The sequence below is a fragment of the Hydrogenophaga sp. OTU3427 genome, from assembly GCF_038440225.1.
Lineage (GTDB): Bacteria > Pseudomonadota > Gammaproteobacteria > Burkholderiales > Burkholderiaceae_C > Hydrogenophaga.
Map to the genome: position 1 here is coordinate 1 of NZ_JASATI010000015.1, position 57,671 is coordinate 57,671.

Here is a 57,671-nt window from a genome sequence, read left to right on the forward strand (position 1 = left end):
GGGCCCCCCCCCCCCCCCCCCCCCCCCTGGGGGGGGGCGGGCCCCCCCGCCCGTGGCCCGCAGGACCAGGTGCGGGCGATGATCGAGGCCGTGCCGCTGAAATGAGCTCCCCCCGCGCCGCTTCGCGTCACCCCCCGGGGGGCGACACCGGCCGTCCGGCGGAGCCGGCCCGGCGGTGTCCCCGGTTGGACCGTTTCGATCGCACTGGGTCGCACGCCGACCGCATTGAAACGACATGACCGCCGCTACCACCGCCATTGCCGCGACCCCTCAACCGCCCGGCCCGGTGCGCCGCTGGTTCCTGAGCCGCCTGCCGGTGTCGGACCAACTGCTTCTCACGCACCGCAACGTCTACATCCTGCCTTCGCGGGCCGGTTTGATGCTGGGCGTGACCCTGCTGCTGCTGCTGGTCGGCAGCATCAACTACCAGCTCAACCTGGGCTACCTGCTGACCTTCCTGCTGCTGGGCTGTGCGGTGGTGGGCATGCACGTGTGCCACGGCAACCTGCGCGGGCTGCGGCTGCAGCTGGAGCCGCCCGAACCCTGTTTTGCCCACCAGGCGGCGGTGCTCACCATCACGCTGTCCAACGACGCCCGCCGCGCGCGCCACGGCATCGCTGTCGGCGTCGCTGGCGGCGACCAGTGGAGCTGGACCGACGTGCCCGCCCAGGGCAGCGAGCGGGTGCAGGTCGGCTGGCACGCGCCAGGGCGCGGGCGGCACGCCCTGCCCCTGCTCAGCGCGCACACCCGTTTTCCGCTCGGCACCTTCCGCGTCTGGACCTACTGGCGCACCGCCGCGCCGCTGTTGGTGTACCCGGCGCCGGAGGCCCCCGCGCCCTCCCTGCCGCCCGGCGAGCCGCGCCCGGGGGGCGTCAACGCCCGCCATGCCAGCACCGGGGGTGAGTTTGACGGCGTGCGCGCCTACCGGCGTGGCGATCCCATGAAAACCGTGGCCTGGAAAAAGGCCGCCCAGCAGTGGGCCGCCGGGCGCGACGAGCTGGTGAGCCGCGACCAGGCCGCGCACCTGCAGACCAGCGAGTTGTGGCTGGACGTCGGCCAGGTCGGCGGCGACCTGGAAAAACGCCTGTCACGCGTGAGCGCCTGGGTGCTGGCGGCCGAACGCCTGGGGCTGGACTACGGCCTGCGCCTGCCGGGCCGCGAGATCGCGCCCGACCAGGGCCCCGCCCACCAGCGGCGCTGCCTGGAGGCCCTGGCGCTGTGCTGACACAGCTCCCCCCCCGCTGGACCGCCCTGCCACGCGAAGGGCGCGACACCCTGTTCCTGCTGGCCGTCATCGGCTGGGTGGTCGCCATGCAGGCCGCCCACATCCCCTTGTGGTGCCTGGGCCTGACCGCCGTGCTGCTGGCCTGGCGCGCCTGGCTCACGCTGCGGCTGCGGCCTTTGCCGGGCCTGTGGACGCGCGCCCTGCTGCTCACGCTGGCGGTCGGCGCCACCTACCTGACCCACCGCACCATTCTGGGGCGGGATGCCGGCGTGACGCTCATCGTGGTGCTGCTGGCCCTGAAAACGCTGGAGCTGCGCGCGCGGCGCGACGCCTTCGTGGTCTTCTTCCTGTCCTTCTTCACGCTGCTCACCCACTTTTTCTATTCGCAGTCGCTGCTCACGGCCCTGGGCATCCTGCTGGCGTTGTGGGGCCTGCTGACCGCGCTGGTCAATGCCCACATGCCAGTGGGCCGCCCGCCGCTGTGGCACGCCGCCCGGCTGGCCGGCGGCATGGCGCTGCTGGGCGCGCCCATCATGCTGGTGCTGTTCATGCTGTTCCCTCGCATGGCACCACTGTGGGGCATCCCCGGCGACGGCCTGACCGGACGCAGCGGCCTGTCGCCGTCCATGAGCGTGGGCACCCTGGCCTCGCTCGCGCTGGACGACAGCGTGGCGATGCGGGTGCGCTTCGAAGGCCCGCCGCCGCCCCGCCACACCCAGTATTTCCGTGGTCCGGTGCTGAGCCAGTTCGACGGCCGCGAATGGCTGCCGCAACAAGCCGGCCTGTCCAGCCGCGGCGACCTGATCGCGCCCGTGCGCACCCGCGGCGAGCCGCTGCGCTACGAAGTGACGCTGGAGCCCAACAACCGCCCCTGGCTGCTGGTGCTGGAGGCCACCACCACGCCGCCGCGCTGGCCGGGTTCAAGCCCGCGGGATGTGGTGCCCACGCCCGACCTGCAGTGGCTGCTGCGCCGCCCGGTGACCGACCTCATGCGTTACGAGGCGGTCAGCCACGTCGACTTCCAGCACGGCCCCGGGGAACCTGTGCTGGGCCTGCAAGACTTCGTGGCCCTGCCCCCGGGCTTCAACCCGCGCACGCTGGCCCTGGCGCAGGACATGCGCCGCCAGGCGGCGAAGGCATCGCCGCAAGCCCTGATCGACCAGGCGCTGGCGCGGCTACGCACCGGTGGCTACACCTACACCCTGTCGCCCGGTCTGTACGGCCAACACACGGCGGACGAATTCTGGTTCGACCGCAAGGCCGGCTTCTGCGAGCACATCGCGTCCAGCTTCGTGGTGCTGATGCGCGCGCTGGACATCCCGGCGCGTGTGGTCACCGGCTACCAGGGCGGCGAGCTCAACCCGGTGGACGGCTTCTTCACCGTGCGCCAGAGCGATGCCCACGCCTGGGCCGAGGTCTGGCTAGCCCAGCAAGGCTGGGTGCGCATCGACCCCACGGCGTCGGTGGCTCCCAGCCGCACCGACACCCTGCAGCGCCTGCGTCCGCCACCCGGCCTCTTCGGCGGCGCCATGCTGGCCATCAGCCCCACGCTCAGCCAGCAGCTGCGCGCCGTGTGGGAGGCCACCAACAACCGCTGGAACCAGTGGGTGCTCAACTACACCCAGAGCCGCCAGCTCGACCTGCTGCGCCAGCTTGGCCTGCGGGCCAGCGACTGGACCGACCTGGCCTACGCCCTCATGGTGCTGGTGATCGCCGCCAGCGGCCTGGGCGCCGTCTGGACACTGTGGGAACGTCGCCAGAGCGACCCCTGGCTGCGCCTGCTCGTGCGCGCCCGCCAGCGCCTCGCCCGGGCGGGTGTCGCCGTGCCACCCCAGGCCACGCCGCGACAGCTGGCCCAGCACCTGCCGGTGTCGCTGGCACCAATGGACAACCAGGCGCTGCGCGACTGGCTGCTGCGGCTGGAAGCGCAGCGCTACGCGGCGTCCAGCGCCGATCCGGCCCTGGCGCTCGCTACACTCGAACGAGACTTCGCGCGACTCCCATGGCCTTCCCCCTCCCCCGCTTCAGCTTCCCCCCCCGCGCCGCCGCGTGGCGCCTGACCTTCCTGGCCCCGGCGGCCTGCGCGTTGCTGGCCTGCGCCAGCCTGTGGCCCGCCCACGCGAACCCACCGGCACGGCCACACGCCCCGCGCAAGGCCACGCCGGCCAAGGCCCCAACGGCACCGAAAAACCTGCGCTACGCCCAGCACGCCGTGGCCATGGCGTTTGCCGAGCAGGTGGCGCAGCAACACGACCTGGACCTGGCCTGGGTGCGGCAGCAGATCGGCCAGGCCGAACGCCTGCCCAGCGTGATCCAGCTGATCGCACCACCGCCCAGCCCCGCGGCCAAGAACTGGGCCGCCTACCGCGCGCGCTTCATCGAACCCGTGCGCCTGCAGGCCGGCGTGCGATTCTGGCTCACCCACCGCGAAGCGCTGGAGCGCGCCCAGGCGCAATACGGCGTGCCGGCCGAACTGGTGGTCGGCATCATCGGCGTGGAAACGCTTTACGGCCGCCACACCGGCACCTTCCGTGTGCTCGACGCGCTGGCCACACTGGCCTTCGATTTCCCGGCCAGCCATCCTCGGGCCGCCGCGCGCACCGAGTACTTCCAGGGCGAACTGGCGCAACTGCTGGTGCTGTCCCAGCGCAGCGGCGTGCCGCCCTCACAGTGGCGCGGCAGCTACGCCGGTGCCATGGGCCTGCCGCAGTTCATGCCCACCAGCGTGGCGCGTTTTGGCGTGGATTTCGATGGCGACGGCCGGGTCGACCTGCAAGGCAGCCCGGTGGACGCCATCGGTTCGGTGGCCCACTACCTCAAGGCCTACGGCTGGCAGACCGGCATGCCCACGCACTATCCCGTGCGCTTCGACGAAGCCACCCTGGACCTGGACACCCTGCTGGCGCCCGACATCCTGCCCAGCTTCAGCGTCGGCGCCTTCGAAGCCAAGGGCGCGCGGCTCGACGAGGATGCCAGGCGCCATCCGGGGCTGCTGGCCCTGGTGCAGTTGCACAACGGCGACCCGGCCGCGGGCGGCGCTCCGCCGAGCTACGTGGCCGGCACCGAGAACTTCTACACCGTCACCCGCTACAACTGGAGCAGCTACTACGCGCTGGCCGTCATTGAACTGGGCCAGGCCGTGGCGCGCGAGATGACGCTGGTCCGCTGATCGTCAACTGCCTTTGTGCGCCCTTCACAATCGTTGCGGCACACAGGCGCTTGTTTCAAACTCGATGCTTTTCGCCAGTACAACAACGTCGAGGGAGAGACCATGGATTTTTTTGCCCAGGGACCGGGCGCGAGTGCCAGTGCTTCATCAACCGCCATGCCGTGGTGTGTGCTGCTGGTCGACGACGATCCCGAGGTCCATGACGTCACCCGGCTGGCGCTGCGCAAGTTTGAATTCCAGCAGCGTGGCCTGGAGCTGCTGTCGGCGTTCTCCGCGCGGCAAGCCCAGGACATGTTCCGCGCCCGCCAGGACATCGCGCTGGCGGTCATCGACGTGGTCATGGAAACCGAACACGCCGGCCTGGAACTGGTGCGCTGGCTGCGCGACACCGACCAATGCCCGCTCACCCGGCTGGTGCTGCGCACCGGGCAAGCAGGGCTCGCGCCCGAGGAACAGGTCATACGGCAGTTCGACATCGACGCCTACAAGGAGAAAACCGAACTGACCACGCTCAAGCTGCGCAGCCTGCTTTACACGTCCCTGCGCAGCTACCGCACGCTGTGCGACAAGCAGGCCGAACACGACGCCCTGCTCGCGCTGATGCAGGACTTGCCGGTGCTGCGCGCCGCGGCCACCCACAACGAGGCCGAGCAGCTGCTGCGCGAGCGCCTGCGCGCCCATTTCCAGATCGAACAGTGGCCCGCGCCCTGGACACCGCCGCCGGGGCTGCCAGACGGTGATTCGCCAGGCAACGCGCCATTCGGCAACGGCGGCGAACGGCCCGCCATGGGCGCCAGGCAGCGGGAACGCCTGCAGGCCTACCTGACGGCCGCCGCCGCGGCCTGGCCGGTGGCGACATCGCACCCAACCATGCCCACGCGTTAACAGACGATCGCATGGCCATGCGATCGCCCGGGCCAGAAGCGCCACGGCGCCCGCTGTCGCGCCTGCTGGTCAAAACCACGCTGACCGTGGCCTGGAGTGTTGGCCTGTTCATCAGCCTGCTGCAGATCATGTACGACCTGCAGCAGGTGCGGCGCCTGCCCGACACCCAGCTCGCGACCGTGCGCGGCATGACCAAGGAGCCGCTGGATGCCATCGTGTACGGCCTCGACCGGAACCGCGCCTCGGATCTGCTGTCGGGCCTGCTCACCCTGCCCTACATCCGCGCCGCCAAGGTCACCCTCGACGATGGCACGGTCCTGGCCGAGGCCAGCCGGCCGCCTCAGGACAGCACCCCCCCCTGGCTCAACGAGCTGCTGTTCGGGCCTTCACGCCAATTCAGCTGGTCCATCCACGCGCCACAAGGCCGCCCGCAGCAATGGCTGGGCGAAATGCAGCTGAGCCATGACACCCATGCGGAGGCAGCGGCCTTCCTCTCGCGCGCCAGCGCCATCCTGGCGGGCACCATGTTGTACGCCTTCGCGCTGGCCGCCCTGCTGCTGGTGGCCTATGACCAATTGCTGCGCCGCCCACTGACCAACATCATCCAGTCCATTTGGCAGGCCGACACCGAACGCCCCGAGTCCGCCCGCCTGGCGATTCCATCCGGCCACGAAGGCTCCGAAATCGGCCAACTGGCCACCATCACCAACCTGCACCTCGCATCGATCGAGCGCCTGCTGGCCCAGCTGCGCGAGGCCGAACAGCGGCTCAATCAGCACTCGGACCAGCTGGAGGTCACCGTGGCCGAACGCACCCGCGAGCTGACCCGCAGCCTGGCGCAACTGCAGACCGCCCGCGATCAGTTGATCAGCAGCGAAAAAATGGCCTCCCTGGGCGCCCTGGTGGCCGGCGTTGCGCACGAGGTCAACACCCCGTTGGGCATCGCGGTCACGGCGGCGTCGGTGGTCAGCGAGGCGCTCGACGCGATCGCGATCGAGTTCGCGCGCGGCGGCATGACACCCGAGCATTTCAACACCTGGATGCGCAACGCCCGCGATGGCCAGCACATCCTGGTGAGCAACCTGTCACGGGCCGCCCGGCTGGTGAAGGATTTCAAACAGACCGCGGCGAACCAAGTGGACGAAAGCCTTTGCAGCTACGACCTGGCGCAGACCATCGACACCCTGATCGCGAGTCTGCGTCCCGAAACCAAGAAAATACCGGTGGTGCCCCAGTACCTGGGCCCGAAGGCGCTGCCGGCCATGGGCTATCCTGGCGTGTTGATGCAGGTGCTGACCAACCTGATCATCAACAGCGTGCGCCACGCCTTTGAGGGTGTGGAACACCCCCGCATACAAATTCAAGTGAGCGAACGGGCAGGCCAGGTGGAGCTGGTGTACCGCGACAACGGCGTCGGCGTGCCGGCCGCGCTACACGCCCGCATCTTCGAGCCACTGTTCACCACCCGGCGCGGCCACGGTGGCACCGGCCTGGGACTCAACATCGTCTACAACCTGGTCACGCAGAAGCTGGGCGGATCGCTCCAGTTCCACTCGTCGCCCAGGGGCGGCGTGAGTTTTCAGATCCGCTTTGCGCTCAAGCAGCGCCTCGACATGGCGACCGGCCCAGCGACGCTGGCCTGAGACGCTGAGCGCCTGTCGCTCAGGGCACCACGCCCGGCAGGTGCTGGCGCTGCAGCTCGCGGTAGGCCGGGCTGGCCTGCAGTTCGCGCAACGCACGGTCAAAGACCTGGAGCAGGCGCGGCGATTCAGGGTGCTGCCGGGAAAAAGCCATCCAGAATCCGTCGCCACTGGGCTCCTCGCCCACCTTGCGGATGCGGGCGCCCCGCAGCGTCGCCTCGGTGCGCAGGCGCCAGGCCCCTGCCGATGCCCCGAACATCACATAGTCCACCCGGCCCCGCTGCAGCATCTGCAGCAAGGCCAGGTCGCTGCCCGCCGGGACGCGGCGGATCGCCTGGTCCTGCGTGAACCAGTCGGCGTAGTGGTAAGCCTGGTGGTACCCGACGGAGTGTCCCGCCAGGTCCCCGCGCCCGACCGGCCGCGCCGGCGCCCCGGTGTCGCGGGCAAAGATGGCCAGCGGCTCATAAAATATCGGCATGCCGTGCCACAGGTAGTCGCTTTTGTTTTCGGCGGTCTGCAGGGCGTTGAAACACGCCGCCACCGCGCCGGTGCGGGCCTCGTGCATGCAACGCCCGAAGGGCACGGCCCGCAGTTCGACGGCCACCCCGGCATCCTGGAAGACCCGGCGCACCACGGCCACCGCAAAACCCTGGACGGGTGCACCAGGCTGGGGCACCCATGCAAACGGCGGCCAGTCGTCTTCGACCGCGATCAATGGCACGTCCGCAGTCGAACGCGGGACCTGATCCGCCGAGCCCTGCCCCAACGCCGGCCCGGCCACCCCGACCCAGGCCATCAGGCCCACCCATGCCCATGCGCGCATCGCCACCCTCCCTGCCGCATCGACGCGTGCGGTCTGGGCCGGATTCTGCCCCAGGCCCCGGCCCGCAATGGGCCCCCACCCGACCACGGGCAGCAAACCGGCGGCCCGGTGGCGTCAATGCTGGCTGGGCACCAGGAAGTCCTGGCTGATGCGCCAGCCCAGCTCGTTCACGCGGTCGAGGAACTGCGTCAGGAAGGCGTGCAGCCCGGTGGCCAGGATCTCGTCGATGCGGCCGTACTGCAGGTCGGCCCGCAGCTTGCCGGCGCGGCGTTCGGTCTCGGCCGAGTGGTCGTTGGACACGACCTCCAGGTTGCTCACCAGCTCGTTCATGCTGGCGTGCAGGCTGCGCGGCATGTCCGGACGCAGGATCAGCAACTCGGCCACGCGCTCGGGCTTGATGACGTCGCGGTAGACCTTGCGGTAGACCTCGAAGCCGCTGACCGAGCGCAGGATGGCGCTCCAGTGGTAGAAGTCGTATTCCTGATCGAGTTCGCTGGCGGCGCCGAAGAAGTCGCTCTCGACAGCGTGGAACTTGACATCCAGCAGCCGCGCCGTGTTGTCGGCACGCTCCAGAAAGGTGCCCATGCGGTAGAAGTGGAAGGCCTCGTCCTGCAGCATGGTGCCGATGGCGACACCGCGCGAGAGGTGCGAACGGAACTTGACCCACTCGAAGAAGGCACCGGGATCGCGCTCGAAGTCCTTGCCCTTGAGCATGCGGGTCAGCTCCAGCCAGGTCTGGTTCTGGGTTTCCCACAGCTCGGTGGTCAGGGCGCCGCGCACGGCGCGGGCGTTTTCGCGCGCGGCCCGCAGGCAGGAGACGATGCTCGACGGGTTGTCCTCGTCGCGCACCATGAAGTCGAGCACGTCGCGTGGCTTGACCTCGCCCTCGCCGTAACGGCCGCGGTAGGTGGGCATCAGCTCGCTGATGGTCAGCAGGCCTTCCCAACCCACCTGCGCCACGGCGGCGGACTGGGGCAGCAGCGAGGTCTGGTAGTTGACGTCGAGCATGCGGGCGGTGTTCTCGGCGCGCTCGGTGTAGCGCGACATCCAGAACAGGTGGTCGGCGGTTCTTGACAGCATTCTTGCCTCCTCAATCTTCCAGAATCCAGGTGTCTTTTGTACCGCCACCCTGTGACGAATTCACGACCAGCGAGCCCTCCTTGAGGGCCACGCGGGTCAGGCCGCCGGGCACCATCTGCACCGTCTTGCCACTGAGCACAAAGGGCCGCAGGTCGATGTGGCGCGGCGCGATGCCGCTCTGCACGTAGGTGGGGCAGGTCGACAGGCTCAGCGTCGGCTGGGCGATGTAGCCGTCGGGCTTGGCCAGCACGGCCTGGCGGAATTCCTCGATCTCCGCCTGGGTGGAGGCGGGGCCGACCAGCATGCCGTAGCCGCCCGCGCCGTGCACCTCCTTGACCACCAGGTCCTTCATGTTGGCCAGCATGTACTTGAGGTCGTCCGGCTTGCGGCCCATGAAGGTGGGGACGTTGCTCAGGATGGGCTTCTCACCGAGGTAGAAATCGATCATCTGCGGCACGTAGGGGTAGATCGACTTGTCGTCGGCCACACCGGTGCCGACGGCGTTGCAGATGGCCACGTTGCCCTTGCGGTAGGCGTCCAGCAGGCCTGCACAGCCCAGCGTGCTGGTGGGGCGGAAGACCAGCGGATCGAGGAAGTCGTCGTCCACCCGGCGGTAGATCACGTCCACCCGCTTGGGGCCACGGGTGGTGCGCATGTAGACGAAGTTGTCCTTGACAAACAGGTCCTGTCCCTCGACCAGTTCCACGCCCATCTGCTGCGCCAGGAAGGCGTGCTCGAAATAGGCGCTGTTGTACATGCCGGGCGTGAGCACCACCACGGTCGGCTCGGCGGTGTGGCCCGGGCTGGAGGCGCGCAGGGTCTCCAGCAGCAGGTCGGGGTAATGGGCCACCGGGGCCACGCGGTTCTGGCTGAACAGCTCGGGAAACAGCCGCATCATCATCTTGCGGTCTTCGAGCATGTAGCTCACGCCGCTGGGCACACGCAGGTTGTCCTCCAGCACGTAGTACTCGCCCTCGCCGGCCGCGTTGGGCGCGCGCACGATGTCGATACCGGCGATGTGCGAGTAGATCTGGTTGGGCACGTCCACGCCCACCATCTCGGGGCGGAACTGGGCGTTGCGCGTGATCTGCTCGGCCGGGATGACCCCGGCCTTGATGATCTCCTGGCCGTGGTAGACGTCGTGGATGAAGCGGTTCAGGGCATCGACCCGCTGCACCAGGCCACGCTCCATCTGGGCCCACTCGTGGGCGGGAATGATGCGGGGAATGAGATCGAAGGGGATCAGGCGCTCTGTGCCGGCACCGTCCTCGTCCTTGGCACCGTAGACCGCGAACGTGATGCCCACCCGCCGAAATATCAGCTCGGCCTCCTCGCGCCGCGCCGCCATCACCTCGGCTGGCTGCTCCAGCAGCCAGCGTGCGTAGGCCTCGTAGTGCGCCCGCTCCTTGTCCTGGGCCGCGTACATCTCGTCGAATTGGGGTCTTGTCATGTCATCTCTCTCCTGTCAGAACTGAGGATAGCAAGTACCGCGCCAGCTTGGTGCACCGGTGGCGGGGGTGTCGTTGACCGGACTCATTCGCTGCTGTCCCGAACACCATCGTAAGCGCTGGGCGGGCCGGCCTGGCCCGGTGTGGCGTGCCAATAACGGCGGTGGGTCTCACGCCAGCATTCGACGGCGTCGGGTGCGCCGCTGCGCCACCACGCCAGGCCACAGTCGGGCGAGGCGACCCAGCGCGCGCCACGCGCCTCGTAGCGGGCCGTCACCTCGGGCGCGGGGTGGCCAAAACGGTTGTGGTGCCCAGCCTGCACGAGCACCCAGCGCGGCCGCAGCTGGTTGAGCCACACCGGGCTGGACGAGGAACGGCTGCCGTGGTGCGGCGCCACCAGCACGTCGACGCTGAGACCGGGGTGGCGCGCGGCCAGCGCCACCTCCTGGTCGATGCCGATGTCCCCGGTAAGCAGCACGCGCTGCGGGCCGTTGCCCACCAGCAGCACGCAGGACAAGGTGTTGGGGCTGGCACCGGGCCGGTGGTCGGCCGGCGCCGGGTGCAGGAATTCGAAGGCCACGCCGTCCCATGCCCAACGCTGGCCGGCGTCGCAGCCGGCCAGCCCGGCCACCAGTCCAGGGCGGCGGGCGGCCAGATCCTGGGGGCCGGGGGCGTACGACGACGCATAGCGCGCCAACGGAAAGGCCGCCAGCACCGATTCGGCGCCCCCCGCGTGGTCGCCGTCGCGGTGGCTCACCACCACCCCATCGGGCCGCTCGCCCAGCCGCCGCAGCCAGGGGACCAGCACCGACTCGCCCGCGTCGCCTCCACCGCGGTAGCGCGGGCCGGCATCGAACAGCAGGCTGTGGCGCGCGGTGCGCACCAGCAAGGCGCTGCCCTGCCCGACGTCGGGGGCCAGCAGTTCGAACTGGCCCTCGGCCGGGCGGGCAGGCACAAAAGCCAGGGCCGGCCAGGCCAGGGCCAGGCCCATCAACCGCCAGGCCCCTGGCAGCGGCAGCACCACCAGCCCCCCACCCAGCACGGCCGCCACGGCCAGCACCGGCGGCGCGGCGGCGCCGTGCCACACCGCCCAGGGCCAGGCCGCCAGCGGCAGTAGCCCGGCCACCAGTCCCTGCACGGCCAGCGCGGCCAATTCCCACAGCGGCCGGACCACCACGCCGATGAGCACCAGGGGCGTGACCACCAGGGTCACCCACGGGATGGCGAGCAGGTTCGCGGCCAACCCCACCAGCGACACTTGGCCGAACAGCAGCAGGGTGAGCGGCGCCAGGGCCAGCGTCATGACGCCCTGCTCGCGCAACAGGCCACGCAGCGCTCGCGCCGACCGTGCGGGCCAGGGCGCGCCTGCCGGCAACTCGGCCACCCGAGCGGGATCGGACGCGAACAGCAGCATCACGGCCACAAAACTGAGCCAGAACCCCGCCTGCAGCGCGGCCCAGGGGTCCATGGCAAGCACCAGCGCCAGCACCGACAGCCACACCACCGGCCAGGGCCAGTCCAAACCGCGCCAGCGCATCAGCACCACCCCCGCCAACATGAACACGGTGCGCTGGGCCGGCACGCCCCAGCCGGCCAGCAAGGCATAAGCCACCGCCAGCACCAGCCCGCCCCAGGCGGCCACATGTGGCGTGGGCCAGCGCAGCGGCAAGCCCGGCCAAGCAGGCGTGGCGGCCCGCCAGGCCAGGGCCACCAGGGCCTTGGCCAGCCAGGCGAACAAGGTGATGTGCAGACCGGAGATGCTCATCAGGTGGGCCACGCCGGTGTCGCGGAACACCTTCCAGTCGTCGCGCGCGATGGCCGCCTGGTCGCCCACCAGCAGCGCGGCCAGCACACCGGCGGCGCGGGTGTCCGCCACCCGCTCGCGCACGGCCTGGGTCAAGGCACCACGCCAGCGGTCCACGGGGTGGCGCCAGCCCTGGCCCAGCCGCTCGGGAGGGCGGTCGCGGCGGCCCACCCGCACCGTGCCGGTGGCGCCTATGCCTTGTTCCCACAGCCAGAGTTCGCGGTCGAAACCCTGGGGATTGGCCAGGCCGTGGGGCGCACGCAGGCGCACCTGCCACCGCCACTGCTGCCCGGCCGCCACGTCGGCCGGCGCCTGGGGCCAGAACAGGCGAACCCGCCGGGGCAGCGTCAGCCCGTCCGCCGTGGCCTCCGACGCCGTGGCGTCGAGCCGGCGACCCTGCTCGATGGCCACCACCACGATGGCCCCATCCACCGCGGGCTGGGGCAAGTCGGCCACCGTGCCCTCGATCAGCAGCGCCTGCTCTTCCAGCGCCGGCGCCAGCCGGTCGCCCTGCATCCAGACCGCCCGCAGGCCGGTGCTCGCGAAGCCCAGCACGGCGACGGACAGCAGGCCACACAGCCGCCAGCCCCGGTCCGGGTGCCGGCCGCCAAGCACCCAGGCCCCCACCAGCGCCAGGGCGGCCACGCACAGGCCCAGGTAGACCGCGCCCGGCCACAGCAAGGCCTGCTGGAGTTGGAGAAGGATTCCGGCCACCCAGGGGGCCAGCCAGCCCAGCACGCGGGCCGATCAGTGGGTGAAGCAGCGCGCCCTGGCCCGGGGCGATTTGCACCGAAGGCCGCGTTTGTCACACGGTGGTGGCGCGTTACTTGCTACGATGTTTTCGCGGCATTGTGTTTTTTGCATGCTGCTGATCTCCCTGACGAAAGCTTATCGCATGGCCATCCACGTTGCCCTGAACCACGTCACCCACTACACCTACGACCGCCCCATCAAGCTGGGCCCGCAGGTCGTGCGCCTGCGTCCGGCACCCCACAGCCGCACCAAGGTCCTGTCCTACTCGCAGCGGGTCGAGCCGGCGCAGCACTTCATCAACTGGCAGCAGGACCCGTTCGCCAACTACCAGGCGCGGCTGGTGTTTCCGGAGCCCATGCGCGAATTCAAGGTCACCATCGACCTCGTGGTCGAGATGGCGGTCTACAACCCCTTCGATTTTTTCCTCGAACCCCACGCCGAGACATTCCCCTTCGCCTACTCGGCCGACCAGCTCAAGGAGCTGCAGCCCTACCTGGCCAAGGGCGAGCTCACGCCGCGCTTCAAGGCCTACCTCGACCAGGTCGACCGCAAGCCGCAGCGCACCATCGACTTCCTGGTGGGCATCAACCAGAAGCTGCAAGGCGACATCGGCTACCTGATCCGCATGGAGCCCGGCGTGCAGACGCCTGAGGAGACCCTGACCAACGCCAGCGGCTCCTGCCGCGACTCGGGCTGGCTGCTGGTGCAGCTGCTGCGCCACATGGGGCTGGCCGCCCGCTTTGTGTCGGGCTACCTGATCCAGCTGACCTCGGACGTGAAGGCGGTCGACGGCCCCAGCGGCCCCGAGGCCGACTTCACCGACCTGCACGCCTGGTGCGAGGTCTTCCTGCCCGGCGCCGGCTGGATCGGCCTGGACCCGACCTCGGGCCTGCTGGCCGGCGAAGGCCACGTGCCACTGGCCTGCACGCCGCAGCCGTCCAGCGCCGCGCCCATCGAAGGCGCGCTCGACGAGTGCGAGGTCACGTTCAGCCACCACATGGGTGTGACGCGGGTCTACGAATCGCCCCGCGTGACCAAGCCCTACACCGAGGACCAGTGGGCCGCCATCGACGCCCTGGGCCACCAGGTGGACAAGGAACTGGTGGCCGGCGACGTGCGCCTGACCATGGGCGGCGAGCCCACCTTCGTGGCCACCCGGGACCGCGACGCCGCCGAATGGAACACCGACGCCCTGGGCCCGACCAAGCGCAACTACGCCACCGAGCTGCTGCACCGCCTGCGCCTGCAGTACGGCGACGGCGGCTTCCTGCACCTGGGCCAGGGCAAGTGGTACCCGGGCGAGCAGTTGCCGCGCTGGGCGCTCTCGCTGTTCTGGCGCGCCGACGGCGAACCCACCTGGCACAACCCGGCCCTGTTCGCCGACGAACGCGAGCCCGCCAGCTACAGCGCCGAGGACGCCCGCCGCTTCACGCAGGCGCTGGCGCGCAAGCTGGGCCTCTCCACCCAGCACATCACGCCCGGCTACGAGGACACCTTCTACTACCTCTGGCGCGAGCGCCGCCTGCCGGTCAACGTCGACCCCTTCGACGCCAAGCTCGACGACGAGATGGAACGCCAGCGCCTGCGCCGCGTCTTCGGCCAGGGCCTGGACACCGTGGTCGGCTACGTGCTGCCACTGCAGGCGCATTCGGTGCCGGGCCACGACGCCGCCAAGGGCGCGCGCACCCTGCCCCGCTTCTCCGGCACCCGCTGGACCACCGGCCCCTGGTTCTTCCGCGACGAACGCATGTACCTCATGCCCGGCGATTCGCCCATGGGCTACCGCCTGCCGCTCGATTCGCTGCCCTGGGTCAGCAAGGCCGACTACCCCTACCTGATCGAGCAGGACCCGCTGGGCCAGCGCGATGCCCTGCCCGAGGGCAGCGCTTTCAAGCGCCAGTACGCCCCCCACCAGATCGGCGGTGGCTTCGCCGAAGGCGGCGTGGTATCGCTGCAGAACGCGGCCTTTGGCCAGCCCGACGACGGCACCCCGGCCTGGCAGGGCGACCCCAGCGGCCAGGGCGTGCCCGGCGCCGCGCCGGCACAGCCCATGAGCGGGCGCTATCCCGCCCGTGGCGAGTCGGCCGCCTGGCTGACCCGCACCGCCCTGTGCGTGGAGGCCCGTGACCCGCAGCGCGCCAACGGCCCCAAGGCCGAGGCCGAAGCCGGTGGCAAAAGCTGCCACCTCTACATCTTCATGCCGCCGCTGGCGCGCCTGGAGGACTACCTGGACCTGCTGGCCGCCATCGAGGCCACGGCCGACAAGCTCGGCGTGCGGGTGGTGCTTGAAGGCTACCCGCCGCCGCGCGACCCGCGCCTGAAGATGCTGCAGGTCACGCCCGACCCCGGCGTGGTCGAGGTCAACATCCACCCGGCGCACAACTGGGGCGAACTGGTCGAACACACCGAGTTTCTGTACGACGCCGCGCACCAGACCCACATGTGCGCCGAGAAGTTCATGACCGACGGTCGCCACACCGGCACCGGCGGCGGCAACCACTTCGTGATGGGCGGCGCCACGCCAGCCGATTCGCCCTTCCTGCGCAAACCCGAACTGCTGGGCAGCCTGGTCGCCTACTGGCACAACCACCCCTCCCTGAGCTATCTGTTCAGCGGCCTGTTCATCGGCCCCACCAGCCAGGCACCGCGGGTGGACGAGGCGCGCAACGACCAGCTCTACGAACTGGAGATCGCCCTCAATCAGATCGAGAAGAACCGCGGCCTGCATGGCCAGGACATGCCGCCCTGGCTGGTCGACCGCACGCTGCGCAACATCCTGGTGGACGTCACCGGCAACACCCACCGCAGCGAGTTCTGCATCGACAAGCTCTACTCGCCGGACAGCAGCACCGGCCGCCTGGGCCTGCTGGAGCTGCGCGCCTTCGAGATGCCACCCCACGCCCGCATGAGCGTGGCCCAGCAGCTGCTGCTGCGCGCGCTGGTGGCCCGCTTCTGGAAACAACCCTGGACCGGCCGCCTCACCCGCTGGGGCACCGAGCTGCACGACCGCTTCCTGCTGCCCACCTTCGTGCGCATGGACTTCGAGGACGTGCTGGCCGAACTGCGCCAGGACGGCTACCCCTTCGAGATGAGCTGGTTCGAGCCCCACTTCGAATTCCGCTTCCCGCTGGTGGGCCAGGTGCGCGCGCATGGCATGGAGCTGACGCTGCGCAACGCGCTGGAACCCTGGCACGTGATGGGCGAGGAAGGCTCGGCCGGTGGCACGGTGCGCTACGTCGATTCCTCGCTGGAGCGGCTGGAGGTGCATGTGAGCGGCTGGAACGACAGCCGCTACGTGGTCACGGTCAACGGCCGCGCCCTGCCGGTGCAACCCACCGGCACCACCAGCCACTACGTGGCCGGCGTGCGCTACAAGGCCTGGAACCCGCCCTCGGCGCTGCACCCCAGCATCGGCGTGCACGCACCCCTCACGTTCGACATCGTCGACACCTGGATGAAACGCTCGCTCGGCGGCTGCCAGTACCACGTCACCCACCCGGGCGGGCGCAACTACGACAGTTTCCCGGTCAACGCCTTCGAGGCCGAGAGCCGGCGCCTGTCGCGCTTCTTCCAGATGGGCCACACGCCGGGGCAGATGCTGGTGGCTCCCGCCCAGCACAGCCGCGAGTTCCCGTTCACCCTGGATCTGCGGTATTGAGACACCGGGACCGGCCGGGGCGGACCGGCGGCGGGCGCGGCAGTGCATACTTGCCCGCTGTGAAAGCCTCTGACCGCCCCGCCATCGCCGAAGACCATGCCCACGACAGCCCCGCCGGGCTGGCCGCCGCACTGGCCTCGGCCGCCGAACCCGGCCACCTCGACGAACTCCGGGACACCGGCGGCGGGTTGCGCCCGCACTGGGCGGCGTTTTTCGAACACCTGGGCTTCGAGGGCCTGGGGGACCTGAACCGCCGCCAGCACAACCTGGCGCGCCAGATCCGCGACAACGGCGTCACCTACAACGTCTACGCCGACGAACACGGAGCCCAGCGCCCGTGGGCGCTGGACCTGCTGCCCATGGTGGTCACCCCCGAGAGCTGGGCCCAGATCGAGGCCGGCGTGTTACAGCGCGCCAAGCTGCTCAACCGCATCTGCGCCGACATCTACGGCCCGCGCGAACTGCTCAAGCGGGCCCTGCTGCCGGCCGCACTGGTGCAGGGCCACCCGGGCTACCTGCGTGCCATGCACGGCGTGCGCCCGCCCGGCGACACCTGGCTGCACATCGCCGCCTTCGACCTCGCGCGCGGCCCCGACGGCCGCTGGTGGGTGGTCTCGCAGCGCACCCAGGCGCCCTCGGGCCTGGGCTACCTGCTGGAAAACCGCATCGCCATCGCCCGCCAGTTCCCCAAGGCCTTCGGCGAGATGAAGGTGCAGCGGCTGGCCGCCAGCTACCGCGCGCTGATGGACGGCATCAAGCGCATGGCCCCCGAAGGCGCCAACGCCCGCATCGCCCTGCTCACGCCCGGCCCCTACAACGAAACCTATTTCGAGCACGCCTACCTGGCGCGCTACCTCGGGCTGAGCCTGGTCGAAGGCAGCGACCTCACGGTGCGCGACCAGCGCGTCTACCTCAAGACCCTGCAAGGCCTGGAGCCGGTACACGCGCTGATCAAGCGCCTGGACGACGAGTGGCTGGACCCGCTGGAGCTGCGCAGCGATTCCGCCCTGGGCGTGCCCGGCCTGCTGCAGGCCCTGCGCGCCGGCAACGTGCTGCTGGCCAACGCGCCAGGCACGGCGCCGCTCGAATCGAGCGCGCTGCTGGGCTTCCTGCCGGCTCTGAGCGAACACCTGCTGGGCGAGCCGCTGGCCCTGCCCTCGCTGGACACCTGGTGGTGCGGCGAAGCGGCGTCGCTGCAGCGCGTGCTGCCCCTGCTCAAGCAAAGCGTCATCAAGCCGACCCGGCCCGATCTCGGCAAGGAAGCCGTCATGGGCCAGCGGCTCGATGCCGACGCCCTGGACCAGCTCACCGGGCGCATGGTGCGCCAGCCCGACAACTACACCGTGCAGGCCTACCTGCCCTTGTCGCAGACCCCCACCTGGAAAGGCGACCGCCTGGGGCCGCGCTCGGCCATGCTGCGGGTGTTCGCGCTGGCCGACGGCCCGCAGTCCTGGCGCGTGCTGCCCGGCGGCATGGTGCGCCTGGCCCCGCGCGGCCAGCTGATGGCGTCCATGCAGCGCGGCGGCAGCAGCGCCGACTGCTGGGTGCTGACCGAGGGCGAGGTGGACAGCACCACCCTGCTGAACCAGGCCCCGATTCCCATCGACCAGCTGGAGCACAAGCGCCCGGTGACCAGCCGCGCCGCCGAAAACCTGTTCTGGCTGGGCCGCTACACCGAACGCGCCGAGAACAGCGTGCGCCTGGCGCAGATCGCCCTGCGCAGCCTGCACGGCGAGGACCAGCGCTCGCCGGCCCTGCTGGCCTGGCTCAGCGACAGCGCGCTGGCCAACGGCCTGGTGCTGCCGGACGTGCCCAGCGCGGCCCAGTCGCCGCGCGTGTTCGAGCGTTCGCTGATCGCCATGCTGGCGCCCGACAGCGGCGCCACCAGCGTCGGCTTCAACCTGCGGGCGCTGTCGCAGGCGGCGGCCAGCGTGCGCGAGCGGCTGTCGCAGGAGCAGCGCAACCTGATCGAGCGTGTGCTGGACGAGTTCGCGCAAGCCTGCGAGCAGCTCAGCGCCGAGGCCGAGTACGCGCCGCAGGAAGCCCTCAACACGCTGGAGCAGACCAGCGAGGGCCTGGCCGCCATCACCGGCGCCCAGACCGACCGCATGGTACGCGACGATGGCTGGCGGCTGCTAAGCGTCGGGCGCCACATCGAGCGCCTGGGCACCCTGTCGCAGGCCCTGGCCGAGGGCCTGCGCAGCGGCAGCCTGGCCGAGGAAGGTGGCTTCGAGGCGCTGGTCGCGCTGTTCGACAGCACCATCACCTTCCACGCCCGCTACCAGCAGCGGCGCGACCTGCCCGCCCTGGTGGACCTGCTGGTGCTGGACCGCGACAACCCGCGTTCGCTGGCCTGGGTGCTGGGCACGCTGCGCTCGCGCCTGTCCAAGCTCGCCAACACCGTGCACGGCCAGGTGGCCGAGATCGCCCAGGCCCTGCCCGACCCGTCGGCCTGGCAACTGGGCGCGCTGTGCAACACCGACGATGAGGGACAGGCCAGCGCCTTGTTGGCCATCCTGGCGGCATGCCAGCGTTCCGCGCTGGAGCTCTCGGACGACATCAACCGCCGCCACTTCAGCCACGCGGACCGCGACAACCGAAGCCTGTTGGCCTGACCGGAGCCAGCCATGGAACTGCGCATCGTCCACGAAACCTGCTACGACTACGCCACCCCGGTGATGCTGGCGCAGCACATGGCGCACCTGCGACCCAGCGACACACTGCCTGGCCAGCGGCTGCTGTCGCACACCTTGCGCGTGACACCGCAGCCCGCGCAGCAGATGGACAGCGAGGACGCCTTCGGCAACCCGCGCCACTTCTTCGCGCTGCAGGTGCCCCACGACAAGCTGTGTGTGCACGCCGAGACCGAGGTCCACACCGAGGCCCCCGGCGCCCTGCCCGAGTCGCCCCCCTGGGAAACCGTGCGCGCGCAGTTCACCTACCACGCCGGCGCGCCCTTTGATGCGGCGAACGAGTTTGTCTACGCCTCCCCCTACGTGCCACGCCACGAGGCCTTTGCCGACTACGCCCGCCCCGACTTCACGGCCGGTCGCCCGCTGCTGGCCGCCTGCGAGGCGCTGACGGCGCGCATGCACAAGGAGCTGACCTACCGAAGCGGCAGCACCGAGATCAACACCCCCGCCCTGACCGCGCTGGAACGCCGCGAGGGCGTGTGCCAGGACTTCGCCCACATCCTGCTGGGCTGCCTGCGCAGCCTGGGCCTGCCGGCACGCTACGTCAGCGGCTACCTGTTGACACAGGTGCCCGAAGGCCAGGTCCGGCTGATCGGCGCCGACGCCTCGCATGCCTGGGTCTCGGTCTACTGCCCGGGGGCCGACGGCGGGCCAGGTGCCTGGTGCGACTTCGACCCCACCAACAACCACTGCGGTCTGGGCCGCCCCGGCGAGGACTACGTGACCCTGGCCCTGGGCCGGGATTTTGGCGATGTGTCGCCCCTGCGCGGCGTGATCCAGGGCGGAGGCAGTCACACCCTGCACGTGGGCGTGACGGTGGCGCCGGTGGACGACTTTCCTACCACCAGCGTCAACGCCGATGACCAAGCCGATCGATAGAATCGCCGGCTTCCCATGCCACACCACCAGGAGCCTTCCGTGTCCGTCTACGACCAACTCAAAGCCCTCTCCATCACGCTGCCTCCGGTGGCCGTGCCCGTCGCGGCCTACGTGCCCTTCACGCAGAGTGGCAAGCTGGTGTTCACCAGCGGCCACATCGCCAAGAAGGACGGCAAGCCCTGGGTCGGCCAGCTCGGCACCAACCTCGGCACCGAGGAAGGCCAGGCCGCCGCACGCGCCGTGGCCATCGACCTGATGGGCACGCTGCAAGCCGCCTGCCAAGCCGCCGGCACCGACCTCAACGGCGTCAAGCGCATCGTCAAGCTCACCAGCCTGGTCAACTCCAGCGCCAGCTACACCGAACACCACCTGGTCACCAACGGCTGCTCCGAACTGCTGGCCCAGGTCTTCGGCGACAAAGGCGCCCATGCCCGCAGCGCCTTCGGCGTGGCGCAGATTCCGCTGGGCGCCTGCGTGGAAATCGAGCTGATCGCCGAACTGGCCTGAACCCGCGCCCGCCTCAGAACCAGGTCGTCACCGCGTCCACCACGCGGTAGCCTTCGTCCACCACCGGCATCCAGCGCCACTTGTCGAAAGTGGTGCAGGGATGCGAGATGCCCGAGGCCACGGTGCTGCCCAGCTGCGGCCATTCGCCGCGCGGCGCCGAGGCATCGAAGCGCAGGTAGGCATGCTGGTCGTTCAGCGCGTCGATGCGCCAGTGCGCGGGCACGGCCCGGGGCGCGCCGCCCTGCCCGTCCGCGCGCCACAGCGGCTGCGGCAGGTCCAGGTCGTAGGCCACATCGCGTTTGCCCATGCTGAGCAGGGCCAGGCCCGGTTCGGGGCAGCTCTGCACGCAGGCCAGCACTTCCAGCGCGGGCTTCAGCGTCTCGCGCAGGTTCAGGCGCTCGGCCACGCAGCACAGGTAGCGCGTGTAGCGCTGGTGGTCGTGGGTGAGGTAGCAGCCCGAGCGCAGCACGCCCCGCACCGGTCGGCCCAGGTCGGGCGTCAGGCGTTCGGCCACCAGATCGAAGATGGCGGAGCCACCGGCGCTCAGGATGATCTCGTCCTGCGCGAACCAGCCCTGGGCGATGGCATCGCGCGCGATCGCGTCCACGCGGTCCATCAGGCCTTGCACCGTGGCGCGGTCTTTCGCGTGGTCGCAGTGGGCCGTCGTGCCTTCGTAGCACTCGATGCCGGCCAGTCGCAGCACCGGGCTGGCAGCGATGCGGGCCGCGGTCCGCGCCGCCTCGTCGGCCGTGCGGCAACCGGTGCGCTGGCCCGCGATGCCCAGCTCCAGCAGCACCTCGAAGTGCCCCTCGAAACCCCGCGCGGCGGCCCAGGCCTCGATGGCGTCGACCTGGCCCACCGCATCGACCAGGAAAAACGAACGCAGCATCGGGGACTCGACATGAAGCCGGGCCAGCGCGTCCAGCTCGGCCCGTTGCAGCACCTGGTTGGCGATCAGCACCCGCAACACACCGTGGCGCACCGCCACCACCGCCTGGAACACGGTGGCCAGGCTGATGCCCCAGGCACCGGCCTCCAGCTGCAGGGCCCACAGCTCGGGCGACATGCTGGTCTTGCCGTGGGGCGCGAGGTCCAGGCCGCGCTGCGTGCAGAAGTCGCGCATCCAGTGCAGGTTGTGGCGCAGGGCGGATTGCTTGAGCACCGCCAGCGGCAGGGCCAGGTCGCCGCGCAGCAGTTGCCAGTCCTGCTGGCCCACCGCCTCGCGCGACAGGGGCGCGCACGCCGCGGGAAATCCTTTGAGGTGGGGACCGAACAGCGGTGCGGCGGTGTCCATGAGGCGTTGTCCTGTTGAAAGTGTCGGTGTGTCAGAGGCCCAGGAACAGCGCGAAGCGGGCCAGTTCGTCCTGCAGGGCTGCCTCGAACGCTGGCTCAGGCGGGCGGCCGTTTACAAAGCCGAGTTCATGCCGCAGCCGCCCACCGTCCACCCGCAGGTTGACCCAGCCCGGCACCTGCTCGCCCCACAGCAGCGGCAGGGCGTAGTGGCCCATGGTGCGGCGGGCGGCCGGCAGGTAGGCCTCGAAGCGGTAGGGCCAGCCCCACAGCAGCTCGAAGCGCCGTCGGTCCCAGACCACCGGATCAAACGGCGCCAGAAAACGCAGCACCGGCGCCGGGCGGTGGCGGCGGGAAGCGGGGTTCTCATGGACCGGCCAGTACCAGTCCACGCCGTCCACCCGGGCGTGGCCGTAGCGCTCGGGCGCGGCCTTGACCACGGCCCGCGCCTGGGCCATCAGTTGGGGCGCGCCGTAGCGAAGCAGTGTGACCAGGTAGCCCAGGCTGGCGGCCGGCAGCGGCGCGTACAGGTTCACGATGTGGTCGACCAGCGTTTCGGCCCGTGCCGTGTCGGTGGCGGGGCCACCGTCCAGCGGCGTGTGTTCGATGGCCTCGTAGACCCGCGTGCCCGATTCGCGCCGGCGCACGCGCAGCCAGCCGTGGCGGTGCATCTCCTCCAGCAGCCGGGTGCTGGCGCTGAGCTCGCCGCCCCAATACGCCGCCACACGGCCATGGTGGGCAAACGCCGCACCCACCTCACGCGGGTGCACCGCGCCCCTCTCGCGCACAAAGGCCAGCAGCTCCTGGGCGCGGCGGGTCGCCTCGGCGTCCCAGGCCCGGCGCGGCATGCGTGGGTGCAGCAGGCCCAGCCAGTCGCGCGGCACGAAGCCGTAGTTGACAAAAGCCTCCTCCTCCACGCGCAGGCGCTCGTAGCGGCGCTCCAGGTCACCGGCGCGGTAGTCCTTGACGCGCAGACGCAGGATCAGGTCCTGCGCGCGGGCCGGCGCCCGCATGGGATCGGCCTGCACAAAACCCAGTCGCTGGATGGCGCCCGGCAGCGTGGTCGGCGTGAACAGGCTGCGCGCGATCGCGTGGCGGCGCAACGCGTCCAGCGTGACGCCCATGTCAGCCCCTGCGGCGCGCCTGCGCCCGCCGCACCTGGCGGCTTTGTCGGCTGACCGCCAGCGCGTCATCGCGCGCTTGGCGGCGTTTTCTGATCGCTGTCGAGACCAGCTTCGCGATGCCAAAGGCGACCGCGAAGCCCACGGCCGCCACCAGCACACCCACGCTGCTGCCGTCCATCACTCGACCCGGGTGACGCGGCTGGGCTTGAAGCCCAGGTCGGCCGCCTTGCCCTTGCGCGCACGCGCGGCACGGGCGTTGTTCAAGCTGCGGATCTCCAGCGTCTCCTCGCGTTCCTTGCCGCCACGGCCGATGCCATCGATGCGGATGCTCCGGGTGTAGGCGGCCGCGCCCGCCAGCGTGTCCTTGGGTTCGAGGTCGATCAGCATCAGGCCACGCCCGCCCTTGTCCATCTGCTTGAGTTCGCCGATCTCGAAGGTGAGGATGCGCCCGCCGGTGGAGGCGCAGGCCACGTGGGTGGCCGGCACCAGCGCCTGGCTGCCGCTGGTGAAAGCGGCGTGGGACGGCGCGCACACGGTCTCGCCCTCGCCGAGGTTGATGAAGGCCTTGCCGCCCTTCTGGCGCGACACCATGTTCTCCACCGTGGCGATGAAACCGTAGCCGCCCGAACCGCTGAGCAGCAGCGCGGCGTTGGCCGGGCCGGCAAAGTAGTGCTGGGGCTGGGTGCCGGATTCGAGGTCGATCAGCGTGGTGATGGGCTGGCCGTCACCGCGCGCGCCGGGCAGCACCGAGACCGGCACCGAATACACCCGGCCGTTGCTGCCAAAGACGATCAGCGTGTCCACCGTGCGGCATTCGAAGGTGCCGTAGAGCCCATCGCCAGCCTTGAAGGCGAAGGCGCCGGCCTCGTGGCCGTGGCCGGTGCGCGCGCGCACCCAGCCCTTCTGCGACACCACCACCGTCACCGGCTCGTCCACCACCTTGACCTCGGCGACGGCCTTTTTCTCGGCCTGGATCAGGGTGCGGCGCGGGTCGCCAAAGGTCTTGGCGTCCGCCTCAATTTCCTTGACCATGAGCCGCTTGAGGCTGGCCGGGTTGCCCAGGATGTCTTCGAGCTTGCCCTGTTCCTCGCGCAACTCCTTCAGTTCCTGCTCGATCTTGATGGCCTCCAGCCGCGCCAGCTGGCGCAGACGGATTTCGAGGATGTCCTCGGCCTGGCGCTCGCTCAGGCGGAAGGCGGCGATCAGCGCGGGCTTGGGCTCGTCGCTGTGGCGGATGATGCGGATCACCTCGTCGATGTTGAGCAGCACCAGCTGCCGGCCTTCGAGGATGTGGATGCGGTCCATCACCTTGCCCAGGCGGTGCTGGGTGCGGCGGGTGATGGTGGTCTGGCGGAACTCGATCCACTCGCCCACCATCTGGCGCAGGCTCTTCTGTGTCGGCCGGCCGTCCAGGCCGATCATGGTCAGGTTGATCGGCGCCGAGCTCTCCAGGCTGGTGTGGGCCAGCAGCGCGGTGATGAGTTCCTGCTGCTCGATGCGGCTGCTCTTGGGCTCGAACACCAGGCGCACCGGCGCGTCCTTGCTGGACTCGTCGCGCACGCCGTCCAGCACCATCAGCATGCTGGCCTTGAGCTGGGTCTGGTCCTGGCTCAGCGCCTTCTTGCCGGCCTTGACCTTGGGGTTGGTGATTTCCTCGATCTCTTCCAGCACCTTCTGGCTGCTCACACCGGGTGGCAGCTCGTTGACCACCAGCTGCCACTGGCCACGCGCCAGGTCCTCGATCTTCCAGCGCGCGCGCACCTTGAGGCTGCCACGGCCGCTGCGGTAGGCGTCGGCGATGTCGCCCACCGGGCTGATGATCTGGCCGCCGCCGGGGTAGTCCGGGCCGGGAATCAGGGCGAACAGCTCGTCGTCGCCGAGCTTGGGGTTCTTGAGCAGCGCCACACAGGCGTCGGCCACCTCGCGCAGGTTGTGGCTGGGGATTTCGGTGGCCAGGCCGACGGCGATGCCGCTGGCGCCGTTGAGCAGGTTGAAGGGCAGGCGCGCGGGCAGCTGCTTGGGTTCTTCGAAGGAGCCGTCGTAGGTGGGAATGAAGTCCACCGTGCCCTGGTCGATTTCGTCAAGCAACAGGCCGGAGATCTTGGCCAGGCGCGCTTCGGTGTAGCGCATGGCGGCGGCGCCGTCGCCGTCGCGGCTGCCGAAGTTGCCCTGGCCGTCGATCAGCGGGTAGCGCTGGCTGAAGTCCTGCGCCATGCGCACGAGGGCGTCGTAGGCGGCGCTGTCGCCGTGGGGGTGGTACTTGCCGAGCACGTCGCCCACCACGCGGGCGCTCTTGACCGGCTTGGCCGCGGTGTTGCCCGAAAAGCCCAGGCCCATGCGGTCCATCGCGTAGAGGATGCGTCGCTGCACCGGCTTCTGGCCGTCGCAGACGTCGGGCAGGGCCCGGCCCTTGACGACGGAGAGCGCGTATTCGAGGTAGGCGCGCTGCGCGTAGGCAGCGAGGTTGTCTTCGCCGGGCGCGTCGGCCACCGGCTCCAGGTTCAGCAGGTCATCCATGGGAACGGTTCAGCCTTGAGGGTTCAGATGTCGATGTCGACCGAGTCGCCGTGCAGTTCCATCAGCTCGCGGCGCGAGGCGGCTTCGCCCTTGCCCATGAGCTTGGTGATGAGCGCTTCGGTGGCGGCAAAGTCCATGCCGCCCAGGTTCACCTGCATCAGGCGGCGGGTGTCGGGGTTGAGGGTGGTGTCCCACAGCTGTTCGGCGTTCATCTCGCCCAGGCCCTTGAAGCGGCTGATCTGGCACTTTTCGCGCGCCACACCGTCCTTCTCGGCCTTGTCCAGGATGGCGTGCAGCTCGCCGTCGTCGAGCGCGTACTGCTTGAGCGCGGGCTTCTTGCCGCGCGCGGGCACGTCCACCCGGAACAACGGCGGACGCGCCACGTACACATGACCGGCCTCGATGAGCTTGGGAAAATGGCGGAAAAACAGCGTCAGCAGCAGCACCTGGATGTGCGAGCCGTCGACGTCGGCGTCCGACAGGATGCAGACCTTGCCATAGCGCAGGCCGCTCAAGTCCGGCGTGTCGTTGGGGCCGTGCGGGTCCACCCCGATGGCAACCGCGATGTCGTGGATTTCGGTGTTGGCGAACAGCCGGTCGCGCTCCACCTCCCAGGTGTTGAGTACCTTGCCGCGCAGCGGCAACACGGCCTGGCTTTCCTTGTCGCGGCCCATCTTGGCGCTGCCGCCGGCCGAATCGCCCTCGACCAGGAAGACCTCGTTGTGGGCCAGGTCGCGGCTTTCGCAGTCGGTCAGCTTGCCCGGCAGCACGGCCACGCCCGAGCCCTTGCGTTTCTCGACCTTCTGGCCCGCCTTCTGGCGCGACTGCGCGGCCTTGATGGCCAGTTCGGCCAGCTTCTTGCCGTAGTCCACGTGCTGGTTGAGCCAGAGTTCGAGCGCCGGGCGCACGAAGCTGGACACCAGGCGCACGGCGTCGCGCGAGTTCAGGCGCTCCTTGATCTGGCCCTGGAACTGCGGGTCCAGCACCTTGGCGCTCAGCACGTAGCTGGCGCGGGCGAACACGTCCTCGGGCAGCAGCTTCACGCCCTTGGGCAGCAGCGCATGCAGTTCGATGAAACCCTTGACCGCGGTGAACAGGCCGTCGCGCAGGCCGCTGTCGTGGGTGCCACCGGCGCTGGTGGGGATCAGGTTGACGTAGCTCTCGCGCACCGGTTGGCCGTCTTCGGTGAAGGCCACACACCAGCTGGCGCCCTCGCCTTCGGCGAAACTCTCGTGGCCCCCGTCGGCAAAACCCTCGCCATCGAACAGCGGGATCACCGGTTCGCCATTGAGCGTCTGCTGCAGGTAGTCGCGCAGGCCGCCCTTGTACTGCCAGCTCTGGGTCTCCTTGGTCTTCTCGTTGACCAGCGTCACCAGCACGCCCGGCATGAGCACGGCCTTGCTGCGCAGCAGGTGCGTCAGTTCGTTCAGCGGCAGCGTGGCCGATTCGAAGTACTTGGGGTCGGGCCAGGCACGCACGGTGGTGCCCTGTTTGCGCTCCCCGTCCTGCAGCGGGCGGGTGGCGATGGTCTCCACCACGTCGCCGGCGGCAAACACCAGGCGGGCCAGCTGCCCTTCGCGGTGGCTGCTGACCTCCAGCCGGGTGGACAGCGCGTTGGTGACGGACACGCCCACGCCGTGCAGGCCACCCGAGAAGCTGTAGGCACCGCCCTTGCCCTTGTCGAACTTGCCACCCGCGTGCAGGCGAGTGAACACCAGCTCGATCACCGGGGCCTTTTCCTCGGGGTGCAGGCCGTGCGGGATGCCGCGGCCATCGTCCTCCACGCTGACCGAGCTGTCGGCGTGCAGGGTGACCTTGATCTTCTTGCCATGGCCGGCCAGCGCCTCGTCGGCGGCGTTGTCCAGCACTTCTTGAATGATGTGCAGCGGGTTGTCGGTGCGGGTGTACATGCCCGGCCGCTGCTTGACGGGCTCCAGCCCCTTGAGGACGCGGATGGAGCCTTCGGAATACTCGGGAACGGGTTTGACTGCCATGGGCCGGAATTGTAGGCGGGGGCCGGCGCCCCCGGGACCGCCCCCACCGGCAGCGGTCAGGCCGCCAGCGGGCCGGCTGGAAGCAGCTTCAGGCGCATTCGGCCTCGCGAACCTCATGCACGGCCTCGACCAGGCCCAGGTCGTCGCTGGACATGAGTTGCTCGATGTCGACCAGGATCAGCATGCGGGCGGCCTCGCCCGGTGCCTCGGTGGCGATGCCGGTGACATAAGCGGCGTCGACGCCGGACGACGGCATCCGGGGTGGCGGCTTGATCTGGCCGGCGGCGAGCGCCACGACGTCCGACACCGAATCGACCACGATGCCGATGACGCGCCGGCCGATGTTGAGCACGATGGTGGCCGTCACCTCGTTGCAGGTGGCGGATTGGCCGAACCGGGTACGCAGGTCGACGATGGGCACGATGACGCCACGCAGATTGACCACCCCTTTCATGAAGGCCGGTGCATTGGCGATGCGCGTGGGTTCCTGGTAGCCGCGGATTTCCTGAACCGTCAGGATGGGAATGCCGTACTCCTCGGGTCCGAGGCGAAAGCTGAGGTACTCGCCCGCGTGGGCGTGTGGAAGAGGAAGGGTGTGGGACATGTTTGTCACAAGCTCAGTGCCACGGGCTGCGGCGGCGCAGCCCGCGCGGGTTGAAAAAAGGGCCCCCATCGCTGGACGCCAACCACGGCCGGGTCATGGGAACAGCCGTGGAACTCGAAAACATGGGGGGCGCAGTGCCCCGCCCGCAGACTCAGAACGATTCCCAATCACCGCCTGCAGCGGTCAGCGCCATCTGGGGTGCGCCGGGAACCTTGGGTTCGGGACGGCGCAGCGCCACCGACCGGTGGGTCGCCGGTCTGGACACGGCGGCGCGTGTCACCGGTGCCGGTGCCACGCGGTGGACGGGGGCGTCGGACAGCTGAAACACCGACACCGCGTCGAGCAATTGGGCCGCCTGCTGGCGCAGGCCATCGGCCGCGGCGGCGCTTTCCTCCACCAGGGCCGCGTTCTGCTGCGTCGCCTGGTCCATCTGCGACACGGCCTCGCCGATCTGAGACACCCCGGCGCTTTGTTCGGCGCTGGCCGCGGTGATCTCCCCCATGATGTCGGTCACGCGGCGGATGGCATCGACCACTTCCTGGATGGTGTGGCCGGCCTGGTCCACCAGCACCGTGCCCTGGTCCACGCGCTGGGTGCTGGCGGTGATCAGCTCCTTGATTTCCTTGGCCGCGTTGGCGCTGCGCTGCGCGAGGTTTCGCACCTCGGAGGCCACGACGGCAAAACCACGGCCCTGCTCGCCGGCGCGCGCGGCCTCGACGGCGGCGTTCAATGCCAGGATGTTGGTCTGGAAGGCGATGCCGTCGATGACGCCGATGATGTCGGCAATGCGGCGCGAGGCCTCGTTGATGCTGCGCATGGTGGCCACCACCTCCTGCACCTCGTCACCGCCCTTGACGGCCACGGCGCTGGCGCTCACGGCCAGCTGGTTGGCTTGGGATGCGTTGTCGGCGTTCTGCTTGACGGTGGTGCCGAGCTGCTCCATCGAAGCGGCGGTTTCCTCCAGCGCGCTGGCCTGCTCTTCGGTGCGGCCCGACAGGTCCTGGTTGCCGGTGGCGATCTGGGCCGAGGCGGAGGCCACGCCTTCGGCGTTCTGCCGCACACCCGACACAATGCCCACGAGGCTGGAACGCATGCGCTCCAGCGCGGCCATCAGGCTGCGGGTGTCGCCCTGCTCCACCGGGATGGGGGAGCCCAGCCGGCCTTCCGCGATGGCCTGGGCCATTTCGGCGGCCACGCCGGGTTCGCCGCCGAGTTGTCGGGTCACGCTGCGCGCCACCCACACACCAATGGCCAAGGACAGCGTGATGGCCAGCGCGATCAGCGTCAGTGTCACGACGGTGATCCTGGCGACGATCGCGTCGCTCTCGTCATAGGCCTTCTTGCCCAGCTCGATGTTGTAGTCCACGATGTCCGACAGCAAGTCGTCGTATTTCTGGAAGGCCGGTATCGCTTCCTCGCGCATCAAGCGCATGGCTTCGTCGTTGCGATCGGCGTAGCTGGCGGCCATGACTTTTTTCGCCGCTGCCAGGTAGGTCGGCCAGGCCGCGTCAGACTGCTTGAGCAAGTCCACCTCGCGGGGCGTGAGATCGGTCTTTTTGTACTTGTTGATCAGCGTGTCCATCCGCTGGATGTTCTTGTCCATCTCGGCCCCGATGGCATCCATCTTGGGCTGCGAAGTCTCGATGACGTAGGCGTACAGCGAGCGGTTGTGGTAGATCGCCTCCATGTTGGCGTTGGCGACGTCGCCCACCGGCACCAGGTTGCTGTCGTACATCTCATTGAGCATGTCGTTCACCTGCGACGTGCGCCACATGCCCATGAGGCCGATGGCGAGCGTGAAGGCCGCGCTGAGCGCGACGATGGCGAGCAGCCGGGTGATGACCTGGGTGTTTTCGAGTTTCATTGTTTTCTCCCTGAAGGGTTTTTTGGTATGGAAGCGTGAAGCCGCGCGAACACAACACCCGAAGGGGCGGCCAGGCCCTACGGGCGGACAAGAGACGTGGGGCGTCAGTCCCGCAGCGGGGCGCGGAACAGGCGAGGCGAAGCGGACCTGGGCATCACGACCAGATCGGCATCAAGAAGCGGAATGGGCGCGGGCTGGCGGCTGGCCAGCGGCATGAGCGGCGCAGAGGCGGTTCCCGCGCCAGGAACCTGCGTCCGGGTGTGCATGGCACACGGGCAGTGAGACTGCATGTGTTTTCTCCCTTTCGCCGCATGTTGCGGTCTAACTTTTTTTTGCAATTTTAGCGACGCCTTGCGTCGTCGCAAGTAATTTGACAATTGGATACACGTGTGGGGAACGGCACGGCACCTGCCGCGCCGCGCCGCACAAAGACCCCAGGCGGACGGCCCACGGTGGTGGTTTGCTAAAGTTCTCCGATGCAATCCCCCGCCCGCCTGTCCCTCACCCAAGTCCTCGTTTGTGGCGCTGCCATCGTCACGCTGTCCATGGGCATCCGCCACGGCTTCGGCCTGTGGCTGCAGCCCATCACCCAGGCCCACGGCTGGACACGCGAAAGTTTTGCCCTGGCGCTGGCGGTGCAGAACCTGTCTTGGGGTGTGTTCGGCGTGATGGCGGGCATGCTGGCCGACCGCTTCGGGGGCGCTCGCGTGCTGATGGGCGGCGCCGTGTTATACGCCGGCGGCCTGGCGGGCATGGCGTTGAGCACGAATGCGCTGAGCTTTGCGCTCACCGCCGGGGTCCTGACCGGCATGGCACAGGCGACCACGACCTATGCCGTCATCTACGGCATCATCGGTCGCCAGATCCCGGCCGAAAAACGGTCCTGGGCCATGGGCATGGCCGCCGCGGCCGGCTCCTTCGGCCAGTTCCTGATGGTGCCGGTCGAGGGCTTCCTGATCGCCGAGCTGGGCTGGCAGGAAGCGCTGCTGGTGCTGGGCGCCGCCGCCCTGCTGATCGCGCCACTGGCCCTGGGCCTGCGCGAGCCGGGCTTCGCCTCCGGCGCGCCCGCCAGGCGCGAGCAGACCATCGCCCACGCGCTGCGCGAGGCCTTTGGCTACCGCAGCTTCCAGCTGCTGATGGCGGGCTACTTCGTCTGCGGCTTCCAGGTCGTCTTCATCGGTGTGCACATGCCCAGCTACCTCAAGGACCACGGCCTGTCGCCCCAGGTGGCCAGCTATGCCCTGGCCCTCATCGGCCTGTTCAACATCTTCGGCACCTACGCAGTGGGGGTGCTGGGCCAGCGGCTGTCGCGGCCACGCATCCTGGCCTTCATCTACTTTGCCCGCGCCGCCGTCATCACGGTGTTCCTGCTGGTGCCGCTGAGCCCCGCGAGCGTCTACGTGTTCTCGGCCATGATGGGCCTGCTGTGGCTGTCCACCGTGCCGCCCACCAACGCGGTGGTGGCCCAGATCTTCGGCGTGGCCCACCTGTCCATGCTCAGCGGCTTCGTCTTCCTGAGCCACCAGGTGGGCAGCTTCATGGGCGTGTGGCTGGGCGGCGTGTTGTACGACAGCACGGGCAGCTACGACATCGTCTGGATGATCTCGATCGCGCTGGGCGTCTTCGCCGGCCTGATCAACCTCCCGGTGCGCGAGTCGCCCATCGCACGCCAACTGGGCGGCGCGGGGGCCGCCGCATGACGCTGCAAACGGTCTGGCCACGGCGCCTGCTGGCAGCCCTGGGCATGGTCGCCCTGCTGCTGGCGGTGTTCATGCTCTACACCCGGCCCGGCTTCCTGGTGCAGATGGCCGACCAGCTGTGGGCCTGCTTCTGATGCACGGCACCGAAGCACCCTCCCCCTGGGTCACGCGCTGGGCCCACCTGCTGCCGGCCCGGGCACGCGTGCTGGACCTCGCCTGTGGTGCCGGCCGCCACACCCGCTGGCTGGCGCAGCTGGGCCACCAGCTCACGGCGGTGGACCGCGATGCCAGCGCACTGACCGGGCTGGACACGCTGGCGCGGGTGCTGTGTGCGGACATCGAGGACGGACCTTGGCCGCTCCGCGACGAACGGTTCGACGCCGTGGTGGTGACGCACTACCTCTGGCGTCCCCTGTGGCCGCACATCCTGGCCAGTCTGGCTCCCGGCGGCGTGCTGCTTTACGAAACATTTGCACACGGCAACGCGGCTGTGGGCAAGCCTTCGCGGCCCGATTTCCTGCTCCAGCCGGGCGAGCTGTTGCGCCTGTGCGCCGGCCTGCGCGTGGTCGCCTTCGAGGACGGCTTCTGCGAGGCACCGGCGCGTTACCTGCAACGCATCGTGGCGGTGCGTGAAGCCCCGGTGCCCGAGGGCCAGGCCCCACGCTACCCACTGCCGGCCACACCGGCCTGAGCCTGGCCGGGCTCTGGGTAGAATGTGCCGATTGCGCCGACACGGCGCGTTTTCTCGACACGGATTCGTTTATGGCCCCCATCACCGGCAGCATCGTGGCCCTGGTCACGCCCATGTTTGAAGACGGCAGCGTGGACTACCCCACGTTGCGCCAACTGATCGACTGGCACGTGGCCGAAGGCACCGACTGCATCGGCGTGGTCGGCACCACCGGCGAGTCGCCCACGGTCAATGTGGAGGAACACTGCGAGATCATCCGCGTGTCGGTCGAACAGGCCAAAGGCCGCGTGCCCATCATGGCGGGCTGCGGTGCCAACTCCACCGCCGAAGCCATCGAACTCACCCGCTTCGCCAAGAAAGTGGGCGCCGATTGCCAGCTGCAGGTCGTGCCGTACTACAACAAGCCGACCCAGGAAGGCCAGTACCAGCACTTCAAGGCCATCGCGGAAGCCGTGGGCGACCTGCCCATGGTGCTCTACAACGTGCCGGGCCGCAGCGTGGCCGACATGGCGCACGACACCGTGCTGCGCCTGGCCCAGGTGCCCGGCATCGTCGGCATCAAGGAAGCCACCGGCAACATCGAACGCGCCCAGTGGCTGATCAAGGACACCCCGGCCGACTTCGCCGTTTATTCGGGCGACGACGCCACCGCCGTGGCGCTCATGCTGTGCGGCGGCCAGGGCAACGTCAGCGTCACCGCCAACATCGCCCCGCGCCTGATGCACGAGCTGTGTGTGGCCGCCATCGCCGGCGACCGCGCCCGCGCCATGCAGATCCAGTTGCAGCTGCTGCCGGTGCACAAGCACCTGTTCGTGGAAGCCAATCCCATTCCCCTGAAATGGGCCATGCAACGCATGGGCCTGTGCGGCGGCACCATGCGCCTGCCCATGACGCCCCTGTCGACCGCCGCCCAGCCCGTGGTGGAACAGGCCCTGCGCGACAGCGGCCTGCTGCCCACCTGAGCGGCGCGCCGCCCCCACGCCCCCCGTTTCCTCTTTCCTGGTACACCATGCCCGCACGAAGCCTCGCCTCTTTCCGCTCCCCTGGTCATGCCCTGCGCACCGGGGTCGCCGCCACGGCCGCACTGCTGCTGGTCAGTGGCTGTTCGGTGCTCGTCCCCGACCGACTGGACTACAAGAGCGCCCAGCGGGCCAACACGCTGGAAGTGCCGCCCGACCTGACCCAGATGAACCGCGAGTCGCGTTACGTGGTGCCGGGTGCCAGCGTCACCGCCAGCGGGTTCCAGACCACCCAGGCCACGGTGGCCGCGGCGGCCCCCACGGCCACCAGCCAGATCGGCGACGTGCGCATCGAGCGCGCGGGCTCGCAACGTTGGCTGGTGATCCAGCGCCCGGCGGACCAGCTGTGGCAGCCGGTGCGCGACTTCTGGCAGGAAAACGGTTTCCTGCTGACGCAGGACCAGCAGGCGCTGGGCATCATGGAAACCGACTGGGCCGAGAACCGCGCAAAGCTGCCACAGGATTTCATCCGCAACACCATCGGCAAGGTCTTCGACAGCCTGTACTCCACCGGCGAGCGCGACCGTTTTCGCACCCGCATGGAACGCAACAGCAATGGCGCGACCGAGATCTACATCAGCCACCGTGGCCTGATCGAGGTCTACGCCAACGAGCGCAAGGACCAGACCGTGTGGCAGCCGCGCCCGGCCGACGCCGAGCTGGAGGCCGAATTCCTGCGCCGCCTGATGGTCAAGCTGGGCGTGTCGCAAGAACAGTCCAAGGCCTTGATGGCCAGCAACACCGCGCCGGCCGCCGCGCGCGCCACCACCGTCAGCGGCTCGGCCGCGGTGGAACTCAACGAAGGCTTCGACCGCGCCTGGCGCCGCGTCGGGCTGTCGCTGGACCGCACCGGTTTCACCGTGGAAGACCGTGATCGCACCCAGGGCCTGTACTTCGTGCGCTATGTCGCGCCCGATCCCACCACATCCAAGGAGCCTGGCTTCTTCGGCCGCCTGTTCGGTGCCGGCAAGCCCGCCGACGCCGCCCCCGTGCGTTACCGCATAGCGGTGCGCAGCGCGGGCGAGAAGACGACGGTGGCGGTGCTGGACGCCCAGGGCCAGCCGGACCAGTCGGCCAACGCACAGCGCATCACCCAGGTGCTGGTGGACGACCTGAAATGACGGCCGGCCGGCCGCGTGCGGCCTGAGAGCCTCTGCACCGGCCACACATGACAACGGCTCCCGAGGGAGCCGTTTTTTGTGGGCGCTTGTGCGGGCACGGGGCCTTCACCGGGCCGCCTTCTCCACCTGTTCCTCGCGTGCCTGTTGTTTGTCCAGCGACTGTGTCAACCGCTCCTGCGCGCGCTCCCGGGTGGCCTGGCCCTGCTTGAGTTCCTGGCCCTTGACCACACCCGACACCGCGGCGGTGCCGGCGGTTTCCAGGCCACAGGCCGACAGGCTCAGCACCGTGCACGACGTGGCCAGGGCAATGAACGTGGTGTGCATGTGCAGGCTCCAGCGCTCAGCGCTTGGGCTCCATGGATTCGTTCCAGGGCGAGGATCGGCTCGGTCTGGCTGCCACGCCCACCATGGGATGGCGGTTCCAATCGACGACGGAATCCATGTGCAGGCGCTTCACGACCCACAGGAAGTAGATCGATGCGGGCACCCCCAGCAAGTCAAAGGGCAGCGTGGCGGTGTCGGGACTGCCCGACAGCGCCACCATCAAGTGCATGGCCGCGCAGGAAGGAAACACCGCCGCCAGCGACAGCCCCGACAGCGACCACGAGCGGCTGGCGACATAGCGGCGAATCTGCGTGTCGCTCAGGTACCACCCCACCATCGCGTAGGTGACGGTCACCCACAGGTTGGCCAGTACCACCGGCGAGCTGAAATCGATGCCGGCGCCCGCCATCGGCACGGTGTACTTGATGCCCAGCGCCGTGCAGATGGTCTGGTCCGGCACGGGCACGGCGGGCGTGGCCATTGACCAGCCGGCCAGCGAGCCCACCACGACCAGCAGCGCGACCGTCAGCGCCACCATGGTGTGCGAGGTGGCCGCGATGGTCCGGTCGCCACGTCCGCCCATCATCGCTTCGACCCGCAGCGAGCAAAACACCAGACCGGCTGGCAGGCCGATCAGCGCCGCGACCAGCATCGGTGTCGACACCGTGCCGCCGTCCAGCACACACCAGCCATGCACGAGGTGGTGGGGGCCGCAGCTGGCCGCCATCAGCGAGAAGCCGAGGCCAAAACGGGACAGGCCCCGGTATCGGTATTGGGTGATGGCTTCCCAGGCGCTCAGCAGCCCCAGGCCCAGGTAGGCCATGCCGATCAGCAGGTGGCTGATGCCGATGATGAGCTGCATCATGACCCCGCGTTGGCTTTCACCCACATCGGCACGCCGATGTGGTCAAGGAATTCATCGATGAAGGCCCGGTGCGCGCGCCGAGCATGGGCGTCCGGACAAACCGCCGATCGCATGCGCCAGTTTGCCGACGGTTGCCACAGCGGGTGCGCCAACATGGGCTGTATCAACACGGGCGCGACGGCTGGCGAGAACAGAAAGCCCTGGGCCACGCGGCATCCCATGCCGCGCAGCGCCACTGCCTGCTCGACCCGCTCCACCCCTTCGGCGATCACATGTTTGCCCATCGCGAAAGCCAGGCTGAGGATGGACGACACGATCGCCGTGTCCCCGGGCTCGATGGTCAGGCCGTCGATAAAGGAGCGATCGATTTTCAGGACCTCGACCGGCAGGTCGCGCAGGCGGGCCAGCGAGGAATGGCCCGTGCCGAAGTCGTCGATCGCCACGTAGACCCCCATGCGGCGGATGCGCTCCAGCATGTCGACGATGTCCGTTTCCGGATTCATGAGCGCGCTCTCGGTCAGTTCCATGCACAACGACGACGGACGAACACCCGTCTGCTCGATGATCCGCTGGAGTTCGGTGATGAAGCCGGGGTCATCGAGTTGGCGCGGCGAGATGTTCACCGTCATGCTCAGCGGGCGACCGGGCACCGCGGCCACCCATTCGGCGAGTTGCCGGCATGCGGACAGCAGCACCTGCCGGCCCAGTTCGTGGATGAGCCCGCTGTTCTCGGCCACCGCGATGAACTCCGCAGGCGACACCGCTCCGAGCTCGGGGTGGCGCCAGCGCGCCAGCGCCTCGACACCCACCAAGTGGCCGGTCGCGAGGTTCACCTGCGGCTGGTAGTGCACGTGCAGTTGCTCCTCGCGCAACGCGACCCGCAGGTCCGACTCGATCCGCAGGCGGCGGGCCGCCCGTGCGTGCAACTCCTCGTTGAAGCGCTCCATGCGGTTGCGGCCACGGTTCTTGGCGGCATACAGCGCGGTGTCGGCGTTGCGCAGCAACTGCTCGGCCGACTGCGCACCCGGCGCGCAGATGGCCACGCCGATGCTGACCGAGGTGACCACCTCCCGCCCCGCGATCTGGATCGGCTCGGCCATCGCCGTCAGCACCTTGTTGCCCAGGGTGCCCTCGGAGCCCAGGCTGGCGTGTGGGTGCAGGATGACCAGCTCGTCGCCCCCAAAGCGGCTGACCAGATCACCGTCGGCGGCGCAGTTGCGGATGCGCCGGGCCATTTCGCGCAGCAACTCGTCACCACTGTGGTGGCCCAGCGAGTCGTTCACCAGCTTGAAGTTGTCGAGGTCGATGAACAGCACGGCCACCTCTTCCCGCCCACCCGTGTCCCGCGCGAGCTCGCGTTCCAGACTGCTGATCAGCAGCCCTCTCGTGGGCAAGCCTGTCAACACATCGTGCGTGGCGGTGTGCACCAACTGGGCGATCGCACTCAGCGCCTCCTCGTGCGACGTCCCATGCACGGCCGAGTCGCGCAACAAGTTCTCCGTCATCGACAGCAACCAGTCGGTTTGCCGGCCCGCCACGCGCCGTTCTGACGCATTGGAGCTGACCCCCGAAGCCGAGAAAGACGGTTTTTCCTGCATCGTCAAAGCCTGTTCAAAAGCGCTGCTCCTGGCGGCACCGTCCCTCACCGGCAGCGTCGATAAACTCCGATCAACCATGGTCAAAAATGCCATCCTTGATACGGATTGACTCGGTTGTACATGTTGTTTGACGGTTGCGCAACTGGTGTTTGAGAGCGGGGCGGCACGAAACACCCGCCGCGTCCTTGTTGCCCCAACGCGGCGGCGCCTGGCGCCGCCGATGAGCACATTGCGGCCCTGCCCACAGGGGTATATAACCGGCCCCTCCCCCACCCCATTGTCCAGGAGCACACCATGGCAAGCTACAAGGTTGGCTATTTCGTCGGCAGCCTGTCCTCGACCTCCATCAACCGCCTGCTCGCCAAGGCGCTCGTGCGGCTCGCGCCGCCGCAGCTGGTGATGAGCGAGATCGCGATCAAGGACCTGCCGCTCTACAGCTCGGACTTCGACGCCGACTATCCGCCGGTGGCGCGCGCCTTCAAGCAGGCCATCGCCGACGTCGACGCGGTCCTCTTCGTGACGCCCGAATACAACCGATCCATCCCTGGCGGTCTGAAGAACGCCATCGACTGGGCCAGCCGGCCCTGGGGCCAGAACGCCTTCACGCGCAAGCCGTCGGGTGTCATCGGCACGTCGCCCGGCGCCATCGGCACCGCCGTGGCCCAGCAAAGCCTGCGTGGCGTGCTGTGTTTCTGCAATTCACCCTTGATGAACCAAGTCGAGGCCTACATCCAGTTCAAGCCAGGGCTGATCACCGCCGAAGGTGAGGTGACCGACGAGGGCACCAGGCAATTCCTGCAGAACTACATGACAGAACTGCACGCCTTCATCGTGCGCGTGCTGACCGTGCTGCCGCGCAATACCTGAGGCCACTCCACCGTCACGTCAACCACCTCGAAATGAGGGACACTGGCGCCGTGATCCATTTCGACAACGCCCCCGCGCCCTCTTCCATCCCTCGCCCAGTCCGAGGACAGCAGCAAGTTGCACATCCCGCCAACGCCTGTGGGCGTTGTGGCGCCACGAGCTACAAGCCCATCATCGAACGTGACCCGGACGGGGCGATGAGCCCCTCCGGGCGTTATGCCTGCACCGGCTGCAAGCTGCAGTTCACCACGGTGGGCGAATGGAAAAACGCCGGGCCTTCAGCACCTGCTGTCCGACCTGTGTCCAGCGGCGGCTGAACCACCATCTGACCAGCGGACCTGGCTGCCCAATATCCAGGCACCGCCCGGCAAGTCAACAACGGCACGGCCTCGCGCGGTTGTCCCCGCAGATATCCACAAGTTTGGGCACGGTTACCGGGTATAACTAACTCGGCACTTTGGCGCATGCGTCTTGGCATTGCCCGCTCGTGACGCGAGCTGCCCTGGCGATGTTGGATCGGCACCTCGGACTCGACCCCTTTTGTGCTGGCTTCAACTGAAAGCTTTCAGAAGCCCAGAAACAAAAAAGCCCCTGCATGAGGGGCTTTCTGTGCGGCATCCGGATGTTTTGAGACATCGTCGGATCGTTTTGTGGCGGAGCGAGAGGGATTCGAACCCTCGATGAGACTCTACATCCCATACTCCCTTAGCAGGGGAGCACCTTCGGCCACTCGGTCATCGCTCCGAAGCCTCATATTATGCCCCAAGAATGGGGCCATTCGAGGCGCCGACGCCACTCAGGCGATGGAATCTGCTTCCTGGTCGAGATCGAATACGCGGTGCAGGGCACGCACGGCCAGTTCCATGTACTTCTCGTCGAGCACGACCGAGGTCTTGATCTCGGAGGTGGAGATCATCTGGATGTTGATGCCCTCTTCCGCCAGGCAGCGGAACATCTTGCTGGCCACGCCAACGTGGCTGCGCATGCCGATGCCGACGATGCTGACCTTGCAGATGCGCTGGTCGCCCACCACGTCGGCGGCGCCCAGCTTGGGCACCACGCTGCCCTTGAGCAGTTCGACGGTCTTGGCGTAGTCGTTGCGGTGCACGGTGAAGCTGAAGTCGGTCTTGCCGTCCTTGCTCACGTTCTGGATGATGACGTCGACCTCGATGTTGGCGTCGGCCACGGCGCCCAGGATCTGGTAGGCGATACCGGGGGTGTCGGGCACGCCCAGGACGGAAATCTTGGCTTCATCGCGGTTGAAGGCGATGCCAGACACAACGGCTTGTTCCATTTGCTCGTTTTCCTCAAAAGTGATCAGGGTGCCGGAGGAGGCTTCCTCGGCCAAATCGATGTCCCACGGGGTGAAGCTGGACAACACGCGCAGCGGCACCTTGTACTTGCCGGCGAATTCGACCGAGCGGATCTGCAGCACCTTGGAGCCCATGCTGGCCATCTCCAGCATCTCCTCGAAGCTCACGCGGTGCAGGCGGCGCGCCTCGGGCACGACACGCGGATCGGTGGTGTAGACGCCGTCCACATCGGTGTAGATCAGGCACTCGTCGGCCTTGATCGCGGCGGCCACGGCCACGGCCGAGGTGTCGCTGCCGCCACGCCCCAGGGTGGTGACGTTGCCGATGCCATCGATGCCCTGGAAGCCGGTGATGATGACCACCTTGCCAGCGTTGAGGTCGGCGCGCACGCGCTGGTCGTCGATGGACTCGATGCGGGCCTTGGTGTAGGCGCTGTTGGTCTTGATGGGCACCTGCCAGCCGGCGTAGCTCACGGCTTGCATGCCTTCGGCCTGCAGCGCGATGGCCAGCAAGGCGGACGAAGCCTGCTCGCCGGTGGCGGCCAGGGCGTCGAGTTCGCGGCTGTAGGCGGCATTGTGGGCGCTGGGCGCAAGTTCCTTGGCCAGGCCCAGCAGGCGGTTGGTCTCGCCGCTCATGGCGCTGGGCACCACCACCATCTGGTGGCCGGCGCGGTGCCATTTGGCGACGCGTTTGGCGACGTTGCGGATGCGCTCGGTGGAGCCCATGGAGGTGCCACCGTACTTGTGAACTATCAGTGCCATTGGGTGATGGGAACGGGTTGGGTGTTTGGCGGTTCGGGCCTTCGCCACGGCCCAAGAACGGTGTCTGCGGGCCGACGGCAGCGGTGTGAAACCATGCAGTGCGCGGGACCGCGCAAAACCTTGCAATTATAGCCAGCCACCCCCCGGGATAACCCGCGCACCGGCAAGCGGCGTTCAGCGCTCGAACACCAGCACGTCGCCGTCGCGCAGCACGTGGCCATCGGCCACCTTGAGGCGGATGTGGTGGCCCCGGGTGGCGCAGGCCGCCAGCTGCCGCAACAAGGCGGCCATCTGGGCCTCGCTGGGGCCTGCCTGCCAGCCCTGGCGCAACCAATGGCGCAACAGATTGGCCTGACGCTCCGCCGACAGCACACGCAGGCGCGCGATCAGGGGTGGCTGGCCCACCGCCAACAGGTCTTGCGCGGCGACTTCGTCCAGCAGGCGCTGGGCCTGCGCCGCGTGCCGCGCGCTGCGCGCCAGCGTCTGCTGGTAGGCCGGGAATTGCGCGCGCCAGGCGGGCAGCAGGTGCTGGCGGATGCGGTTGCGGATGAAGCGCGTGTCGGTATTGGTCGGGTCGTCGACAAAGGGCTCGCCGCTGTCTTGCAGCCAGGTGCGGATCGCCGCGCCGTCCACGGCCAGGATGGGGCGGGCAAAGGCCATGCCATGGCGCTCAAAACGTGCCGGCATGGACGCCAGGCCGGGCAGGCCGGCACCCCGACTCAAGGCCAGCAGCAGCGTCTCCACCTGGTCGTCGGCATGCTGGGCCAGCCACACCTCGGCGCAGCCGTGCGCCAGGGCCAGGTCGGCCAGACACAGGTAGCGTGCCCGGCGCGCCGCGTCTTCCGGACTCTCGCCGGGCGCATGGGCGGCCAGCACCCGCTGGCTGGCGAAGGCAATGCCCCGTGTCTCGCAGAACTGCCGGGCATGTGACTCGAAGCCGTCGGCCGCCACCTGCAGGCCGTGGTGCACGTGCAGCGCGATCAACTGACCCGGGCAGGCCGCATGCGCGGCCAGCAACAGGGCGGTGGAATCGGCACCAGCGCTGAAAGCCACCGCGCGGCGGACACCGGCGGGCACGCCCGCCAACCAGGCCGCCACCGGGGCCGCACAGGGATTGGCCGGCAAGGCGGCGTTCACCGCTTGCCGTCGGCCTTGCTGTCTGCCTTGGTGTCGGTGAAACGGCCGTAGCTGTTCAGGCGCGCATGGCGGCGCTCGATCAGCTCCTTGACCTTGAGGTCGGCCACCTGCCGGTAGGCATCGCCCAGGGCGCGCTTGAGGAAGGACACCATCTGCTTGGGATCGCGGTGGGCGCCGCCCACCGGTTCGTTGACGATCTTGTCGACCAGGCCCAGCGCCTTGAGGCGGTGGGCGGTGATGCCCAGCGCGTCGGCCGCATCCGAGGCCCGCTCGCTGGTCTTCCACAAGATGGAGGCGCAGCCTTCGGGGCTGATGACCGAGTAGACCGAGAACTGCAGCATCAGCACCTGGTCGGCCACCGAGATGGCGAGTGCACCGCCCGAACCCCCTTCACCGATGATGGTGCTGATGATGGGCACCTCCAGCTGCGCCATCTCGAAGATGTTGCGGCCGATGGCTTCGGACTGGCCACGCTCCTCGGCGTCGATGCCGGGGTAGGCACCGGGGGTGTCGACGAAGGTGAAAACCGGCAACTTGAACTTCTCGGCCAGTTTCATCAGGCGCAGTGCCTTGCGGTAGCCCTCGGGCTTGGTCATGCCGAAGTTGCGCAGGCCCCGCTCCTTGGTGTCGCGGCCCTTTTGCTGGCCCAGCACCATGCAGGGCTGGCCGTTGAAGCGCGCGAGACCGCCGACGATGCTCAGGTCGTCCGAGAAATGCCGGTCGCCGTGCAGCTCCACGAAATGGGTGAAGACGTCGCGCACATAGTCCAGCGTGTAGGGCCGGTCGGGGTGACGGGCGATCTTGGTGATCTGCCAGGGCGTCAGGTCGCTGTAGATGTCCTTGGTGAGCTGCTGGCTCTTCTTGCTCAGCTGTTCGATCTCTTCGGAGATGTCGACCGCGGATTCGGTCTGGACGTAACGCAGTTCTTCGATCTTGGATTCGAGTTCGGCGATGGGCTGCTCGAAATCCAGAAAATTCTTCTTTGCCAAGGTTTCACTCCTTTGGGCTGTGACTGACGGCTGGCTCGGCGTGGCTCAATAGGCGACGGGGAGGGGGTCCAGCGAACGCCAAATATACCAAGTTGCCACGCTGCAGTACGGCGCCCAGGCGGCGGCCACCTCGCGGGCGTCGCTGCGGCTGACTGGTTCACCCGAAAAATACGCCTGGCTGATGCCGTTGATCAGGCCCACGTCGTCCAGCGGCAGCACGTTGGGCCGCATCAAATGGAAGATCAGGAACATCTCGGCCGTCCAGCGGCCGATGCCGCGGATGGCGATCAGCTCGGCGATGATGGCCTCGTCGTCCATGCCGGTCCACTGGTCCACGTGCACCGCGCCGTTGTCGAAATGCAGGGCCAGATCGACCAGGTACTCCACCTTGCGCGCGCTCAGGCCGGCGCCGCGCATGTCGTCGACCTTGAGCTTGAGCACGTTGGACGGCGCCATCCTGGCGGGCAGCTTCTCGAAGCGCTCCCACACCGATTGCGCCGCCTTCACCGAAATCTGCTGCCCCACGATGCTGCGCGCCAGCGTGGTGAAGGCGTCGCCGCGCGATTGCAGCGTGGCGCCGGGGAACTGCGGGATGAGCTTTTTCATCACGCGGTCGCGTTTCATCAGGTGCTTGCAGGCGTCGGCCCAATAGGCCGGTGCGGGCGTCTGGGTGGTGGCCATCACGCGCGCTCCCAGGTGGTGCCGGCGGCGCTGTCCTTGAGCACGATGCCCTGCTCCAGCAGGGCCTTGCGAATGCGATCGGCCTCGGCGAAATCCTTGCCGGCCTTGGCGGCCGCGCGCTGGGCGATTTGGGTCTGGATGGCCGCTTCGTCCAGCGAAGCACCGGCCTGCAGGAAGGCCTTGGGATCGCCTTGCAACAGGCCCAGGATGCCGCCCAGGGCCTTGAGCAGGCCCGACAGCTCGGCCGAACGTGTCTTGTTCACCTCGCCCGCCAGCTCGAACAGCACCGCCACTGCCTCGGGCGTGCCGAAGTCCTCGTCCATCGCCGCCTTGAAGCGCGCGGCTTGCGGCTTGGACCAGTCGACGGCCACGGCGGCCGGTGGCACGGCATCGAGCGCGGTGTAGAGGCGCTTGAGCGCGTTGCGCGCGTCGTCCAGGTGCACGTCGCTGTAGTTCAACGGGCTGCGGTAGTGGGCCCGCACCACGAAGAAGCGGATCGTTTCGGCGTCGTACTTCTGCAGCACGTCGCGGATGGTGAAGAAGTTGCCCAGGCTCTTGGACATCTTCTCGTTGTCGATGTTGATGAAGCCGTTGTGCATCCACACGTTGACAAAACGCTGGCCGGTGGCGCCTTCGCTCTGGGCGATTTCGGTCTCGTGGTGGGGGAACTGCAGGTCGGCGCCGCCGCCATGGATGTCGAAGGTCTCGCCCAGCAGCTCGCAGGCCATGGCCGAGCACTCGATGTGCCAGCCCGGGCGGCCCGGGCCGTAGTCGCTGGGCCACTTCGCGTCCTCGGGTTCGCTGGGCTTGGCGCTTTTCCAGAGCACCGGGTCCAGCGGGTCGAGCTTGCCGTCGTCCACGGCCACACGTTCTCCGGCACGCAGCTCGTCCAGCGACTTGCCCGACAGCTGGCCGTAAGCGGGGAATTTTCGCACCGCGTAGTTGACGTCGCCGTTGCCCGCGCGGTAGGCCAGGCCCTTGCGCTCCAGCGTGCCGATCATCGCCAGCATCTGCGGCACGAAGTCGGTGGCGCGTGGATCGTGCGTCGGCCGCTCGACGCCCAGGGCGTCGAAATCGCGGTACATCTCAGTCACCATGCGGTCGGTCAGGCCACGGATGGTCTCGCCGTTTTCCAGCGCGCGCCGGATGATCTTGTCGTCGATGTCGGTGATGTTGCGCACGAAGCTCACGCGCAGGCCGCTGGTCTTGAGCCAGCGTTGCACCACATCGAAGGCCACCGCCGAGCGCGCATGCCCCACATGGCAGAGGTCGTAGACCGTGATGCCACACACATACATGCGGACGTGGCCAGGCTCGATGGGCGAAAACGGCTCGACGCGGCGCGCGAGCGTGTTGAAGATGCGCAGACTCATGAAAAAGGCAATCGGGGGCGTGAGGGCAATCGTTCCGCGGAGGGGTCGCGAAGGGGAGGACACGGTGCTGACGCGAGGGCGCCGGCGTGGGTGGCGGGCGCGGCATCTCGGGGCAGACCCTCAGATACAATCCCGCCAGTATATCGACCCGCCCGCCCCCTGGGCGCCCTCGCCCGCCGCGGGTCGCGCGGCATGATTCCCGCCACGGTTAACGTCTCTGAGGCCTCCATGCTCCTGTCCGTGCTCCCCACGCGTTGTTCATCGCTCGTCCGCCTGCCGGCCGCCCTGCTGCTGGCCGCCCTGTGTGCCACCGGCGCGCTGGCGCAAGGCACCGACTACGACGACGTCAGCCGCATGACGCGGGCCGGCCAGTTCGACCAGGCGCTGGCCCGGGCCGACAAGTACCTCGCCGGCAACCCCAGGGACCCGCAGATGCGGTTCCTCAAGGGCGTGATCCAGCAGCAGCGCGGCCAGACCGACGAGGCGCTGGCCACGTTCACGCAGCTCACGCAGGACTACCCCGAGCTGCCCGAGCCCTACAACAACCTGGCCGTGATCCACGCCTCGCAGAACCAGTTCGACAAGGCGCGCATCGCCCTGGAGATGGCCGTGCGCACCCACCCCAACTACGCCACCGCCCATGAAAACCTGGGCGATGTCTACGCCCGGCTGGCGGCCCAGTCCTACGGCAAGGCGGTCCAGCTGGACGCTGCCAACGCCAGCGCACCGGTCAAGCTGAAAGCCGTCAACGCACTGCTGACGCCCCCGCCCAAGGCGAAAAAGACCAGCCGCTGACCGATGGCCGCGCAGCCGGCCTCGCCACGTGCGGGCGCTCCGCGCAGACCACCGCTTCATTCCATTCGAGAGGATCCTCGTCGCATGCACACCCGCCACCCGACCCGCCGCACCATCGCCTTGATCGCCGCCTCGCTGCTGGCCCTGGGCCTGTCCACCGCCCAGGCACAGACCGCCCCGGCCAAGGTCAAGCTCAACACCTCGCTGGGCGACATCGTGATCGAGCTGAACGCGGAAAAAGCACCCAAGACGGTGGAAAACTTCCTGCAATACGTGAAGGACGGCCACTTCGATGGCCTGGTGTTCCACCGCGTGATCGGCAACTTCATGATCCAGGGCGGCGGCTTCAACGCCGACATGCAGCAAAAGCCCACCCGCGCGCCCATCCCGCTGGAGGCCGGCAACGGTCTCAAGAACGAACGCGGCACCATCGCCATGGCGCGCACCAACAACCCGAACTCGGCCACCAGCCAGTTCTTCATCAACGTGGTGGACAACGCCATGCTCAACGCCACCGGCCCGGACAACGGCTACGCCGTCTTCGGCAAGGTCAGCGCCGGCATGGACGTGGTCGACAAGATCCGCGCCGTGCCCACCGGCAACCGCGGCATGCACCAGAACGTGCCCACCACCCCCGTCACCATCCTCAAAGCCAGCCTGGAGAAATGAACATGGCCAACCCCAAAGTCGAACTGCACATCACCGGTCACGGCGTCATCACGCTCGAACTCGACGCCGAAAAGGCGCCCAAGTCCGCCGCCAACTTCCTGGCCTACGTGGCCAACGGCCACTACAACAACACCGTGTTCCACCGCGTGATCGATGGCTTCATGGTCCAGGGCGGCGGCTTCGAGCCCGGCATGCAGCAAAAGCCCACCCTGGAGCCGATCGACAACGAGGCCAACAACGGCCTGAAGAACAACAAGTACACCGTGGCCATGGCACGCACCCAGGCGCCGCACTCGGCCACCGCGCAGTTCTTCATCAACGTGTCCGACAACGGCTTCCTCAACCACACCGCCCCCACCGCACAAGGCTGGGGTTACGCCGTGTTCGGCAAGGTGGTGGCGGGCACCGAGGTGGTGGACGCCATCCGTACCGTCAAGACCGGTCGCAAGGGTTTCCACGATGACGTGCCGCTGACCGACGTGGTGATCGAAAAGGCCGTGGCACTCTGATCGGCCACTCCGCCCGCGCCATGCCTCCCGCCCACAGCATCGTGTCGCCGGGCTGGCGCGCGGTGGACCTGATCTCCGACCTGCACCTGAGGTCGGACGATCGGGACACCTTTGATCTCTGGCGCCGCTGCCTGACGGCGCCCGCCCCCGGCGCCGACGCGCTGCTCATTCTCGGCGACCTGTTCGAGGTCTGGTGGGGTGACGAGGTGCTGGACGGCACCCAGGCCGGCGAAGCGGCCTTCCTGCGCGAATGCGCCCAGGTGCTCAGGCACGCCGTGGCACAGCGCCCGGTGTACTTCATGCACGGCAACCGCGACTTCCTCGTCGGCCCCCACTTTTTCGGCAGCACCGGCGTCCTGCCCCTGGCCGACCCTTGCACCTTGCAACTGGGCACGCAGCGCTACCTGCTGAGCCATGGCGACGCCTGGTGCCTGGGCGATGTCGACTACCAGCGCTTTCGCGCCGAAGTGCGCACGCCCGCATGGGAAGATGCCTTCCTGGCGCGGCCGCCGGCCGAGCGTGAACAGGTGGCCCTGGCCCTGCGCCAGCAAAGCGAAGCCCGCAAACACTGCGGCGCCAACTACGCCGACGTGGACACCGCCGCCGCCATCGACGCCCTGACGCGGCACCAGGCCCACGCGCTGATCCACGGCCACACCCACCGCCCGGCCGACCACACGCTGGGCCCCGGTCTGGTGCGCCACGTGCTGAGCGACTGGGACGCGCGCGCCACGCCACCACGCGCGGAGCTGTTGCGCCTGTTTGCCGACGGCCGCGTCGAACGCCGGCCGCTGTTGCAATAGGGTGGCCCGCCCCCAGTTGTGAGGCCATGACCTCCACGTTCACGCGCCTGTGGCGGCGCGTCCGGCATCACCTGCCCTTCGTGCCTCGGCGAGCCGAGAGCATCCCCGACGGCCTGTGGCTGCACACCCTGGTGCGTTATCCCTTTCTGGCCGCCCTGCCCCTGCCCGCGCAGCAGCGCCTGCGCCAGCTCTGCGCACAGTTTCTGGCGGGCAAGGAATTCCATGGCGCGCATGGACTGAAGATCACCGACGAAATGGTGCTGGCGATCGCCGCCCAAGCCTGCCTGCCGCTGATCCACCTGCCCGGTCAAGGCCGCTGGCGCGACGACGCGCTGGGCTGGTACGACGACTTCGTGGGCATCGTGGTGCACCCGGCCGAAGCCGTGGCACAGCGCGAGGTGACCGACGGCGCGGGCGTGGTGCACCGCTACCGCGAAACCCTGCTGGGCGAAGCCATGGAACGCGGCCCGGTGATGCTGAGTTGGCACCACGTGGCGCAGGCCGGCGAGACCGCCCACAGCGGCCACAACCTCGTCATCCACGAGTTCGCCCACAAGTTCGACATGCGCGGCAAGGCGCCAGGCCAGCCCGCCAACGGCTGCCCGGTGCTGCCTGCGGGTTTCCTGGGCCTGCGCAGCGGCGCCGAGGCACGACGGCACTGGCGCACCGTGCTGGGCCACGAGTACGCGGCCTTCAGGGAAAAGGTGGCGATGGCGCAGCGCTTCGGCGAAGCGCCACCCTGGCTGGACAGTTACGGCGCTCACTCGCCCGCCGAGTTCTTCGCCGTCGCCTGCGAGGCCTACTGGGTCAGCCGCGAGCGCTTCGGGCAGGAATTTCCCGAGCTGCTGCGGCTGTTCGACGGCTTTTTCAGGCCGCCTTCCGTCAAGCTTTCTTGAGCAAGGCCTTGAGGGCGTTCTGCAGCCGTCGGGCGGCGGTGGCATCGAAGCCGCTGGCCAGCACCTGCGCCGTGTCCTGACCCCAGGTCTGGGCGGGCGCGGCCTCGTTGCGCTTGGTCAGCAGCTGCAGCTGGTACATGCGGCGTGCGCTCAGTTGTTCCGCCGGCGTCGGCACGTCGGCGGCAATCTCCAGGCGCAGCAGCGCGGTGGCGGCCTGATCTTCCTTGGCGCCGCCCGATTGCAGCGCCTGCACCCAGGCACCACGCACCGGCGCGCCCACGCGGCCTCCCAGTTCCTGGGTGCTGGGCAAGGCCTCGGCGTCGCGCTTCTCCCAGGCGGCCATCACGCGGGTCAACACCTCGCCATGGGCTTGTGCCGCCAGCTTGCGCAAGGCCATGTCGGCGCGCTCCAGCGCCTCGCGCTGGGCGCGGAAGGCGGCATCGCCCAGGCGCGGGCCCCGGTCTTCGCGCACCGGACGTTCACCCATGCGGAAATCGCCCCGGCCGTCGCCACGCGGGCCACGGTCGTCGCGGCGGTCGCTGCCCGGGCGACCACCAGGCTTGCGGTCGCGATCGCCAGGGCGGCCACGGTCGTTGCCGGCGGGTTCGGCTTTCTTCATGCCAGGGCGGTCGTCGCCGCGCACGGCCACCACCTTCCTGGGCGGAGCCGCCGGTGCGGGCGCGGGCGCGGGCACCTCGGCAACCGCCTCCTCGGCGGTGGCATCGAAGGTGGCGTCACCCTCGGCGACCGGTGCGGATTCGCTGCTGTCGGCGGCGGCCGGTGCGGATTCGGGCACGGCAGGGGCCGCCACCGGGGCGGCCGCCGCCTGGGCCTGGCCGCGCAGGGCGCTTTCCAGGGCAGCCACGGCGGCGCGGATCTGCTGCGCGTCGCCACTCTGGTTGGCGGCGTCCAGGGCCTTGGCGGCGTCCAGCACGCAGCGGTCGTGTTCGCTCACGGCCTGGGCGGCCTTGTCGCGGTCGGCGCCCTTGCGGTTGAAGGCCTCGTCGATGGGCTGGCGGAAGGCCTCCCACAGTTTCTGTTCCTGCTTGCGGTCCAGCGGCACGGTCTGCGCCTCGGCCTGCCAGCGCTGCTGCAGCGCCTTGACGGCGTCGATGCGCAGCGAGGGCGCGGCGCCCAGGGCGGTGGCCTCCTCGATCATGGCGCGGCGGCGCGCCAGGCTCTGCGCCTGCGCGGCTTCCAGGCGCGCATGGGCCTGGTGCATGGCGTCCTTCCACTGCGGCTGCAACTCGGCGAACTGCTTCTCGCTCAGGTGGCCGGCCTCGCGCCAGCGCTCGGCCAGCTGGTGCAGTTCGCGGATCTGGCTTTTCCAGTCGCTGCTCTCGGCATGGGCTGCGGTCCAGGCCCGGACCTCGGCCAGCAGCGCCTGGCGCTGGGCCTTGTGCTGTTCGGCCTGCTCGCGGAGTTTGTCGAGCCAGGCTTCCACGAGCTTGTGGGCGCGGGTGCAAGCCTCGTCGAATTTTTTCCACAGGCCGTGGTTGGGCACGCCGCCCTGGTCGGTGGCCTTCCACTGCTCGCGCAGCTGGCGCAGGGTTTCCTGCATCTTGCGACCACCCAGGCGCTGGCCTTCGGGCGCGGCGGTCAGCGCCTCGGCCTTGGCCAGCAGCTCTTCGCGCAGCTGGTCGGCGCGCCAGCGCTGCCAGCCTTCCAGTTCACCGGCTTGCGTGAGGGCGGCATGCACCTGCGCCTCCAGCTCGGGGCCCACGTGGCGGCCGTGCTGCTTGAGCGCGGTGCGCACGTCGGCGGCGGCCTTGGGCGTGGCCTTGCCATGGCCTTCGGCGAGTTCCTTGACCAGCACCTTGAGCGCGGCACCCACGGCCTCAGCGGCTTCGGTCTTGCGGGCCTGGGCGGCGGCGTTGTCGACCGGTGCGGCGGGGGCACGCTCCTGCGGCGCGGATTCGCCACGGCCCGCGCGCAGTTCGTCGGCCCAGACCGGCACGGCCGGGAGGGGTGCCTGCGCGTCGTTGGCCGCAGCCACGGCCTGGGCCAGGGCGGCCTGGAAGGCCTCCCACACCAGCGTGAGCTGCTGGCGGGCGGCGTCCAGCATGGGCGAGAACTTCGGGTCCATGCTGGCCCAGTGGGCGTCGACGCTCAGGCCCTGGGCCTGGGCCTGCCAGTTGGCCACGTCGGCCCCCAGCACCTCTGCGCTGCCCTGGGCATCGCGCCAGGACTTGGTCGACAGCACCTCGATGCGCTGGGCCAGCAGCACGGCGGCCTCGCGCTCCACCTGCACCCGGTGCTGCAGGTCTTCGATGGCCTTGACACGTTCGGCCAGGGCGGTCTTGAGGCCGGCCAGCGGCTCGCGCGACAGCGGCGCGCCGGCCTTGGCGGCGTCACGCTGCCAGGCCAGGGCATCGGCCATGTTCAGGCGCGGCAGGGCCAGCAGGGCGTTGGCCTTGTCGGCCCACTCCACGGCCATGGTTTCCTGGGCCTTGGCGCGGCGCAGCTCTTCGAGTTTCTCGCGCAGCGGCTTGGCCGCCCCCTTGTCGCGGTGCGACAGTTCCTTGAACACCTCGGCCATGCGCTCGGACGAGGGATCGGTGGCCAGCCACTCGCGTACCCGCGCAGCGCGGTCGCCGGAGGTGGCGGCCGAGAACACCCCGCCGGTCAGCGCGTCCAGCGCTTGGGTGTCTGCAGTTTTGGCGGTAGAGGAGTTCGTTTGAGCGGAGTTCACGGTCGCAATGGCCACAAGGCGTGTCTGGTTGGGCAAACGCGTATTGTCGCCGCAGTCGGAGACTCTTTCCGCCAGTGGGTTGCTCAGGGCAGGGAAAGCTGCAGATCGGCGCGCGGACCCGTGGCACCCGCGCCCTCTTTCGCGACCTCGACAAACACGCGGGCGCCGGCCAGCCCGTCGGCCACCAGGCGCTCCTTGACGGCCACGGCGCGGCGGGTGGCCAGCTCGCGCAGGGCCTCATCGGACGCTGGCGCATGGGTCAGCCACAGGGCCTCCATCTCGGGCACGCTCACATCCTTCAGCAGACCGATGGCGTTGCGCGGCTTGGGCATGTCGGTGCGGCGGTAGACCTCGCGCAGCAGCGTGGGGTATTCCTCGGGCGAGACCGCGGTCTCGGTGCCCTGCCCGGCGCGCAGGCCCTGGCGGCGCTTCTCGGCCCGCACCGCTTCCTGCAGGCGCTCGCGCTGGAAGGCCTGGCGCTCGCCCGACACATCGCTGTGCCCGACCACGGTGAGTTGCAGGGCGGGCCGGTCGTTCAAGGCCTTGACGATGGCCGACAAGGCCGTGGCAGCTCCGTCGGCGATGCGATCGGTGCCTGGCACAAAATCGATGCGGCCGGTCTGCGCCTCGGGGCCGCCCAGCAGGTGGCCCAGCAAGGCGAAGGGGGCCGTCACCGCCTTGCCGATCAGGCCCAGGATCAGGCGGCCGATGATGGGGCCGATGCGAAACTCGGGGTCGTTGAGCGATCCGCTGATGGGCAGGTTGATGTCGATCACGCCCTGGCGGTCGGCCAGCAGCGCCACGGCCAGCTTGACCGGCAGGTTGGGTGCCTCGCTGCCCGGCGCACGCTCGCCAAACACCAGGCGGTTGAGCGTGAGCTGGTTGCTGGCGTTGAGCTGCCCGTCGGCGCCCACCTGGTAGTGCACGTCCACGCTGAGCTGGCCACGTTCGATGCCATGACCGGTGTACTTCAGCGAATAGGTCGACAGTGGCGGCAGTTCCAGCTCGCGCACCTTGCCCACGATGTCCAGCACCGGCGGCGTGACCAGCGGATTGAGCTGGCCTTCGATGTCCAGCGAGCCCGTGCCTTCGACCCGCCCACGCAGATTCACCTTGGCCGGCGCCGCGCCCGCGCCGTTCTGGTTGCTGAACGCGCCCAGGCCGCCCGTGACCTGGCTGAGCCGGGCGCTGTAGTTGGGCCGCACGAAGCGGTCGGAAAAGGCGATGTTGCCGTTGACCAGGGCAATGGGGCCGAAGCTCAGCTGCGCAGGCGGCTCGGCGGTGGCGGGCGCGGGGGATGCCGCCGTCGCGCCCGCTGGCGGCGCGCGCAGCAGGTCCTGCAGGTTGACGCGCCCGGTCGGGTCGATGTCGATGCGGGCGAAGTAGTCGCTGAGCACTGTTTCGGCGACGTTGAGCTTCAGTGCCTGGCCGGGGGCCATGGCGAACTGCAGGCCACGCAGGTTGAGGGTTTTCCAGTCGAGCAGCGGGGAGCCGTCGTCGGCGTCCACGGCCCGCAGGTCGTCCACCGTGAGGTCGCCCGCCGCCGTCACGCCCAGGCCGGCCGCGTCCTGACTGAGCGTCAGGTCGCCGGTCCAGCTGGTGTCGGCCTGCCGCAGCACCAGGTTCAAACGGTCGGCCAGGTAGGGCGCCAGGCTGTGGGCAGGCAGGCGGCTGATCTTCAGGCGTGCCGTCAGCCTGCCCCCCAGGGCGGACGCTGCGGTGGCTGGGCGCAGGCCCAGCCGGCCGTCCAGGGACAGGCTGCCGGGAACCGCGCCCTGCCCGTCCGCGACCAGCCGCGCCGCCACCGCCACCGGCGTGTCCGCCGCCGCATCGCTGCGCCAGGCCCCGAGCTGCAACTGCAACGCGCTCCAGCGCAAGGCCACCGGTGTGGGCGTTGCGGCATCGTCCAGCCGCCCGCTGCCTTCGTTCAGGCGCAGCCCTTGCCAGGCCAGGCGCCAGGGCTTGTCGGACGGGCTGGCGGGCGCCGCTTCGCTGGCGGCCTGGGTACCGCTTGCCGGACGCAACCAATCGGACCACATCCAGCGCCCGGTGGCATCGCGCGCCAGGTTGAGCACCGGCCGCGACAGGCTGAGCTGCCCCAGGTCGGCGCTGCCGGTGTCCAGATCGATGCTGCCGTTCTGCAGGCGCAGTTCGCGCAGCGCCAGCGCCGGCCGCGCGGCCGGCCCCAGTGCCAGGTCGTGCAGCGACAGATCCTGCAGCTGAAGCTGCAACACCGGCCGGGTGGGAGTGGGCGCCTGGACAGCGGCCTGCCAGCGCAGCCTCAGATCGCCCGCGCTGCGGCCGGTCAGCGGTTGCGTCAGCACCTGGGCCACATAAGGCGCCACCCCACGCAAGGCCAGATCGCGCCAGTTCAGCGCCAGATCGGCCTGGGTCGGGCTGACCTCGCCCTTGGCCACCAGCGATGCCTCCAACCAGCGGGCGCTGGCTTGCACCGGCGTCGTCGCGGTGGCCGGCCACGCCAAGGCGCCGGTCGACAGGGTGAGCGCTTCGACGGTGGTGTCCCAGGCCGGCGACACGGCGGCGTCGCGCCAATGCAGGGTGCCGTCCGTCAGTTCGAACCGGTCCAGCTTGACGTCCCAGGCTGGCGCGGCCGGATCCGGCGCCGGCTCACCCGCACCGCTGGCGGCAGGCAACAGCTCGGACAGGTTGAGTTGCCCTCGCGCCCCACGCGACAGGTGCAGGCGGGGGGCCGCCAGCGTCATTTGCTCGACATGCAGGTGCCGGGTCAGCGGGCGGCTGTCGGCCAGCACCAGGGACAAGGCGTCCCAGGACAGCAGCGGCTGGCCCGCACTGGCGCCCTCGCCCGCCTGCACCACCGCCAGGTCGCGCAAGGCCAGGCGGCCGGCCAATTGCACAACGGGGGTCTGATGCTGTTCGAAGGCCAGCGTCAGGTCGGCCTGCACCCTGGCTTGCGTTGGCCGCCAAGGCATGGCTTTGGGCCAATACGGCAGGTAGGGAGCCAGGTCCAGGTCGGGCAGGTTCAGGTGCGCACGGGTGGCCAGGGTGTCGGCAAACGGCAGGGTCGACAGCTGGCTGTCGAAGCGGCTGCCATTGAGTTCGAACGCCACCCGAGGCTCGGTGCGCACGTTGCGCTGCGTGGGCAGGTTGCTCAGGAAGGGCACCGCCACCGACAACTCGCGCAGGAGGTGCACCGTGCCGGCGGGCGCGTCGTCCAGTTGCAGTTCGCCACCGGTCAGCGCCAGGTTGAACAAACCAAAGGTGGCGGTGTCGCCGTCGCGGGGACGCCGGGCCCAGCGGGCCAGCAGGTCGTCGATGTCGTAACGCCCGTCACCCAGGTGCCGCAGCCGCAGGATGGGCCGCTCGACCTGCACCGCATCCACCACCGGCGCCAGCCGGAAGAGGGATTGCAGCTCGGCGTCGGCATACAGCCGGCCCACCTCCAGCAAGGCGGGGGCCTCTGGCGTCGCCCCGGCCACCCGCAAGCCCTTCAGTTCCAGTTCAAGCGACCACGGCCGGAAGGACACGGCGTCGACCTGCACCTCGCGCCCCAGCGCGGCACGGCCCTGTTCTTGCACAAAGCCCTTGAGCCAGACCGGCACGCCCCACCAGGCCAACGCCCACCCCGCCAGCAGCAACAGCAAGGCGATCCACAAGGGCCGCAGACGCGGCAACAGCAACTCCCATTTCATACATAGGATTGTGCACCGCCGGTGCTCCCGGGACATTGCGCCGGGCGAGCCCCGGAAGAACGGCCCCCAGAAAACAGAAACCCCGGTGGTTTGGGCCACCGGGGTTGACGGCGGGCCATAGGCTCATGCCGTCAAGGTCTTGACCGGAGGAGTTGGATGTCGCACCGGCCATGGGGCAAGAGATTGCCCCTGAAGAACACCGGCAACGCAGCCAGACTGCGATGCGGGTGGGTGTCTGCTGTGACACAGACGCCCCGAGCTTAGCGCCAGTGGCCGCACTTGGCTGATTTCATTTTTCAATCGGGCATCTGAGGCCCATACCACCGGCAAAAAATCGCCTCTATCATGCATAAATTCATATTAAATACCAACTCATCATGCTTGACTTAACATTAAAGCCCCACTAAGATTCGCCCAACTTGCCCAAACTAGGGTAAACCCGTGACCGCTGCCGAACCCGGCTAAGTCGACCCAGGACTGGCCTGTTCATCCTGCGCGTCGATGGCGACCCCCCCATCAAGGGCTTCCCGTTGCACGCCATGTGCGCCGGGTTGCCATCGATAAGGAGCGTGCTATGACAGCGCAAAAATCCTGGCCCCAGGCCGCCAAGCACAGCCTGCAGACCTTTGCAGACGATGTGGCCCGAGGCTTCTTTGACATCACCCACAACGGGCTGGCGCTGCTGGGCATGGTGCTGGCCGTGGGCCTGATGACCCTGAGCTTTCGCGCCGACCTGCGGGGTGCCGCCGAGGAAAAACTGCTGGGCTGGCTGCTGCAGCGCCAGAGCGGCGGCGCGGTGGTGGCCCTGACCGCCGATCCCAACGCCGTGGAACGCGCCACCGCAGCCCTCCCCAGCGAACTGCCGGCCGACCAGGCCAAGTTGGCCATGTGGCTGAGCCGCAAGTACCGCGTGGCGCCCGAGCCCCTGAGCGCGCTGGTGGCCGAGGCCTTTGACATCGGCAAGAAGATCAAGCTCGACCCCAGCCTGCTGCTCGCCGTCATGGCGATCGAATCCAGCTTCAACCCGTTTGCCCAGAGCGCCGTCGGCGCCCAGGGCCTGATGCAGGTGATGACCCGCGTGCACACCGACAAGTACGAGGGCTTTGGCGGCAAGCTGGCGGCCTTCGATCCGGTGACCAACCTGCGCGTGGGCGCCCAGGTGCTCAGCGAATACGTGCGCCGCAGCGGCTCCATCGAAGGCGGCCTGCGGCTCTACGTGGGCGCCGTGGAAAACGACAGCAGCGACTATGTCGACAAGGTGCTGACCGAACACCAGCGCATTCAGAGCGTGGTCACCGGCCGGCCCGCGCCGGCCCGCGTCGCGCCGGCGCACCCGCAAGCCACACCGGCAGAGCCCGCTGCCATCGAGGCAGAGGCCAAGGCGCCGGGCAACACGCCCAGCAAATCCTGAGCGCGGCCGGCCCGTGGGCCGGAGCCTGATAAACTCGCGCCCGTGCGCAACTGGCGATAGGCCGGCGGTCATGAACTCCATGCCGCTGCGCTGACGTGGGATACCACTGGGGAGCGCACCGCCCGCAAGCCGTCTGGCTGGCGCGGCGATCAGCCGTTCGCCTGGGCAGTCCCTGTCTGTGTCAGCACACCGCACAGGGAAACACCTCATCCAGGACTGCCACCATGTACGACCGCCGTATCCTCATCGAACAAACCGACCCGGAGCTGTTTGCCGCCATCCAGGCCGAAAACGCCCGCCAGGAACACCACATCGAGCTGATCGCCAGCGAGAACTACGCCTCGCCCGCCGTGATGGCCGCGCAAGGCACCCAGCTGACCAACAAATACGCCGAAGGCTACCCCGGCAAGCGCTACTACGGTGGCTGTGAGTACGTGGACATCGCCGAGCAATTGGCCATCGACCGCGTGAAGCAGCTGTTCGGCGCCGACGCCGCCAACGTGCAGGCACACTGCGGCGCATCGGCCAATGAAGCCGTCTTCCTGGCCTTCCTGAAGCCCGGCGACACCATCATGGGCATGAGCCTGGCCGAAGGCGGCCACCTGACCCACGGCATGCCGCTGAACATGTCGGGCAAGTGGTTCAACGTGGTCAGCTACGGCTTGGACAAGAACGAGGCCATCGACTACGACGCCATGGAAGCCAAGGCGCGGGAGCACAAGCCCAAGCTGATCGTGGCCGGTGCCTCGGCCTACAGCCTGCGCATCGATTTCGAGCGTTTCGCCAACATCGCCAAGGAAATCGGCGCCATCTTCATGGTCGACATGGCACATTACGCTGGTCTGATCGCCGCCGGCGTCTACCCGAACCCAGTGCCGCACGCCGACGTGGTCACGTCCACCACGCACAAGAGCCTGCGCGGCCCGCGCGGCGGCATCATCCTGATGAAGGCCCAGCACGAAAAGGCGATCAACAGCGCCATCTTCCCCGGCCTGCAGGGCGGCCCGCTGATGCACGTGATCGCAGCCAAGGCGGTGGCCTTCAAGGAAGCGCTGCAGCCCGAGTTCAAGACCTACCAGCAGCAAGTGGCGAAGAACGCCCAGATCGTGGCCGAAACGCTGACCCAGCGCGGCCTGCGCATCGTGAGCGGCCGCACCGAGAGCCACGTCATGCTGGTCGACCTGCGCGCCAAGGGCATCACCGGCAAGGAGGCAGAGGCCGTGCTGGGCAGCGCCCACATGACCATCAACAAGAACGCGATCCCCAACGACCCGGAAAAGCCGATGGTCACGAGCGGCGTGCGCATCGGCACCCCCGCCATGACCACGCGCGGCTTCAAGGACGAGGAAGCCCGCATCACGGCCAACCTGATCGCCGACGTTCTGGACAACCCGCGTGACGCGGCCAACATCGACGCGGTGCGCGCCAAGGTCAACGCCCTGACCGCACGCTTCCCCGTCTACAAATGAGGCCCACACGCGCCACCGCTGCCTGGTTCGCTGCCCCCCACGGGGGCGCGAATCCGGCTTGGGACGGCCCGGCGCCGGATGCCCCATGAAATGCCCCTTCTGCGGCCATGCCGAGACCCAGGTGGTCGAGACGCGCGTGGCCGAGGAAGGGGTGTTCATCCGCCGGCGCCGCCAGTGTGGCGCCTGCGAGAAGCGTTTCACCACCTACGAGCGGCCGGAGGTGAGTTTTCCGGCGGTGGTCAAGAAGGATGGACGGCGCATCGATTTCGAACCGGCCAAGCTGCGCGCCAGCCTGGCCCTCGCCTTGCGCAAGCGGCCGGTGAGCATGGAGCAGGTCGATGGCGCCATCGAGCGTATCGA

Annotated in this window: 45 protein-coding genes, 1 tRNA gene and 1 riboswitch (1 of these 47 running past the window's edge); of the genes, 24 read left to right on the forward strand and 22 right to left on the reverse strand. The window is 68.9% G+C overall.

Annotation, left to right across the window (positions count from 1 at the left end):
• Nucleotides 1-235: 235 nt before the first annotated feature.
• From AAHB17_RS10825 to AAHB17_RS10845, 5 genes are all read left to right on the forward strand, one after another.
• Nucleotides 236-1,225, forward strand: a complete 990-nt coding sequence (locus AAHB17_RS10825) for a DUF58 domain-containing protein (protein ID WP_342130583.1) — start codon at nt 236-238, stop codon at nt 1,223-1,225.
• Entirely contained in the window at nt 1,222-3,285 is a 2,064-nt protein-coding gene (locus tag AAHB17_RS10830) for a transglutaminase family protein (RefSeq protein WP_446719585.1), read from the forward strand. The genes AAHB17_RS10825 and AAHB17_RS10830 overlap by 4 nt, the downstream gene beginning before the upstream one ends.
• Nucleotides 3,228-4,394 carry a lytic murein transglycosylase B gene (gene mltB, locus AAHB17_RS10835; RefSeq protein ID WP_342130585.1) on the forward strand — a complete coding sequence of 389 codons (1,167 nt, stop codon included), beginning with the start codon at nt 3,228-3,230 and terminating at the stop codon, nt 4,392-4,394. Before AAHB17_RS10830 ends, mltB begins: the two co-directional genes overlap by 58 nt.
• A 102-nt stretch (nt 4,395-4,496) precedes the next feature.
• A complete protein-coding gene (locus tag AAHB17_RS10840; protein ID WP_342130586.1) occupies nt 4,497-5,279 on the forward strand; it encodes a response regulator in 783 nt (260 codons plus the stop codon).
• A gap of 11 nt (nt 5,280-5,290) precedes the next feature.
• Complete coding sequence (locus tag AAHB17_RS10845; protein ID WP_342130587.1) at nt 5,291-6,922, forward strand: ATP-binding protein; 1,632 nt, start codon at nt 5,291-5,293, stop codon at nt 6,920-6,922.
• A gap of 19 nt (nt 6,923-6,941) precedes the next feature.
• On the opposite strand, the gene AAHB17_RS10850 is transcribed toward AAHB17_RS10845, so the two are convergent.
• From AAHB17_RS10850 to AAHB17_RS10865, 4 genes are all read right to left on the reverse strand, one after another.
• A complete protein-coding gene (locus tag AAHB17_RS10850) occupies nt 6,942-7,742 on the reverse strand; it encodes a substrate-binding periplasmic protein (RefSeq protein WP_342130588.1) in 801 nt (266 codons plus the stop codon).
• A gap of 114 nt (nt 7,743-7,856) precedes the next feature.
• Nucleotides 7,857-8,822, reverse strand: a complete 966-nt coding sequence (locus AAHB17_RS10855) for an alpha-E domain-containing protein (RefSeq protein ID WP_342130589.1) — start codon at nt 8,820-8,822, stop codon at nt 7,857-7,859.
• Nucleotides 8,823-8,832: 10 nt separating this feature from the next.
• Nucleotides 8,833-10,272: a circularly permuted type 2 ATP-grasp protein gene (locus AAHB17_RS10860; protein ID WP_342130590.1), complete on the reverse strand. Its 1,440-nt coding sequence runs from the start codon at nt 10,270-10,272 to the stop codon at nt 8,833-8,835.
• A gap of 83 nt (nt 10,273-10,355) precedes the next feature.
• Nucleotides 10,356-12,812, reverse strand: a complete 2,457-nt coding sequence (locus AAHB17_RS10865) for a DNA internalization-related competence protein ComEC/Rec2 (protein ID WP_342130591.1) — start codon at nt 12,810-12,812, stop codon at nt 10,356-10,358.
• A 157-nt stretch (nt 12,813-12,969) separates the two neighbouring features.
• Here AAHB17_RS10865 and AAHB17_RS10870 point away from each other — a divergent pair, with 157 nt between their 5' ends.
• The 4 genes from AAHB17_RS10870 to AAHB17_RS10885 are packed head-to-tail and all read left to right on the forward strand — an operon-like array spanning nt 12,970 to nt 20,564.
• The gene (locus AAHB17_RS10870; RefSeq protein ID WP_342130593.1) at nt 12,970-16,485 is read left to right on the forward strand and encodes a transglutaminase family protein; all 3,516 of its coding nucleotides are present in this window, start codon (nt 12,970-12,972) and stop codon (nt 16,483-16,485) included.
• A gap of 59 nt (nt 16,486-16,544) precedes the next feature.
• On the forward strand, nt 16,545-19,100 hold the full coding sequence (locus AAHB17_RS10875; protein ID WP_342130594.1) for a circularly permuted type 2 ATP-grasp protein: 2,556 nt from the start codon (nt 16,545-16,547) through the stop codon (nt 19,098-19,100).
• A 12-nt stretch (nt 19,101-19,112) separates the two neighbouring features.
• On the forward strand, nt 19,113-20,057 hold the full coding sequence (locus AAHB17_RS10880) for a transglutaminase family protein (RefSeq protein WP_342130595.1): 945 nt from the start codon (nt 19,113-19,115) through the stop codon (nt 20,055-20,057).
• Between the two features lie 39 nt (nt 20,058-20,096).
• Nucleotides 20,097-20,564, forward strand: coding sequence for a RidA family protein (locus tag AAHB17_RS10885; RefSeq protein ID WP_342130596.1), 468 nt, complete (start codon nt 20,097-20,099; stop codon nt 20,562-20,564).
• Nucleotides 20,565-20,577: 13 nt separating this feature from the next.
• On the opposite strand, the gene AAHB17_RS10890 is transcribed toward AAHB17_RS10885, so the two are convergent.
• The 7 genes from AAHB17_RS10890 to AAHB17_RS10920 form a co-directional block, all read right to left on the reverse strand.
• Nucleotides 20,578-21,858: an alanine racemase gene (locus AAHB17_RS10890; RefSeq protein ID WP_342130597.1), complete on the reverse strand. Its 1,281-nt coding sequence runs from the start codon at nt 21,856-21,858 to the stop codon at nt 20,578-20,580.
• A 31-nt stretch (nt 21,859-21,889) separates the two neighbouring features.
• Nucleotides 21,890-22,978, reverse strand: a complete 1,089-nt coding sequence (locus AAHB17_RS10895; RefSeq protein WP_342130598.1) for a DNA glycosylase AlkZ-like family protein — start codon at nt 22,976-22,978, stop codon at nt 21,890-21,892.
• 1 nt (nt 22,979) lies between these two features.
• A complete protein-coding gene (locus AAHB17_RS10900; RefSeq protein ID WP_342130599.1) occupies nt 22,980-23,156 on the reverse strand; it encodes a hypothetical protein in 177 nt (58 codons plus the stop codon).
• Complete coding sequence (parC, locus tag AAHB17_RS10905; RefSeq protein WP_342130600.1) at nt 23,156-25,495, reverse strand: DNA topoisomerase IV subunit A; 2,340 nt, start codon at nt 25,493-25,495, stop codon at nt 23,156-23,158. The genes AAHB17_RS10900 and parC overlap by 1 nt, the downstream gene beginning before the upstream one ends.
• 23 nt (nt 25,496-25,518) lie before the next feature.
• A complete protein-coding gene (locus AAHB17_RS10910; RefSeq protein WP_342130601.1) occupies nt 25,519-27,489 on the reverse strand; it encodes a DNA topoisomerase IV subunit B in 1,971 nt (656 codons plus the stop codon).
• Nucleotides 27,490-27,577: 88 nt separating this feature from the next.
• The gene (locus AAHB17_RS10915; protein WP_342130602.1) at nt 27,578-28,093 is read right to left on the reverse strand and encodes a chemotaxis protein CheW; all 516 of its coding nucleotides are present in this window, start codon (nt 28,091-28,093) and stop codon (nt 27,578-27,580) included.
• A gap of 151 nt (nt 28,094-28,244) precedes the next feature.
• Nucleotides 28,245-29,957: a methyl-accepting chemotaxis protein gene (locus tag AAHB17_RS10920; RefSeq protein ID WP_342130603.1), complete on the reverse strand. Its 1,713-nt coding sequence runs from the start codon at nt 29,955-29,957 to the stop codon at nt 28,245-28,247.
• A gap of 476 nt (nt 29,958-30,433) precedes the next feature.
• Here AAHB17_RS10920 and AAHB17_RS10925 point away from each other — a divergent pair, with 476 nt between their 5' ends.
• The 5 genes from AAHB17_RS10925 to bamC all read left to right on the forward strand — a co-directional run bounded on the left by AAHB17_RS10925 (nt 30,434) and on the right by bamC (nt 34,488).
• Nucleotides 30,434-31,657, forward strand: coding sequence for an MFS transporter (locus AAHB17_RS10925; protein ID WP_342130604.1), 1,224 nt, complete (start codon nt 30,434-30,436; stop codon nt 31,655-31,657).
• Complete coding sequence (locus tag AAHB17_RS10930; RefSeq protein ID WP_342130605.1) at nt 31,654-31,791, forward strand: hypothetical protein; 138 nt, start codon at nt 31,654-31,656, stop codon at nt 31,789-31,791. Before AAHB17_RS10925 ends, AAHB17_RS10930 begins: the two co-directional genes overlap by 4 nt.
• Nucleotides 31,791-32,348 carry a class I SAM-dependent methyltransferase gene (locus AAHB17_RS10935; RefSeq protein WP_342130607.1) on the forward strand — a complete coding sequence of 186 codons (558 nt, stop codon included), beginning with the start codon at nt 31,791-31,793 and terminating at the stop codon, nt 32,346-32,348. Before AAHB17_RS10930 ends, AAHB17_RS10935 begins: the two co-directional genes overlap by 1 nt.
• A 71-nt stretch (nt 32,349-32,419) precedes the next feature.
• Entirely contained in the window at nt 32,420-33,310 is an 891-nt protein-coding gene (gene dapA / locus AAHB17_RS10940) for a 4-hydroxy-tetrahydrodipicolinate synthase (RefSeq protein WP_342130608.1), read from the forward strand.
• Nucleotides 33,311-33,357: 47 nt separating this feature from the next.
• Nucleotides 33,358-34,488: an outer membrane protein assembly factor BamC gene (gene bamC / locus AAHB17_RS10945; protein WP_342130609.1), complete on the forward strand. Its 1,131-nt coding sequence runs from the start codon at nt 33,358-33,360 to the stop codon at nt 34,486-34,488.
• Between the two features lie 105 nt (nt 34,489-34,593).
• Here bamC and AAHB17_RS10950 read toward each other — a convergent pair whose 3' ends face one another.
• From AAHB17_RS10950 to AAHB17_RS10960, 3 genes are read right to left on the reverse strand one after another with little or no spacing between them, the layout of a single operon-like run.
• Nucleotides 34,594-34,812 (reverse strand): hypothetical protein, encoded by a 219-nt coding sequence (locus AAHB17_RS10950; RefSeq protein WP_342130610.1) that lies wholly within the window; start codon nt 34,810-34,812, stop codon nt 34,594-34,596.
• 16 nt (nt 34,813-34,828) lie between these two features.
• The gene (locus AAHB17_RS10955; RefSeq protein ID WP_342130611.1) at nt 34,829-35,677 is read right to left on the reverse strand and encodes a hypothetical protein; all 849 of its coding nucleotides are present in this window, start codon (nt 35,675-35,677) and stop codon (nt 34,829-34,831) included.
• Entirely contained in the window at nt 35,674-37,071 is a 1,398-nt protein-coding gene (locus tag AAHB17_RS10960; RefSeq protein WP_342130612.1) for a putative bifunctional diguanylate cyclase/phosphodiesterase, read from the reverse strand. Before AAHB17_RS10960 ends, AAHB17_RS10955 begins: the two co-directional genes overlap by 4 nt.
• On the opposite strand from AAHB17_RS10960, the gene AAHB17_RS10965 reads away from it, so the two are divergent.
• Both AAHB17_RS10965 and AAHB17_RS10970 read left to right on the forward strand, forming a co-directional pair.
• Nucleotides 37,064-37,384 (forward strand): hypothetical protein, encoded by a 321-nt coding sequence (locus tag AAHB17_RS10965; protein ID WP_342130613.1) that lies wholly within the window; start codon nt 37,064-37,066, stop codon nt 37,382-37,384. The two genes, AAHB17_RS10960 and AAHB17_RS10965, sit on opposite strands and share 8 nt — an antisense overlap.
• Nucleotides 37,385-37,569: 185 nt before the next feature.
• Nucleotides 37,570-38,142, forward strand: a complete 573-nt coding sequence (locus tag AAHB17_RS10970) for an NADPH-dependent FMN reductase (RefSeq protein WP_342130614.1) — start codon at nt 37,570-37,572, stop codon at nt 38,140-38,142.
• A 651-nt stretch (nt 38,143-38,793) separates the two neighbouring features.
• On the opposite strand, the gene AAHB17_RS10975 is transcribed toward AAHB17_RS10970, so the two are convergent.
• From AAHB17_RS10975 to cysS, 6 genes are all read right to left on the reverse strand, one after another.
• Nucleotides 38,794-38,886 (reverse strand) — tRNA-Ser (locus AAHB17_RS10975).
• A 52-nt stretch (nt 38,887-38,938) separates the two neighbouring features.
• Nucleotides 38,939-40,216 carry an aspartate kinase gene (locus AAHB17_RS10980; protein WP_342130615.1) on the reverse strand — a complete coding sequence of 426 codons (1,278 nt, stop codon included), beginning with the start codon at nt 40,214-40,216 and terminating at the stop codon, nt 38,939-38,941.
• 174 nt (nt 40,217-40,390) lie between these two features.
• The gene (tilS, locus tag AAHB17_RS10985) at nt 40,391-41,353 is read right to left on the reverse strand and encodes a tRNA lysidine(34) synthetase TilS (RefSeq protein WP_446719584.1); all 963 of its coding nucleotides are present in this window, start codon (nt 41,351-41,353) and stop codon (nt 40,391-40,393) included.
• Nucleotides 41,350-42,342, reverse strand: a complete 993-nt coding sequence (locus AAHB17_RS10990; protein WP_342130616.1) for an acetyl-CoA carboxylase carboxyltransferase subunit alpha — start codon at nt 42,340-42,342, stop codon at nt 41,350-41,352. Before AAHB17_RS10990 ends, tilS begins: the two co-directional genes overlap by 4 nt.
• A 45-nt stretch (nt 42,343-42,387) precedes the next feature.
• Nucleotides 42,388-43,023, reverse strand: coding sequence for a DNA-3-methyladenine glycosylase family protein (locus tag AAHB17_RS10995; RefSeq protein WP_342130617.1), 636 nt, complete (start codon nt 43,021-43,023; stop codon nt 42,388-42,390).
• Nucleotides 43,023-44,396, reverse strand: coding sequence for a cysteine--tRNA ligase (gene cysS / locus AAHB17_RS11000; RefSeq protein WP_342130618.1), 1,374 nt, complete (start codon nt 44,394-44,396; stop codon nt 43,023-43,025). The genes AAHB17_RS10995 and cysS overlap by 1 nt, the downstream gene beginning before the upstream one ends.
• A gap of 228 nt (nt 44,397-44,624) precedes the next feature.
• Between cysS and AAHB17_RS11005 the strand changes: the two genes are divergently transcribed.
• From AAHB17_RS11005 to AAHB17_RS11025, 5 genes are all read left to right on the forward strand, one after another.
• Nucleotides 44,625-45,191 (forward strand): tetratricopeptide repeat protein, encoded by a 567-nt coding sequence (locus tag AAHB17_RS11005; protein ID WP_342130619.1) that lies wholly within the window; start codon nt 44,625-44,627, stop codon nt 45,189-45,191.
• Nucleotides 45,192-45,275: 84 nt separating this feature from the next.
• Entirely contained in the window at nt 45,276-45,860 is a 585-nt protein-coding gene (locus tag AAHB17_RS11010; RefSeq protein WP_342130620.1) for a peptidylprolyl isomerase, read from the forward strand.
• 2 nt (nt 45,861-45,862) lie between these two features.
• Nucleotides 45,863-46,369 carry a peptidylprolyl isomerase gene (locus AAHB17_RS11015; protein WP_342130621.1) on the forward strand — a complete coding sequence of 169 codons (507 nt, stop codon included), beginning with the start codon at nt 45,863-45,865 and terminating at the stop codon, nt 46,367-46,369.
• A 20-nt stretch (nt 46,370-46,389) separates the two neighbouring features.
• On the forward strand, nt 46,390-47,172 hold the full coding sequence (locus AAHB17_RS11020) for a UDP-2,3-diacylglucosamine diphosphatase (protein ID WP_342130622.1): 783 nt from the start codon (nt 46,390-46,392) through the stop codon (nt 47,170-47,172).
• 26 nt (nt 47,173-47,198) lie between these two features.
• Nucleotides 47,199-48,068 (forward strand): M90 family metallopeptidase, encoded by an 870-nt coding sequence (locus tag AAHB17_RS11025; protein WP_342130623.1) that lies wholly within the window; start codon nt 47,199-47,201, stop codon nt 48,066-48,068.
• Here AAHB17_RS11025 and AAHB17_RS11030 read toward each other — a convergent pair.
• Both AAHB17_RS11030 and AAHB17_RS11035 read right to left on the reverse strand, forming a co-directional pair.
• Nucleotides 48,055-50,760, reverse strand: coding sequence for a DUF349 domain-containing protein (locus tag AAHB17_RS11030; protein ID WP_342130624.1), 2,706 nt, complete (start codon nt 50,758-50,760; stop codon nt 48,055-48,057). The genes AAHB17_RS11025 and AAHB17_RS11030 overlap by 14 nt on opposite strands.
• Before the next feature lie 83 nt (nt 50,761-50,843).
• Nucleotides 50,844-54,431, reverse strand: a complete 3,588-nt coding sequence (locus tag AAHB17_RS11035) for a DUF748 domain-containing protein (RefSeq protein ID WP_342130625.1) — start codon at nt 54,429-54,431, stop codon at nt 50,844-50,846.
• Nucleotides 54,432-55,005: 574 nt separating this feature from the next.
• Here AAHB17_RS11035 and AAHB17_RS11040 point away from each other — a divergent pair.
• The 3 genes from AAHB17_RS11040 to nrdR form a co-directional block, all read left to right on the forward strand.
• Nucleotides 55,006-55,842, forward strand: coding sequence for a lytic transglycosylase domain-containing protein (locus AAHB17_RS11040; RefSeq protein ID WP_342130626.1), 837 nt, complete (start codon nt 55,006-55,008; stop codon nt 55,840-55,842).
• A gap of 36 nt (nt 55,843-55,878) precedes the next feature.
• Nucleotides 55,879-56,016, forward strand: a riboswitch (ZMP/ZTP riboswitch).
• Nucleotides 56,017-56,066: 50 nt separating this feature from the next.
• Complete coding sequence (glyA, locus tag AAHB17_RS11045; RefSeq protein WP_342130627.1) at nt 56,067-57,311, forward strand: serine hydroxymethyltransferase; 1,245 nt, start codon at nt 56,067-56,069, stop codon at nt 57,309-57,311.
• Nucleotides 57,312-57,396: 85 nt separating this feature from the next.
• Nucleotides 57,397-57,671, forward strand: the 5' portion of a protein-coding gene (nrdR, locus tag AAHB17_RS11050; protein WP_342130628.1) for a transcriptional regulator NrdR. The gene runs 175 nt beyond the window's last position; the window shows 275 of its 450 coding nt (coding positions 1-275); its start codon is at nt 57,397-57,399; the stop codon falls past the right edge of the window.

Excerpts from the sequence above, each read along its gene's own strand:
- AAHB17_RS11005 (WP_342130619.1), top strand. The coding sequence starts at position 44,625 with ATGCTCCTGTCCGTGCTCCCCACGCGTTGTTCATCGCTCGTCCGCCTG.
- glyA (WP_342130627.1), top strand. The coding sequence starts at position 56,067 with ATGTACGACCGCCGTATCCTCATCGAACAAACCGACCCGGAGCTGTTT.
- AAHB17_RS10825 (WP_342130583.1), top strand. The coding sequence starts at position 236 with ATGACCGCCGCTACCACCGCCATTGCCGCGACCCCTCAACCGCCCGGC.
- dapA (WP_342130608.1), top strand. The coding sequence starts at position 32,420 with ATGGCCCCCATCACCGGCAGCATCGTGGCCCTGGTCACGCCCATGTTT.
- AAHB17_RS10995 (WP_342130617.1), bottom strand. The coding sequence starts at position 43,023 with ATGGCCACCACCCAGACGCCCGCACCGGCCTATTGGGCCGACGCCTGC.
- AAHB17_RS11025 (WP_342130623.1), top strand. The coding sequence starts at position 47,199 with ATGACCTCCACGTTCACGCGCCTGTGGCGGCGCGTCCGGCATCACCTG.
- AAHB17_RS11010 (WP_342130620.1), top strand. The coding sequence starts at position 45,276 with ATGCACACCCGCCACCCGACCCGCCGCACCATCGCCTTGATCGCCGCC.
- AAHB17_RS10925 (WP_342130604.1), top strand. The coding sequence starts at position 30,434 with ATGCAATCCCCCGCCCGCCTGTCCCTCACCCAAGTCCTCGTTTGTGGC.
- AAHB17_RS10955 (WP_342130611.1), bottom strand. The coding sequence starts at position 35,677 with ATGATGCAGCTCATCATCGGCATCAGCCACCTGCTGATCGGCATGGCC.
- AAHB17_RS10870 (WP_342130593.1), top strand. The coding sequence starts at position 12,970 with ATGGCCATCCACGTTGCCCTGAACCACGTCACCCACTACACCTACGAC.
- AAHB17_RS10890 (WP_342130597.1), bottom strand. The coding sequence starts at position 21,858 with ATGGACACCGCCGCACCGCTGTTCGGTCCCCACCTCAAAGGATTTCCC.
- AAHB17_RS10900 (WP_342130599.1), bottom strand. The coding sequence starts at position 23,156 with ATGGACGGCAGCAGCGTGGGTGTGCTGGTGGCGGCCGTGGGCTTCGCG.
- bamC (WP_342130609.1), top strand. The coding sequence starts at position 33,358 with ATGCCCGCACGAAGCCTCGCCTCTTTCCGCTCCCCTGGTCATGCCCTG.
- AAHB17_RS10895 (WP_342130598.1), bottom strand. The coding sequence starts at position 22,978 with ATGGGCGTCACGCTGGACGCGTTGCGCCGCCACGCGATCGCGCGCAGC.
- AAHB17_RS10850 (WP_342130588.1), bottom strand. The coding sequence starts at position 7,742 with ATGCGCGCATGGGCATGGGTGGGCCTGATGGCCTGGGTCGGGGTGGCC.
- mltB (WP_342130585.1), top strand. The coding sequence starts at position 3,228 with ATGGCCTTCCCCCTCCCCCGCTTCAGCTTCCCCCCCCGCGCCGCCGCG.
- cysS (WP_342130618.1), bottom strand. The coding sequence starts at position 44,396 with ATGAGTCTGCGCATCTTCAACACGCTCGCGCGCCGCGTCGAGCCGTTT.
- AAHB17_RS11020 (WP_342130622.1), top strand. The coding sequence starts at position 46,390 with ATGCCTCCCGCCCACAGCATCGTGTCGCCGGGCTGGCGCGCGGTGGAC.
- parC (WP_342130600.1), bottom strand. The coding sequence starts at position 25,495 with ATGGATGACCTGCTGAACCTGGAGCCGGTGGCCGACGCGCCCGGCGAA.
- AAHB17_RS10840 (WP_342130586.1), top strand. The coding sequence starts at position 4,497 with ATGGATTTTTTTGCCCAGGGACCGGGCGCGAGTGCCAGTGCTTCATCA.
- AAHB17_RS10950 (WP_342130610.1), bottom strand. The coding sequence starts at position 34,812 with ATGCACACCACGTTCATTGCCCTGGCCACGTCGTGCACGGTGCTGAGC.
- AAHB17_RS10860 (WP_342130590.1), bottom strand. The coding sequence starts at position 10,272 with ATGACAAGACCCCAATTCGACGAGATGTACGCGGCCCAGGACAAGGAG.
- AAHB17_RS10855 (WP_342130589.1), bottom strand. The coding sequence starts at position 8,822 with ATGCTGTCAAGAACCGCCGACCACCTGTTCTGGATGTCGCGCTACACC.
- AAHB17_RS10910 (WP_342130601.1), bottom strand. The coding sequence starts at position 27,489 with ATGGCAGTCAAACCCGTTCCCGAGTATTCCGAAGGCTCCATCCGCGTC.
- AAHB17_RS10845 (WP_342130587.1), top strand. The coding sequence starts at position 5,291 with ATGGCCATGCGATCGCCCGGGCCAGAAGCGCCACGGCGCCCGCTGTCG.
- AAHB17_RS10980 (WP_342130615.1), bottom strand. The coding sequence starts at position 40,216 with ATGGCACTGATAGTTCACAAGTACGGTGGCACCTCCATGGGCTCCACC.
- AAHB17_RS10915 (WP_342130602.1), bottom strand. The coding sequence starts at position 28,093 with ATGTCCCACACCCTTCCTCTTCCACACGCCCACGCGGGCGAGTACCTC.
- AAHB17_RS10930 (WP_342130605.1), top strand. The coding sequence starts at position 31,654 with ATGACGCTGCAAACGGTCTGGCCACGGCGCCTGCTGGCAGCCCTGGGC.
- AAHB17_RS10920 (WP_342130603.1), bottom strand. The coding sequence starts at position 29,957 with ATGAAACTCGAAAACACCCAGGTCATCACCCGGCTGCTCGCCATCGTC.
- AAHB17_RS10970 (WP_342130614.1), top strand. The coding sequence starts at position 37,570 with ATGGCAAGCTACAAGGTTGGCTATTTCGTCGGCAGCCTGTCCTCGACC.
- AAHB17_RS11035 (WP_342130625.1), bottom strand. The coding sequence starts at position 54,431 with ATGAAATGGGAGTTGCTGTTGCCGCGTCTGCGGCCCTTGTGGATCGCC.
- AAHB17_RS11015 (WP_342130621.1), top strand. The coding sequence starts at position 45,863 with ATGGCCAACCCCAAAGTCGAACTGCACATCACCGGTCACGGCGTCATC.
- AAHB17_RS11040 (WP_342130626.1), top strand. The coding sequence starts at position 55,006 with ATGACAGCGCAAAAATCCTGGCCCCAGGCCGCCAAGCACAGCCTGCAG.
- AAHB17_RS10880 (WP_342130595.1), top strand. The coding sequence starts at position 19,113 with ATGGAACTGCGCATCGTCCACGAAACCTGCTACGACTACGCCACCCCG.
- AAHB17_RS10935 (WP_342130607.1), top strand. The coding sequence starts at position 31,791 with ATGCACGGCACCGAAGCACCCTCCCCCTGGGTCACGCGCTGGGCCCAC.